Source organism: Streptomyces sp. NPDC093600, from assembly GCF_044764755.1.
Classification (GTDB): Bacteria; Actinomycetota; Actinomycetes; order Streptomycetales; family Streptomycetaceae; genus Streptomyces.
Genome location: NZ_JBIWIU010000002.1, coordinates 564,155 through 619,236, shown reverse-complemented (window position 1 = coordinate 619,236; position 55,082 = coordinate 564,155). Strand labels below are relative to the sequence as shown.

General features: G+C 71.5%; 56 protein-coding genes and 2 riboswitches (1 of these 58 cut by a window edge). Of the genes, 20 read left to right on the top strand and 36 right to left on the bottom strand.

Annotated elements, in window-relative coordinates:
* Window positions 1-2 precede the first annotated feature (2 nt).
* Together ACIRB4_RS08490 and ACIRB4_RS08485 are read left to right on the top strand one after the other, a co-directional pair.
* On the top strand, window positions 3-611 hold the full coding sequence (locus ACIRB4_RS08490) for a TetR/AcrR family transcriptional regulator (protein ID WP_403289294.1): 609 nt from the start codon (window positions 3-5) through the stop codon (window positions 609-611).
* 387 nt (window positions 612-998) lie between these two features.
* Window positions 999-2,432 (top strand): phytoene desaturase family protein, encoded by a 1,434-nt coding sequence (locus tag ACIRB4_RS08485; RefSeq protein WP_403289293.1) that lies wholly within the window; start codon window positions 999-1,001, stop codon window positions 2,430-2,432.
* Window positions 2,433-2,448: 16 nt separating this feature from the next.
* Here ACIRB4_RS08485 and ACIRB4_RS08480 read toward each other — a convergent pair whose 3' ends face one another.
* The 5 genes from ACIRB4_RS08480 to ACIRB4_RS08460 form a co-directional block, all read right to left on the bottom strand.
* Window positions 2,449-3,270 (bottom strand): hypothetical protein, encoded by an 822-nt coding sequence (locus tag ACIRB4_RS08480; protein ID WP_403289292.1) that lies wholly within the window; start codon window positions 3,268-3,270, stop codon window positions 2,449-2,451.
* A gap of 51 nt (window positions 3,271-3,321) precedes the next feature.
* On the bottom strand, window positions 3,322-4,239 hold the full coding sequence (metF, locus tag ACIRB4_RS08475; protein WP_403289291.1) for a methylenetetrahydrofolate reductase [NAD(P)H]: 918 nt from the start codon (window positions 4,237-4,239) through the stop codon (window positions 3,322-3,324).
* 56 nt (window positions 4,240-4,295) lie between these two features.
* Window positions 4,296-4,958 carry a thiamine phosphate synthase gene (gene thiE, locus ACIRB4_RS08470; RefSeq protein ID WP_403289290.1) on the bottom strand — a complete coding sequence of 221 codons (663 nt, stop codon included), beginning with the start codon at window positions 4,956-4,958 and terminating at the stop codon, window positions 4,296-4,298.
* A gap of 86 nt (window positions 4,959-5,044) precedes the next feature.
* Complete coding sequence (locus ACIRB4_RS08465; RefSeq protein WP_403289289.1) at window positions 5,045-5,410, bottom strand: Rv2175c family DNA-binding protein; 366 nt, start codon at window positions 5,408-5,410, stop codon at window positions 5,045-5,047.
* A gap of 43 nt (window positions 5,411-5,453) precedes the next feature.
* Window positions 5,454-6,668, bottom strand: a complete 1,215-nt coding sequence (locus tag ACIRB4_RS08460) for an NAD(P)/FAD-dependent oxidoreductase (protein WP_403289288.1) — start codon at window positions 6,666-6,668, stop codon at window positions 5,454-5,456.
* Between the two features lie 186 nt (window positions 6,669-6,854).
* A riboswitch (TPP riboswitch) is annotated at window positions 6,855-6,967 on the top strand.
* A gap of 9 nt (window positions 6,968-6,976) precedes the next feature.
* Here ACIRB4_RS08460 and thiO point away from each other — a divergent pair.
* The 6 genes from thiO (at window position 6,977) to ACIRB4_RS08430 (ending at window position 12,719) form a co-directional block, all read left to right on the top strand.
* Window positions 6,977-8,143 carry a glycine oxidase ThiO gene (gene thiO, locus ACIRB4_RS08455; RefSeq protein WP_403289658.1) on the top strand — a complete coding sequence of 389 codons (1,167 nt, stop codon included), beginning with the start codon at window positions 6,977-6,979 and terminating at the stop codon, window positions 8,141-8,143.
* Between the two features lie 5 nt (window positions 8,144-8,148).
* Window positions 8,149-8,349, top strand: coding sequence for a sulfur carrier protein ThiS (gene thiS, locus ACIRB4_RS08450; protein ID WP_403289656.1), 201 nt, complete (start codon window positions 8,149-8,151; stop codon window positions 8,347-8,349).
* 5 nt (window positions 8,350-8,354) lie between these two features.
* Window positions 8,355-9,149 (top strand): thiazole synthase, encoded by a 795-nt coding sequence (locus tag ACIRB4_RS08445; RefSeq protein ID WP_403289287.1) that lies wholly within the window; start codon window positions 8,355-8,357, stop codon window positions 9,147-9,149.
* Between the two features lie 140 nt (window positions 9,150-9,289).
* Window positions 9,290-11,230 (top strand): Stk1 family PASTA domain-containing Ser/Thr kinase, encoded by a 1,941-nt coding sequence (gene pknB / locus ACIRB4_RS08440; protein ID WP_403289285.1) that lies wholly within the window; start codon window positions 9,290-9,292, stop codon window positions 11,228-11,230.
* A gap of 6 nt (window positions 11,231-11,236) precedes the next feature.
* Window positions 11,237-12,088 carry a deoxyribonuclease IV gene (locus ACIRB4_RS08435; RefSeq protein WP_403289284.1) on the top strand — a complete coding sequence of 284 codons (852 nt, stop codon included), beginning with the start codon at window positions 11,237-11,239 and terminating at the stop codon, window positions 12,086-12,088.
* A 100-nt stretch (window positions 12,089-12,188) separates the two neighbouring features.
* Window positions 12,189-12,719, top strand: a complete 531-nt coding sequence (locus ACIRB4_RS08430) for a DUF4396 domain-containing protein (protein ID WP_403289283.1) — start codon at window positions 12,189-12,191, stop codon at window positions 12,717-12,719.
* Between the two features lie 28 nt (window positions 12,720-12,747).
* Here ACIRB4_RS08430 and ACIRB4_RS08425 read toward each other — a convergent pair whose 3' ends face one another.
* Window positions 12,748-13,380, bottom strand: coding sequence for a sulfite oxidase-like oxidoreductase (locus tag ACIRB4_RS08425; RefSeq protein WP_403289282.1), 633 nt, complete (start codon window positions 13,378-13,380; stop codon window positions 12,748-12,750).
* Between the two features lie 173 nt (window positions 13,381-13,553).
* Between ACIRB4_RS08425 and bfr the strand changes: the two genes are divergently transcribed.
* Window positions 13,554-14,030, top strand: coding sequence for a bacterioferritin (gene bfr, locus ACIRB4_RS08420; protein ID WP_403289281.1), 477 nt, complete (start codon window positions 13,554-13,556; stop codon window positions 14,028-14,030).
* A gap of 45 nt (window positions 14,031-14,075) precedes the next feature.
* On the opposite strand, the gene ACIRB4_RS08415 is transcribed toward bfr, so the two are convergent.
* Window positions 14,076-14,330 carry a bacterioferritin-associated ferredoxin gene (locus ACIRB4_RS08415; protein ID WP_403289280.1) on the bottom strand — a complete coding sequence of 85 codons (255 nt, stop codon included), beginning with the start codon at window positions 14,328-14,330 and terminating at the stop codon, window positions 14,076-14,078.
* A 138-nt stretch (window positions 14,331-14,468) separates the two neighbouring features.
* The gene (locus tag ACIRB4_RS08410) at window positions 14,469-15,818 is read right to left on the bottom strand and encodes a class II 3-deoxy-7-phosphoheptulonate synthase (protein ID WP_403289278.1); all 1,350 of its coding nucleotides are present in this window, start codon (window positions 15,816-15,818) and stop codon (window positions 14,469-14,471) included.
* 114 nt (window positions 15,819-15,932) lie between these two features.
* On the opposite strand from ACIRB4_RS08410, the gene ACIRB4_RS08405 reads away from it, so the two are divergent.
* Both ACIRB4_RS08405 and ACIRB4_RS08400 read left to right on the top strand, forming a co-directional pair.
* Window positions 15,933-15,989 carry a trp operon leader peptide gene (locus ACIRB4_RS08405; RefSeq protein WP_078513512.1) on the top strand — a complete coding sequence of 19 codons (57 nt, stop codon included), beginning with the start codon at window positions 15,933-15,935 and terminating at the stop codon, window positions 15,987-15,989.
* A gap of 93 nt (window positions 15,990-16,082) precedes the next feature.
* Window positions 16,083-17,951 carry an anthranilate synthase family protein gene (locus tag ACIRB4_RS08400; protein WP_403289277.1) on the top strand — a complete coding sequence of 623 codons (1,869 nt, stop codon included), beginning with the start codon at window positions 16,083-16,085 and terminating at the stop codon, window positions 17,949-17,951.
* 11 nt (window positions 17,952-17,962) lie between these two features.
* On the opposite strand, the gene ACIRB4_RS08395 is transcribed toward ACIRB4_RS08400, so the two are convergent.
* The 5 genes from ACIRB4_RS08395 to ACIRB4_RS08375 all read right to left on the bottom strand — a co-directional run bounded on the left by ACIRB4_RS08395 (window position 17,963) and on the right by ACIRB4_RS08375 (window position 22,920).
* Window positions 17,963-18,955: a 2-hydroxyacid dehydrogenase gene (locus ACIRB4_RS08395; protein WP_403289276.1), complete on the bottom strand. Its 993-nt coding sequence runs from the start codon at window positions 18,953-18,955 to the stop codon at window positions 17,963-17,965.
* A 115-nt stretch (window positions 18,956-19,070) separates the two neighbouring features.
* The gene (locus ACIRB4_RS08390) at window positions 19,071-20,099 is read right to left on the bottom strand and encodes a 6-phosphofructokinase (RefSeq protein ID WP_403289275.1); all 1,029 of its coding nucleotides are present in this window, start codon (window positions 20,097-20,099) and stop codon (window positions 19,071-19,073) included.
* A 102-nt stretch (window positions 20,100-20,201) separates the two neighbouring features.
* A complete protein-coding gene (locus ACIRB4_RS08385) occupies window positions 20,202-20,912 on the bottom strand; it encodes a response regulator (protein ID WP_403289274.1) in 711 nt (236 codons plus the stop codon).
* Window positions 20,913-20,920: 8 nt separating this feature from the next.
* Window positions 20,921-22,153, bottom strand: a complete 1,233-nt coding sequence (gene macS / locus ACIRB4_RS08380) for a MacS family sensor histidine kinase (RefSeq protein ID WP_403289272.1) — start codon at window positions 22,151-22,153, stop codon at window positions 20,921-20,923.
* Window positions 22,154-22,188: 35 nt separating this feature from the next.
* Window positions 22,189-22,920 carry a lysophospholipid acyltransferase family protein gene (locus ACIRB4_RS08375; protein ID WP_403289653.1) on the bottom strand — a complete coding sequence of 244 codons (732 nt, stop codon included), beginning with the start codon at window positions 22,918-22,920 and terminating at the stop codon, window positions 22,189-22,191.
* Window positions 22,921-23,134: 214 nt separating this feature from the next.
* On the opposite strand from ACIRB4_RS08375, the gene ACIRB4_RS08370 reads away from it, so the two are divergent.
* Window positions 23,135-23,917 (top strand): alpha/beta hydrolase, encoded by a 783-nt coding sequence (locus ACIRB4_RS08370; RefSeq protein WP_403289271.1) that lies wholly within the window; start codon window positions 23,135-23,137, stop codon window positions 23,915-23,917.
* A complete protein-coding gene (locus ACIRB4_RS08365; RefSeq protein ID WP_403289270.1) occupies window positions 23,910-24,569 on the top strand; it encodes a hypothetical protein in 660 nt (219 codons plus the stop codon). The genes ACIRB4_RS08370 and ACIRB4_RS08365 overlap by 8 nt, the downstream gene beginning before the upstream one ends.
* A gap of 160 nt (window positions 24,570-24,729) precedes the next feature.
* Here the strand turns inward: ACIRB4_RS08365 and ACIRB4_RS08360 are convergent, their stop codons facing one another.
* The 6 genes from ACIRB4_RS08360 to ACIRB4_RS08335 form a co-directional block, all read right to left on the bottom strand.
* Complete coding sequence (locus tag ACIRB4_RS08360; RefSeq protein ID WP_403289652.1) at window positions 24,730-25,473, bottom strand: endonuclease/exonuclease/phosphatase family protein; 744 nt, start codon at window positions 25,471-25,473, stop codon at window positions 24,730-24,732.
* Between the two features lie 111 nt (window positions 25,474-25,584).
* Window positions 25,585-26,526, bottom strand: coding sequence for an ROK family glucokinase (locus ACIRB4_RS08355; RefSeq protein ID WP_403289268.1), 942 nt, complete (start codon window positions 26,524-26,526; stop codon window positions 25,585-25,587).
* A 66-nt stretch (window positions 26,527-26,592) separates the two neighbouring features.
* The gene (locus ACIRB4_RS08350; protein WP_403289267.1) at window positions 26,593-27,054 is read right to left on the bottom strand and encodes a DUF5304 domain-containing protein; all 462 of its coding nucleotides are present in this window, start codon (window positions 27,052-27,054) and stop codon (window positions 26,593-26,595) included.
* Between the two features lie 67 nt (window positions 27,055-27,121).
* Window positions 27,122-28,249, bottom strand: a complete 1,128-nt coding sequence (locus ACIRB4_RS08345) for an ArsA family ATPase (protein WP_403289266.1) — start codon at window positions 28,247-28,249, stop codon at window positions 27,122-27,124.
* Window positions 28,250-28,334: 85 nt separating this feature from the next.
* Window positions 28,335-28,778, bottom strand: coding sequence for an SRPBCC family protein (locus ACIRB4_RS08340; protein ID WP_403289265.1), 444 nt, complete (start codon window positions 28,776-28,778; stop codon window positions 28,335-28,337).
* Window positions 28,779-28,866: 88 nt separating this feature from the next.
* Entirely contained in the window at window positions 28,867-29,643 is a 777-nt protein-coding gene (locus tag ACIRB4_RS08335) for a metallophosphoesterase (RefSeq protein ID WP_403289263.1), read from the bottom strand.
* Between the two features lie 255 nt (window positions 29,644-29,898).
* Here ACIRB4_RS08335 and ACIRB4_RS08330 point away from each other — a divergent pair, with 255 nt between their 5' ends.
* A complete protein-coding gene (locus tag ACIRB4_RS08330; protein WP_403289262.1) occupies window positions 29,899-31,695 on the top strand; it encodes an AMP-dependent synthetase/ligase in 1,797 nt (598 codons plus the stop codon).
* Window positions 31,696-31,830: 135 nt separating this feature from the next.
* On the top strand, window positions 31,831-32,349 hold the full coding sequence (locus ACIRB4_RS08325) for a hypothetical protein (RefSeq protein WP_403289261.1): 519 nt from the start codon (window positions 31,831-31,833) through the stop codon (window positions 32,347-32,349).
* 62 nt (window positions 32,350-32,411) lie between these two features.
* On the opposite strand, the gene ACIRB4_RS08320 is transcribed toward ACIRB4_RS08325, so the two are convergent.
* Complete coding sequence (locus ACIRB4_RS08320) at window positions 32,412-33,554, bottom strand: glycosyltransferase family 4 protein (RefSeq protein ID WP_403289260.1); 1,143 nt, start codon at window positions 33,552-33,554, stop codon at window positions 32,412-32,414.
* A gap of 83 nt (window positions 33,555-33,637) precedes the next feature.
* Between ACIRB4_RS08320 and ACIRB4_RS08315 the strand changes: the two genes are divergently transcribed.
* Window positions 33,638-34,954, top strand: a complete 1,317-nt coding sequence (locus tag ACIRB4_RS08315) for a glycosyltransferase 87 family protein (RefSeq protein ID WP_403289259.1) — start codon at window positions 33,638-33,640, stop codon at window positions 34,952-34,954.
* Here the strand turns inward: ACIRB4_RS08315 and ACIRB4_RS08310 are convergent.
* Window positions 34,912-36,237, bottom strand: coding sequence for an MATE family efflux transporter (locus ACIRB4_RS08310; RefSeq protein WP_403289258.1), 1,326 nt, complete (start codon window positions 36,235-36,237; stop codon window positions 34,912-34,914). The two genes, ACIRB4_RS08315 and ACIRB4_RS08310, sit on opposite strands and share 43 nt — an antisense overlap.
* A 98-nt stretch (window positions 36,238-36,335) precedes the next feature.
* Here ACIRB4_RS08310 and ACIRB4_RS08305 point away from each other — a divergent pair, with 98 nt between their 5' ends.
* Entirely contained in the window at window positions 36,336-36,881 is a 546-nt protein-coding gene (locus ACIRB4_RS08305) for a PadR family transcriptional regulator (RefSeq protein WP_403289257.1), read from the top strand.
* A gap of 9 nt (window positions 36,882-36,890) precedes the next feature.
* Here the strand turns inward: ACIRB4_RS08305 and ACIRB4_RS08300 are convergent, their stop codons facing one another.
* The 5 genes from ACIRB4_RS08300 to ACIRB4_RS08280 all read right to left on the bottom strand — a co-directional run bounded on the left by ACIRB4_RS08300 (window position 36,891) and on the right by ACIRB4_RS08280 (window position 42,278).
* Complete coding sequence (locus tag ACIRB4_RS08300; RefSeq protein WP_403289256.1) at window positions 36,891-38,102, bottom strand: hypothetical protein; 1,212 nt, start codon at window positions 38,100-38,102, stop codon at window positions 36,891-36,893.
* Between the two features lie 40 nt (window positions 38,103-38,142).
* The gene (locus tag ACIRB4_RS08295) at window positions 38,143-39,150 is read right to left on the bottom strand and encodes an NlpC/P60 family protein (RefSeq protein ID WP_403289255.1); all 1,008 of its coding nucleotides are present in this window, start codon (window positions 39,148-39,150) and stop codon (window positions 38,143-38,145) included.
* Window positions 39,151-39,349: 199 nt separating this feature from the next.
* The gene (locus tag ACIRB4_RS08290; RefSeq protein WP_403289254.1) at window positions 39,350-40,381 is read right to left on the bottom strand and encodes an NlpC/P60 family protein; all 1,032 of its coding nucleotides are present in this window, start codon (window positions 40,379-40,381) and stop codon (window positions 39,350-39,352) included.
* 255 nt (window positions 40,382-40,636) lie between these two features.
* Window positions 40,637-42,001: an NYN domain-containing protein gene (locus ACIRB4_RS08285; protein ID WP_403289253.1), complete on the bottom strand. Its 1,365-nt coding sequence runs from the start codon at window positions 41,999-42,001 to the stop codon at window positions 40,637-40,639.
* Between the two features lie 34 nt (window positions 42,002-42,035).
* Complete coding sequence (locus tag ACIRB4_RS08280; RefSeq protein ID WP_260228851.1) at window positions 42,036-42,278, bottom strand: hypothetical protein; 243 nt, start codon at window positions 42,276-42,278, stop codon at window positions 42,036-42,038.
* Window positions 42,279-42,428: 150 nt separating this feature from the next.
* Between ACIRB4_RS08280 and ACIRB4_RS08275 the strand changes: the two genes are divergently transcribed.
* A complete protein-coding gene (locus tag ACIRB4_RS08275) occupies window positions 42,429-43,166 on the top strand; it encodes a rhomboid family intramembrane serine protease (protein ID WP_403289252.1) in 738 nt (245 codons plus the stop codon).
* Between the two features lie 41 nt (window positions 43,167-43,207).
* Window positions 43,208-43,489, top strand: coding sequence for an Lrp/AsnC family transcriptional regulator (locus ACIRB4_RS08270; RefSeq protein ID WP_017238849.1), 282 nt, complete (start codon window positions 43,208-43,210; stop codon window positions 43,487-43,489).
* A 77-nt stretch (window positions 43,490-43,566) separates the two neighbouring features.
* Here the strand turns inward: ACIRB4_RS08270 and ACIRB4_RS08265 are convergent, their stop codons facing one another.
* The 6 genes from ACIRB4_RS08265 to ACIRB4_RS08240 form a co-directional block, all read right to left on the bottom strand.
* Window positions 43,567-44,931, bottom strand: a complete 1,365-nt coding sequence (locus tag ACIRB4_RS08265) for an aminotransferase class V-fold PLP-dependent enzyme (RefSeq protein ID WP_403289251.1) — start codon at window positions 44,929-44,931, stop codon at window positions 43,567-43,569.
* A 161-nt stretch (window positions 44,932-45,092) separates the two neighbouring features.
* A riboswitch (SAM riboswitch) is annotated at window positions 45,093-45,209 on the bottom strand.
* A gap of 109 nt (window positions 45,210-45,318) precedes the next feature.
* Window positions 45,319-46,383, bottom strand: coding sequence for an anthranilate phosphoribosyltransferase (gene trpD / locus ACIRB4_RS08260; protein WP_403289250.1), 1,065 nt, complete (start codon window positions 46,381-46,383; stop codon window positions 45,319-45,321).
* A gap of 126 nt (window positions 46,384-46,509) precedes the next feature.
* Window positions 46,510-48,135, bottom strand: coding sequence for a cytochrome bc complex cytochrome b subunit (locus tag ACIRB4_RS08255; RefSeq protein WP_403289249.1), 1,626 nt, complete (start codon window positions 48,133-48,135; stop codon window positions 46,510-46,512).
* Window positions 48,132-49,184 carry a Rieske 2Fe-2S domain-containing protein gene (locus tag ACIRB4_RS08250; protein WP_403289248.1) on the bottom strand — a complete coding sequence of 351 codons (1,053 nt, stop codon included), beginning with the start codon at window positions 49,182-49,184 and terminating at the stop codon, window positions 48,132-48,134. The genes ACIRB4_RS08255 and ACIRB4_RS08250 overlap by 4 nt, the downstream gene beginning before the upstream one ends.
* Window positions 49,181-49,990 carry a c-type cytochrome gene (locus tag ACIRB4_RS08245; protein ID WP_403289247.1) on the bottom strand — a complete coding sequence of 270 codons (810 nt, stop codon included), beginning with the start codon at window positions 49,988-49,990 and terminating at the stop codon, window positions 49,181-49,183. The genes ACIRB4_RS08250 and ACIRB4_RS08245 overlap by 4 nt, the downstream gene beginning before the upstream one ends.
* 72 nt (window positions 49,991-50,062) lie before the next feature.
* Window positions 50,063-50,683, bottom strand: a complete 621-nt coding sequence (locus ACIRB4_RS08240; RefSeq protein WP_356888971.1) for a heme-copper oxidase subunit III — start codon at window positions 50,681-50,683, stop codon at window positions 50,063-50,065.
* Window positions 50,684-50,860: 177 nt separating this feature from the next.
* Between ACIRB4_RS08240 and ACIRB4_RS08235 the strand changes: the two genes are divergently transcribed.
* On the top strand, window positions 50,861-51,268 hold the full coding sequence (locus tag ACIRB4_RS08235; protein WP_403289246.1) for a hypothetical protein: 408 nt from the start codon (window positions 50,861-50,863) through the stop codon (window positions 51,266-51,268).
* A 5-nt stretch (window positions 51,269-51,273) separates the two neighbouring features.
* Here ACIRB4_RS08235 and ACIRB4_RS08230 read toward each other — a convergent pair whose 3' ends face one another.
* The 4 genes from ACIRB4_RS08230 to coxB all read right to left on the bottom strand — a co-directional run.
* On the bottom strand, window positions 51,274-52,527 hold the full coding sequence (locus ACIRB4_RS08230) for an Ig-like domain-containing protein (protein WP_403289245.1): 1,254 nt from the start codon (window positions 52,525-52,527) through the stop codon (window positions 51,274-51,276).
* A gap of 132 nt (window positions 52,528-52,659) precedes the next feature.
* On the bottom strand, window positions 52,660-53,058 hold the full coding sequence (locus ACIRB4_RS08225) for a cytochrome c oxidase subunit 4 (protein ID WP_403289244.1): 399 nt from the start codon (window positions 53,056-53,058) through the stop codon (window positions 52,660-52,662).
* On the bottom strand, window positions 53,055-54,788 hold the full coding sequence (gene ctaD / locus ACIRB4_RS08220) for a cytochrome c oxidase subunit I (RefSeq protein WP_403289243.1): 1,734 nt from the start codon (window positions 54,786-54,788) through the stop codon (window positions 53,055-53,057). The genes ACIRB4_RS08225 and ctaD overlap by 4 nt, the downstream gene beginning before the upstream one ends.
* On the bottom strand, window positions 54,785-55,082 hold the 3' portion of the coding sequence (gene coxB / locus ACIRB4_RS08215; RefSeq protein WP_403289242.1) for a cytochrome c oxidase subunit II. Its footprint extends 698 nt past the window's final position; 298 of the gene's 996 nt are visible here — the last part of the coding sequence; its start codon lies beyond the right edge, outside the window; its stop codon occupies window positions 54,785-54,787. The genes ctaD and coxB overlap by 4 nt, the downstream gene beginning before the upstream one ends.

The window sequence follows — 55,082 nt, the reverse complement described above, 5'->3', positions numbered from 1 at the left end:
CCATGGACAGCAGCAGCACCAGACGCCAGGCCACGCGCGCGAAGCTCTACGAGGCCGCCGTCACCCTCATCGCCGAGCAGGGCTTCTCGGCGACGACGGTGGACGAGATCGCGGAGCGCGCGGGCGTCGCGAAGGGCACGGTCTACTACAACTTCAAGAGCAAGACCGAGCTCTTCGAGGAGCTGCTGCGGCACGGCGTAGGGCTGCTCACCGCGTCCCTGCGGGACGCGGCCGACGGCACGGCGGAGCGCGGCGGCAGCCGGGTCGAGGCGCTGGACGCGATGATCCGGGCCGGTCTGGTCTTCATCGACCGCTATCCGGCCTTCACCCAGCTGTACGTCGCCGAGCTCTGGCGGACGAACCGAGCCTGGAACGACACCCTGCTGGTGGTCCGCCAGCAGGCGGTCGCGGTCGTGGAGGACGTCCTGCGCGGCGGTGTCGAGGCCGGCGAGCTGAGCGAGGAGATCGACATCCCGCTGACGGCGGCGGCGCTGGTCGGGATGGTCCTGGTGGCCGCCCTCGACTGGCAGGCGTTCCAGCGGGAGCGCTCGATCGACGACGTCCACAGCGCCCTCTCCCGGCTGCTGCACGGGCGCGTGAGCGGCCGCTAGCACCCGCAGGGTCGGGCCTCAGGGTTCCTGGCCGCTAGCGGCCCGCAAGGTCCGGCCCGGGGCTTCCCGGCCCGCACGTCCCCCGGACAAGAAAGACGCCGGTCCGGCGAGGCTCGATCCCCCCGAGCCTCGCCGGACCGGCGATCTTTCCGTACCCCCGTGGCACTCCCCCGTGCCCCCTGTGCACCCCCGTGCACCCCCGTTCCGGATGGTGCGCGGCCCCGATCCGCCGCCCCGTGTCGGCGGTTGCGGAGCCGCGCCCCTTCCGTGGTCCCCACTCTCTCGTCCGCGCAGGTCAAAACCCATCCGCGTATCTACTCATCTCCTCGCCTGAGTACGGATACTCAGGTGCGCGCGCCCGGCTGACCGGCGGATAAAGTCCCTGTCATGGCACGGATTGTGGTGATCGGCGCGGGCATGGGCGCCATGGCGGCGGCCGCCCGGCTGGCCGTGGCGGGCCACCGGGTGACGGTGTACGAGCGCACGGAGACCTACGGCGGCGCGGTGCGCCGCTTCGAGCGCGACGGGTTCGGCTTCGACACGGGCCCGGGGCTGCTGCACCTGCCCGCCGTCTACCGCGATCTGTTCGTCAAGACCGGCAAGGAGCCGCTGGAGGACCTCGTCGGACTGACGCAGGTCGACCCCGCGAGCCGCCATGTCTTCGCCGACGGCACGAGGGTCGACCTCCCGAACGCCTCCCGCGCGGGCACGGTCTCCGCCCTCGACACGGCGCTGGGAACCGGCGCGGGAGAGCGCTGGGGCGACTTCATGGTCCGGGCCCGCGAGGCCTGGGACCGCACCCGGCGCCCGCTCCTGGAGGAGCCTCAGCCGGAGGATCCTGCCGCCCTGGGCCGCGAACCCTACCCGGCCCTGAAGGCGGGGTTCCTGCGGCGCCCCACGACCACGCTGGCCGGGATCGGCGCACGGGAGCTGCGCGATGCCCGGCTCGCAGCGCTCCTCGACTCGTACGCGACGGCGTACGGCTTCGATCCCGCCACCGCCCCGGCGGCGGCCGCCGTCCTGCCGTACATGGAGCAGACGTTCGGCAGCTGGTACGTGCGGGGCGGCATCCGGGCGCTCGCGGACGCGGTGTACGAGCGGTGCCTGAAGCGCCGGGTGGAGTTCGTCTTCCACGCGCGCGTGGACGAGGTCCTGAAGAAGGACGGCCGGGCGAGCGGGATCCGGTTGGAGGGGGGCGAGTCCGTCGAGGCGGACCATGTGGTCTCGGGCGCTCCCGTGCCCGCTCTCCACCGCGACCACGTCGTCGCGTGGGACCGCCAGGACGACCTGCCGCACCACCAGCTCCTGGGCACCGGCCGGGTGACGGTCTGTCTGGCCCTGCGCGGGTCCCGGGAGGCCGACGCCGTGCACCGCACCGTCGTTCACGCGGCCGGGGGCCGGCCCACCGTGACCGTGCTGCGGCCCGGGGATCCGGCCCTGCGGCCCGACGACGGCCATGAGTCGGTGACGGTCACGGCGACGGTGGCCACCTCACCGGAGCAGGACTGGCAGGCGGTCGCCGCGCACATGGTCGCCCAGGCCGAGGCGGCCGTCCCCCGGCTCCGTGAGCGGCTCCTGTGGCAGGAGGTCCGCACGCCGGACGACACCCTGCGGGAGACGGGCACCCGTGAGGTCCCCGGCCCCGCGCTCGCCGGTGCCGGCGGCCGGTTCCTGCCCGCGGCCAACCGCTCCCCACTCCCCGGTCTGTACGTCGCGGGAGGCTGGGCCCACCCCGGCGGCGGGCTCGCCCACGGCGGGATGTCGGGCGCGCTCGTGGCCGGGCTGATCGTCGAGGGCGCGGACTTCCGCGGCTCGCAGTAGGCGCCCGCAAGAGGCGCTAGTAGCGGTACTGCTGGTCGTTGCCGCTGCCGTTGCCGTAGTACTCCTGGTCCTGCTGTTCGGCGGGCTGTTCACCGTCCCGCTGCTGCGGCACCCAGACGCCGCCGGGCGGCGTGTCGTAGGTGTACGAGGGCGCGTACGGGTCGGCGTAGGGCTGGCGGCCCGGCGTGCCGTAGTCGTACGAGGTGTACTGCTGGCCGTCGGTGCCCGGGCCGATGTACGGGTCGGAGTAGGCGGCGTACTGCTGCTGCGCGGTGCCGTAGTCGTAGGCGGGCTGTTCGTACGCGGGCTGTTCGTGGCCCGGCGTCGGGTAGGGGTCGTAGCCCGCGCCGTAGGCGGCCTGCGCCTGCGCTTCGGGTTGGGCGGCCGCGTGGTCGTACGCGGGGGCGTAGACGCCGTACTGGCCCGTGTCGTCGGGCATCGGCAGGGGTTCGTAGACGGCGGTGGTCTCGGCGGCCGTGGGCTCGGGGTCCACCGGCTCGTAGGAGACCTCGGTGACCTCCAGGGTGGGGCCCGCGGTCCCGGCCGGTGCGGCGGCGGACCTGCGGCGGCGGCTCGCGCCCGGCCTGCCGCCGAGCGCCCAGCCGGTGGAGAAGCCGCGGCGGAAGGAGAGCGTCACATAGGTCTGCCCGACGGCGAAGGCCACCGCCCCGGCGATGATCACCGGGACGGAGGACAGCAGGACGCCGAAAACGACGCCCAGGAAGCCGCAGAAGGCGAGCACGCGCCAGCGCAACCGTGCCTTGTACTGCAGCAGTACCTCACCCAGCAGCCACAACGCGACGACACCGAACGCGATGTAGAGGACCGTCCACCCCATGCCCGCCCCTCTCCTACGGCCACCGCCGCGGGTCTGGGGCGGGTACGCCGGTCACGGCTGCACGTGCAGTCCGAGGTTTTCGTAGATCTCGAGCGTCGCGGTGGAGTTGTTCAGCGTGATGAAGTGCAGTCCGGGGACATCCTCGGAGAGCAGACGCGCGCAGAACTCCGTCGCGAACTCGATGCCAATGGAGCGTACAGCGGCCGGATCGTCCTTGACGGCGAGGATGCGTTCTTTCACAGCCTCGGGGAAGACCGCGTTGCTCAGCTGGGGCAGCCGGTCGAGGGTCCGGACGTTCACCACGGGCATGACCTCGGGGATGATCGGCGTGTCGCAGCCCGCCTTCTCCACGCTGTCGCGCATCCGGAGGTAGTTCTCCGGGTCGAAGAACATCTGCGTGATGGCGTAGTCGGCGCCGGCACGGCACTTGTCCACGAAGTGCCGGATGTCCGTGTCCCAGTCGGTGGAGCGCGGGTGCATCTCGGGGAAGGCGGCGACGCCGACGCAGAAGTCCCCGGACTCCTTGATCAGCCGGACCAGGTCGGCGGCGTACCGGACGCCCTGCGGGTGCTCCACCCACTCCCCCAGCGGGTCGCCCGGGGGGTCGCCGCGCAGCGCGAGCATGTTGCGGATCCCGGCGTCGGCGTACTGGCCGAGGACATTGCGCAGCTCGGCGACCGAGTGGTCGACGGCGGTGAGGTGCGCCACCGGGGTGAGGGTGGTGTCGGCGGCGATCTGCTGGGTGGCCTTGACCGTCCCGCCGCGGGTGGACCCGCCGGCGCCGTAGGTCACGGAGACGAAGCTCGGTCCGACCGCCTCGACTCTTCGCAGGGCGTTCCACAGGCTCCGCTCGCCCTTCTCGGTCCGGGGTGCGAAGAACTCGAAGGAGTACGAGGACTTCCCGGACGCGAGGATGTCGCGGACCGTGCGTGCGCGGTCCGAGCGGGTGGAAGCGGTACCAAGGGCCATACGGGCAGGTTAGACGGGGTGCCCCCGCCGATGGGGCGGAGTCCGAAAGATGGACATCATCCGTCGGTCCTTTCGCGGACCCTCTTGGCCAGCCGGGCCGCCGCCGCGGCCGGGTCGTCGGCCTCGGTGATCGCCCGGACGACGACGACACGCCGGGCCCCCGCGTCCAGGACCTCGTCGAGGGTGGTCTCGTCGATCCCGCCGATGGCGAACCAGGGGCGGTCCTGTCCCTGGGCCTCCAGGGAGGCGGCGTACCGCACGAGGCCGAGGCCGGGGGCGTACCGCCCGGGCTTGGTGGGGGTGGGCCAGCAGGGTCCGGTGCAGAAGTAGTCCACGCCCGGTTCGGCGGCGGCCGCGGCCACCTCGGACTCGGCGTGGCAGGAGCGGCCGATCAGCACCTCGTCGCCGAGGATGGCCCGGGCCGCGGGCACGGGCAGGTCGCCCTGGCCGAGGTGGAGCACGTCGGAGCCGATGGCGTGGGCGACGTCCGCCCGGTCGTTCACGGCGAGCAGTGTGCCGTGCCTGCGGCAGGCGTCGGCGAGGACGGCGAGGTGCTCCAGCTCCTCACCGGCCTCCATGCCCTTGTCGCGGAGCTGCACGATGTCCACGCCGGAGGAGAGCACGGCGTCGAGGAACGCGGGCAGGTCGCCCTGGCTCTTGCGGGCGTCCGTGCAGAGGTAGAGCCGGGCGTCGGCGAGCCGCTGGCGTGGCGTGGACATGGGTGCTTCCCCCCGTGGGCTGCGGCGGTCCCGTGGGGCCGGGCGGGCCCGGCCCCACGGGATCTCCTGTGGTGTCTTGGGTGTGCTCAGACGGCGAGCGCCTGGGCGCGGCGCTTCACCTCCGTGCCGCGATTCTCGCTGAGGGCCTGCGCGGGCGTGCCCGGCAGGGTCGGGTCGGGAGTGAAGAGCCACTCCAGCATCTCTTCGTCGGAGAAGCCGTCGTCCTTCAGGAGCGTCAGGGTCCCGGACAGACCCTTGACCACCTTGTCGCCGTCGATGAAGGCGGCGGGGACCTGAAGCGCCCTGTTCTCACCACGGCGTACGGCGATGAGCTGGCCCTCCTTGACCAGCTGCCGGACACGCGTCACCTCGACACCGAGCATTTCGGCGATGTCGGGGAGGTAGAGCCAGGCGGGGACGAGAGCATCGATTCTTGCGTCAATCTCGGTCACGGGACCAGCCTGCCATCCCGGACCGACAGTCGGAAGTCGGGCCCTATTCGACGGCCGCCTTCAGGGGTACGGAGGGGTCGGTCGCCCGCTCCAGGGCGACGCGCATGCCCGCCTCGATGAGCTTGCGGCCCTGGGCCAGGTCGCGGGGGCGGCCGACGGCGAGCAGGGCGACCAGGACGCCGGCGCGCAGCCAGAGGACGGACCAGGAGGCGCCGGCCGGGTCGCCGCGCCGGACCAGCTCGTCGGCGCCGGTGTGGTGCCCGGCGTACTGGACGAACCGCCCGAACTGCTCGGACCAGAAGTAGGGCACCGGGTCGTAGACCTGGGGGACCTCGCCGATGATGTCGGCCGCGACCGTACGCGGCCCCTGCAGGGCGTTGTCCCAGTGGTGGACCAGGAGCCGTTCCTCGTAGCGGGCGGAGGGGAAGGAGGCGCAGTCGCCGACGGCGTACACGTCGGGCAGGGAGGTCCGCAGCCGGTCGTCGGCGGTGATGGAGCCGCCCGGGTCCAGGGCGATGCCGGAGCCGTCGAGCCAGTCGGTGGCGGGCCGGGCCCCGATGCCGACGACGACGGCGTCGGCGGGCAGCGTCCGGCCGTCGGCCAGGACGACGCTGCCGGGTTCGATCCGCTCCACGCGCGCGTGGGTGAGGAGAGCGGCGCCGCTCTCCTCGTACCACCGGGCCATCGGGGCGGCGACGTCGGCGGGCAGCGCGCCCGCGAGCGGCCGGTCGGCGGCCTCGACGACGGTGACGGCGCAGCCGGCCTCGCGCGCGGCGGTGGCGAACTCGGCGCCGATCCAGCCCGCGCCGACCACGACGATGTCGTGGCGGCGCTCCAGGACGGGCTTGAGCCGGGCGGCGTCGTCGAGGGTGCGCAGGAGGTGGACGCCGGGCACGCCCTCGGTGCCGGGCAGAGTGACCGGCTGGGCTCCGGTGGCGACGACCAGGACGTCGTACGGCACGGGTCCGGCCTCGGTGTCGACCTCGTGGGCCTCGGCGCGCAGGCCGGTCACTTCGACGCCGAGGCGCAGCTCGATGGAGAGCGCTTCGAAGTCGACGTCGAAGGCGGAGTCCTCGGCCTTGCCCAGGAGCACCGCCTTGGAGAGCGGGGGCCGGTCGTAGGGCTGGTGCGGTTCGGCTCCGATCAGGGTGACGGGGCCCGCGAAGCCCTGTTCGCGCAGGGCGACGGCGGTCTGAACTCCCGCCATGCCGGCGCCCACGATCACGACGTGCTGCTGTGCCTGCTTCTGCTCGCTCACCCGATCACCTTACGCATCTGACGGAACGTCAGGAAGGTGGCCGCTCCACCGCGCCGGTGCCGGAACCTTCCACGGACTCACTTGCCCGGCACGGCTCCCGCCGAACGCGCCCGTGGAGTGACGTCGGTCCCAGGGCGGAGGCTCCCTACGCGGTGCGGACGGCGGGGGATAGTCTGACCGTCAACGTAGAGCACTCACGGGAGCCCGGACGCACCGGGCTGAGAGGGAGGCTGACCGGCCTCCGACCGTACGAACCTGATCCGGGTCATGCCGGCGAAGGGAGGGGCTGGACGCCCATGCCATCACGTATGCCACACGTCCGTACGTCCTGCGACGTCCTCGTCATCGGGGGCGGGATCATCGGACTCGTCACGGCCTGGCGGGCGGCGCAGCGCGGGCTGCGCACCGCCGTGGCCGACCCCGAACCCGGCGGCGGGGCCGCTCGGGTCGCGGCCGGCATGCTCGCCGCCGTCACCGAGCTCCACTACGGCGAGGAGACCCTGCTCGGGCTCAACCTCGCCTCCGCCCGCCGCTACCCGGCCTTCGTCGCCGAACTGCGCGACGCCACGGGCCACGACGTGGGCTACCGCGCGTGCGGGACGCTCGCCGTCGCGCTCGACGCGGACGACCGGGCGCATCTGCGGGAGCTGCACGCCCTGCAGACCCGCTGCGGCCTGAAGTCGGAGTGGCTCAGCGGGCGCGACTGCCGCCGCCTCGAACCGATGCTCGCTCCGGGGGTCCGCGGCGGGCTCCGGGTCGACGGCGACCACCAGGTCGATCCGCGCCGGCTCGCCGCCGCGCTGGTCGTCGCCTGCGAACGCGCCGGAGTGGTCTTCCACCGGAGCGTCGCCGACCGTCTGACGGTCGTGCGCGACCGGGCCGCGGGGGCGGTGCTCGCGGACGGCACGGAGCTCGCGGCCGACCAGGTCGTCCTGGCCGCGGGCAGCCTCAGCGGCCGGCTCGGCGGCGTGCCGGAGGACGTCCTGCCTCCCGTACGCCCCGTCAAGGGGCAGGTGCTGCGGCTGACCGTGCCGCCCGCGTACGCGCCGTTCCTGTCCCGCACGGTCCGGGCCGTGGTGCGCGGCAGCCACGTCTATCTGGTGCCGCGCGAGAGCGGCGAGCTGGTCGTCGGCGCGACCAGCGAGGAGCTCGGCTGGGACACCACCGTCACGGCGGGCGGGGTGTACGAGCTGCTGCGCGACGCGCACGAGCTGGTGCCGGGCATCACCGAGCTGCCGCTCACCGAGACCCGGGCGGGTCTGCGGCCCGCGTCCCCGGACAACGCGCCGCTGCTCGGTCCGAGCGCGCTGCCGGGCCTCCAGCTGGCCACCGGCCACTACCGCAACGGGGTGCTGCTCACGCCCGTCACCGGTGACGTCATGGCGGAGGTGCTGACCACCGGCACGCTCCCGGACGAGGCCCGCCCCTTCACCCCCCGCCGCTTCTCTCCCGTACGTCTGGAGCAGCCCGCATGAACGTGCTGAACGTGTCCGTGAACGGGGAGCCGCGCGAGCTCCCCGGCCCCGTCTCGCTCGACGCCCTCGTCGCCACCCTGACCTCGGCCCCCTCGGGGGTGGCCGCCGCCGTCAACGAGACCGTCGTGCCGCGCGGCCAGTGGTCCGCGACCTTCCTCGGCGAGGGCGACCGGGTCGAGGTCCTCACCGCGGTGCAGGGAGGCTGAGCGCGATGTCCGACGATGTCTTCCTTCTCGGCGGTACGGAGTTCTCCTCGCGCCTGATCATGGGCACGGGCGGCGCGCCCAGCCTGGACATGCTGGAGCGCTCGCTGATCGCCAGCGGTACGGAGCTGACCACGGTGGCGATGCGCCGCCTGGACCCGACCGTGCAGGGCTCGATCCTGTCGGTCCTGGACCGGCTCGGCATCCGGGTGCTGCCCAACACGGCGGGCTGCTTCACGGCGGGCGAGGCCGTGCTGACCGCCCGGCTCGCCCGGGAGGCGCTGGGTACCGAGTGGATCAAGCTGGAGGTCGTCGCCGACGAGCGGACCCTACTGCCGGATCCGATCGAGCTGCTCGACGCCGCGGAGACCCTGGTGGACGACGGCTTCACGGTCCTGCCGTACACCAACGACGACCCGGTCCTCGCCCGGAAGCTGGAGGACGTGGGATGCGCGGCGATCATGCCGCTGGGGTCGCCGATCGGCTCCGGGCTCGGCATCCGCAATCCGCACAACTTCCAGCTGATCGTCGAGCGCGCGGGAGTGCCGGTGATCATGGACGCGGGGGCGGGGACGGCGTCGGACGCGGCGCTGGCGATGGAGCTGGGGTGTGCGGCGGTGCTGCTGGCGTCGGCGGTGACGCGGGCACAGGAGCCGGTGCTCATGGCGTCGGCGATGCGGCACGCCGTCGAGGGGGGGCGGCTGGCGTGGCGGGCGGGCCGCATCCCGCGCCGCCACTTCGCGGAGGCCTCCTCGCCGACGGAGGGCCTGGCCGCCCTGGACCCGGAACGTCCGGCGTTCTGACCGTGTGACCTTCGCCGCCCCGGGGGGCGTCCGCCCCGGCGGCACGGGCCCCGCGCCGCCCCGCCCGGCCTGTCACAGCTGCGCTGCAGTCGGGCGGCGGCCGGGACGGGGTGTCCGTGGGGGCTCGTAAACTCGGCACCGTGGACACGACCCTCCAGGACCCGACCCCCAGCCCTTCGGGCTGGGACGACCCGATCGTCGGGCAGCTGCTCGACGGCCGCTACCGCGTCGACGCACGCGTCGCCGTCGGCGGCATGGCCACGGTCTACCGGGCCGTCGACACCCGCCTCGACCGGGTGCTCGCCCTCAAGGTGATGCATCCGGCGCTGGCGGCCGACGCCGTCTTCGTGGAGCGGTTCATCCGCGAGGCCAAGTCGGTCGCGCGCCTCTCCCACCCCAATGTCGTCGGGGTCTTCGACCAGAGCGCCGACGGCGCGTACGTCTATCTCGCGATGGAGTACGTCGCCGGCTGCACCCTCCGCGACGTCCTGCGGGAGCGCGGCGCCCTCCAGCCCCGGGCCGCGCTCGACATCCTGGAGCCCGTGCTCGCCGCCCTCGGCGCCGCGCACCGGGCCGGGTTCGTCCACCGGGACATGAAGCCGGAGAACGTCCTGATAGGGGACGACGGCCGGGTCAAGGTCGCCGACTTCGGTCTCGTACGGGCCGTCGGCTCGGCCACGGACACCACCGACTCCGTCCTGGGCACCGTGTCGTACCTCGCGCCCGAGCAGATCGAGCACGGCACCGCCGACACCCGCGCCGACGTGTACGCCTGCGGTGTCGTGCTGTACGAGATGCTGACGGGCGGCAAGCCGCACGACGGGGACACGCCCGCCCAGGTCCTCTACCGGCACCTCAACACCGACGTGCCGGCCCCCTCCGCCGCGGTCCCCGGGCTCGCCCTCGAACTGGACGAGCTGGTGGCGAGCGCCACGGCCCGCAACCCCGAGGTCCGTCCGCACGACGCCGTCGCGCTGCTCGCCCTGGCCCGGGACGCCCGCGCGGCGCTCGGCGAGGAGCAGCTCGACGCCGTACCCCCGCAGGCGCGCACCGAGGGGGGCGTGCGGGACCACGACCGCTCCGAGGACCGGACCAGCGTCATCCCGCGCGCGGTGCCACAGCACACCAGCCGGCTCGCGATGCCGCCGGAGCCGCCGCCGCGAGCGCGGTCGGAGCGACGGCCCGGCCGACCCGCCCGCCGCGGTCCGCTCCTCGTCCTCGCCGCCGTCCTGCTGGCTCTCGGGATCGGCGGCGGCGTCTGGTACATCAACTCCGGCCAGTTCACCCGCGTCCCCGCCGTGCTCGGCCAGACCGAGGCGCAGGCCGGCGAGCGGCTGAGGGACGCCGGCCTGGACGTCGGGCAGACCCGGCGCGCGTTCAGCGAGGTCTACGAACGCGGCACGGTGATGGCCACCGATCCGGCCCCGGGCGAACGCATACGCGGCAACGGCACGGTGACCCTCACGCTCTCCCGGGGCCCCGAGGTCGTGAAGGTCCCCAACCTCAAGCGGAAGCCGCTCACCGAGGCCAAACGGCTCCTGGCCGAGGAGGGTCTGGCACCCGGTGTGGTCACCGAGGCGTTCAGCCAGGACATCCCGCAGGGCGCCGTGATCAGCTCCGACCCCGAGCCCGGCACCGAGCGCGCCCCCGACTCCGCCGTCGCGCTGGTCGTCAGCAAGGGCGTCCCGATCGACGTACCCGACGTGGCGGGCGAGTCGGTGGCCGACGCCACCGAGACCCTCCAGGACGCCGGTCTGACCGTGAGGATCGCGGCGGAGCGGATCCACTCCCCGGAGGCGGCCGGTTCGGTCGCCGCCCAGTCGCTCGCCGAGGGCAGCCGCGCCGCCGAGGGCGACACGATCACCCTGACCCTCTCCAAGGGTCCGCGGATGGTCGACGTCCCCGACGTCACGGGCGAGAAGGCCGACGCGGCACGCGAGCGGCTGGAGGACGCGGGCTTCGAGGTGAAGGTCGAGAAGACCTTCCCCTTCCTCGGCGACACCGTCGCGAGCCAGTCCGTCGAGGGCGGCTCCACCGCTCCGGAGGGCTCCACCATCACCCTGACGATCAAGGGACTGTAGAGACTCATGCGCAATCCCGTCGGCGGCCATGTCCCCGTGGCCGGCGGCCTCGCCACCACCGGTCTCGCCTACGCGCGCGACCTGGGCGCCGAAGCCGTCCAGGTCTTCGTCGCCAACCCGCGCGGCTGGGCCACCCCGGTCGGCAACCCGGTGCAGGACGAGCGGTTCCGCACCGAGTGCGAGGCCGCCGGGATCTCGGCCTGGGTCCACGCCCCGTACCTGATCAACTTCGGCTCCCACACCGAGGCCACCGTCGAGCGGTCGGTGGAGTCGCTGCGGCACTCGCTGCGCCGCGCCCGGCAGATCGGCGCGAAGGGCGTGGTCGTCCACACCGGCTCGGCGACCGGAGGCCGCCCCCGCGAGGAGGCGCTGGCGCAGGTACGGGAGCGGATGCTGCCGCTGCTCGACGAGCTGACGCACGCGGACGACCCCTTCCTCCTCCTGGAGTCGACGGCCGGCCAGGGTTCCTCGCTCTGCTCGCGCACGTGGGACTTCGGTCCGTACTTCGACGCGCTCGACCACCACCCGAGGCTCGGCGTCTGTCTGGACACCTGCCACATCTTCGCCGCCGGCCACGACCTCGCCGGGCCGCACGGCATGGTTCAGACCCTCGACCTGCTGGTCGGGACGGTGGGCGGGGGCCGGCTGAAGCTGATCCACGCCAACGACTCCAAGGACGTCGTCGGCGCGCACAAGGACCGGCACGCGAACATCGGGGCGGGTCACATCGGCCAGGAGGCGTTTCGCGCGCTGATGCGCCACCCCGCGACCGAGGGCGTGCCGCTGGTCATCGAGACGCCGGGCGGGAAGGAAGGGCATGTGGCGGATGTGGAGCTGCTGAAGAAGCTCAGGGAGTGAATCCCTGGCGAGGCGAGGTTGCCTCCCCGTTGAGGAATACCCCTAGGGGGTATACCGTTTCTGTGTAGGCAGGAACCGTCACCCGCGTTGGGGGCTCGTCATGCGGCACGAAGCGCACACCCACCACCACCCCGACCACGAGAACCACGCCGACCACCAGAGCGATGCCGGCCACGACAGCCACGGCGGTGGCAAGGTCAGCTGGTCCATGGCCATGAAGGCGACGCTGCACTGCCTCACCGGATGCGCCATCGGCGAGGTCCTCGGCATGGTCATCGGAACCACGCTCGGCTGGGGCAACGCCCCGACGATGGCGCTCGCCATCGTCCTGGCCTTCTTCTTCGGCTACTCCCTGACCCTCTGGGCCGTCGTCCGCGCGGGGCTGACCCTGAAGGCGGCCATCGGCGTCGCGCTCGCCGCCGACACCCTCTCCATCACCGTCATGGAGGTCGTCGACAACGGCGTCCTGCTGCTGGTGCCCGGCGCCATGGACGCGCACCTCACGGACGGGCTCTTCTGGGGCGCGCTGGCCTTCGCCTTCCTCGTCGCGTTCGTGGTCACCACACCGGTCAACAAGTGGATGATCGGCCGCGGCAAGGGCCACGCGGTGGTCCACCGCTACCACCACTGAGACCGGCCGGACGGACGGTCCGGGGCGGCTACAGCTCCGGGCCGTCTCCCGGTTCCTCCTGGTAGGAGTAGCGCTGCTCGGTCCAGGGGTCGCCGATGTTGTGGTAGCCGCGCTCCTCCCAGAAGCCACGGCGGTCGGCGGTCATGTACTCCACGCCGCGGACCCACTTGGGCCCCTTCCAGGCGTACAGATGCGGCACCACGAGCCGCAGCGGGAAGCCGTGCTCGGCGGTGAGCAGCTCGCCGTCCTTGTGCGTGGCGAAGATCGTGTTCTCGGCGGCGAAGTCGGAGAGCCGCATGTTGGCGCTGAAGCCGTACTCGGCCCAGACCATCACGTGGGTGACACGGGCGGCCGGCGGGGCGAGTTCGAGGATCGTACGGGCGGGCACACCCCCCCATTCGGCCCCCAGCATGCTGAATTTCGTCACGCAGTGCAGATCGGCCACGACCGTCGAGAACGGCAGCGCCGAGAACTCCTCGTGGTTCCAGCACCGCTTGTCGCCGTCGGCCGTCGCGCCGAAGACCCGGAACTCCCAGCGGTCCGGCTTGAACCTGGGTACGGGGCCGTAGTGGGTGACCGGCCAGCCGCGCTGCAGCCGCTGCCCGGGCGGAAGGTCCGACTGCCCCGCTTCCCGGTGTACTCCGCTCTCCGGCTGACCCATGTCATCCATGGTGACAGACCGCGAGGGGTGGTCATGACCAGTGAGCGCGCCCGCGATGCCCTATTCGGGCAAGTCCCACTAAGCCTGCACTTACTGGACGCCCCCCATCCGTGGTGCAAGGATGCGGCCATCCTGCCCAGTCGACGTAGACACGCGTGGAAGGAGCCTCTGCGATGCAGGGCGACCCCGAGGTCCTCGAGTTCCTCAACGAGCAGCTGACCGGCGAGCTGACGGCCATCAACCAGTACTGGCTGCACTACCGCATCCAGGACAACAAGGGCTGGACCAAGCTCGCCAAGTACACCCGCGAAGAGTCCATCGATGAGATGAAGCACGCGGACAAGCTGACCGAACGCATCCTGATGCTGGACGGGCTGCCCAACTACCAGCGGCTCTTCCATGTGCGGGTCGGCCAGACGGTCACCGAGATGTTCCAGGCGGACCGGCAGGTGGAGGTGGAGGCGATCGACCGCCTCAAGCGCGGGATCGAGGTCATGCGCACCAAGGGCGACATCACCTCGGCCAACCTCTTCGAGGAGATCCTCGCGGACGAGGAGCACCACATCGACTACCTCGACACCCAGCTGGAGCTGATCGAGAAGCTCGGCGAGGCGCTCTACCTCTCGACGCTGATCGAGCAGCCGAGCTAGCCGGCCCCTCGGCCTCGGACGGTCCGGACGGGTCCGAGCCGGAACCTAGGCGGCCTCAGAGAGCCCGTCGGGAACCGGGAGGTCCGTCGCCAGGGCAGGCATGCCCTGGTCCAGGAGCTCCCGTCGAGGGCAGTTGCCGCGCCCGAGGATGGCCTGGATCCGCCGCACGCAGGAGCCGCAGTCGGTTCCGGCCTTGCAGGCGGAGGCGATCTGGCGAGGCGTGCAGGCACCCGCGTCCGCGTGCTCCTTGACCTGCTTCTCCGTGACACCGAAGCATGAGCAGACGTACACGCGGTTCACCTCCCGCCGAGATCGATAAGGATAACCTAACCTTACCCGGCGCTTCTGGCGCGTAAAAGCCCTGTCAACGACTGTGGGGCGCGGATCACATGGATCCGCGCCCCACCGTCGTAGGAACGCACCTACTGATCGCGACCGCTAGTCGCGGTAGAGCTCCGCCACCAGGAACGCCAGGTCGAGCGACTGGCTGCGGTTCAGCCGGGGGTCGCAGGCCGTCTCGTAGCGCTGGTGCAGGTCGTCGACGAAGATCTCGTCGCCGCCGCCCACGCACTCGGTGACGTCGTCACCGGTGAGCTCGACGTGGATGCCGCCCGGGTGGGTGCCCAGCGCCTTGTGGACCTCGAAGAAGCCCTTGACCTCGTCGAGCACGTCGTCGAAGCGGCGGGTCTTGTGGCCGGAGGCGGCCTCGAAGGTGTTGCCGTGCATCGGGTCGGTGACCCAGGCGACGGTCGCGCCGGAGCCGGTCACCTTCTCGACCAGCTCCGGGAGCTTGTCCCGGACCTTGTCGGCGCCCATCCGGACGATGAAGGTCAGCCGGCCCGGCTCGCGCTCCGGGTCCAGGCGGTCGATGTACGTCAGCGCGTCGTCGACCGAGGTCGTCGGGCCCAGCTTGATCCCGATCGGGTTCGCGATCTGCGAGGCGAACTCGACGTGGGCGTGGTCGAGCTGGCGGGTGCGCTCACCGATCCAGACCATGTGGCCGGAGGTGTCGTACAGCTTCCCGGTCCGCGAGTCGGTACGGGTGAGGGCGCCCTCGTAGTCGAGGAGCAGCGCCTCGTGGGAGGCGTAGAACTCGACCGCGCGGAACTCGGCCGGGTCGGTGCCACAGGCCTTCATGAAGTTCAGGGCGTTGTCGATCTCGCGCGCCAGCTGTTCGTAGCGCTGGCCCGAGGGGGACGACTTCACGAAGTCCTGGTTCCAGGCGTGCACCTGGCGCAGGTCGGCGTAGCCGCCGGTGGTGAAGGCGCGCACCAGGTTGAGCGTGGACGCGGACGCGTTGTACATCCGCTTCAGGCGCTCGGGGTCCGGAACGCGGGCCTTCTCGTTGAAGTCGAAGCCGTTGACCGAGTCGCCGCGGTAGGTCGGCAGCGTCACGCCGTCGCGGGTCTCGGTCCCCTTCGAGCGGGGCTTGGAGTACTGCCCGGCGATGCGGCCGACCTTGACGACGGGCACGGAGGCCGCGTACGTCAGGACGGCGCTCATCTGGAGCAGCGTCTTGAGCTTGGCCCTGATGTGCTCGGCGGAAACGGCGTCGAAGGCCTCGGCGCAGTCGCCGCCCTGGAGCAGGAACGCCTCGCCACGGGCGACGGCTCCCATCCGGGCGCGCAGCTGGTCGCACTCGCCCGCGAAGACGAGCGGAGGATACGACTCGAGGTCCGCGATCACATCGCGCAGAGCCTCGGCATCGGGGTACTCGGGCTGCTGCGCCGCGGGCAGGTCTCGCCAGGTCGCCTTGGCGACGGCGTGGGATTCAGCGTTCACGGTCACGCAACCAACAGTACGTGGCGAAAAGCGACGTCCAAGCCAGTGACCGCTGGGTGAGACGGATGAGACGGACACGACAGACGGACGCGGCGGGGGCGATGGGCTACGATCGCCGACATGTTCGCGCAGACGACCCAGAACTGGTGGTGGACCGCTCATCCGGCGGCCCACTGACTGCGCGTACCCGAACACGCGAAGGCCGCCCGAGGGGCGGCCTTCCTCTGTTTCCCGGGCCGTTCCTCCTCCGCTCCACGGAAGGAACGCACGATGGACCTCTCCCGTCTCCTGGACGCCTCCAGCCCCCCGTTCGCGCTGCTGCGCCGCCGGACCCCGGGCCGGGACCACGACACCGTCGAGGTGCTGACCGGCGCCGTCCGTGAGGCCGAGCGCCTCGCCGAGCTGCCCGTCGGCGCGCTGCCCACCCTCGCCCTGGTGCCGTTCCGGCAGATCCGCGAACGCGGTTTCGAGGTCCGCGACGACGGCACCCCGCTCTCCGTGCTGGTCGCCGAGGAGGCGTACGAGCTGCCGCTCGCCGACGCGCTCGCACAGCTTCCGGCGCACGAGGTGCGGGTGGAGGACGGCGGCTTCGACGTGTCCGACGGTGCGTACGCCGAGACCGTTCGGCGGGTGATCGACGAGGAGATCGGCTCCGGCGAGGGCGCCAACTTCGTCATCCGGCGCACCTACACCGGGGAGATCCCGGGGTTCGGGCGCGCCGACGCGCTGGCCCTGTTCCGGCGGCTGCTCGCCGGTGAGCGGGGCGCGTACTGGACCTTCGTCGTCCACACCGGGGACCGGACGCTGGTGGGGGCGAGTCCGGAGGCGCATGTGCGGATGTCCGGCGGGACGGTCGTGATGAATCCGATCAGCGGGACCTACCGCTACCCGTCCGGCGCCGCACCGACCGCCGAGGATCTGCTGGCCTTCCTCGCCGACCGCAAGGAGACCGAGGAGCTCTCCATGGTGGTCGACGAGGAGCTGAAGATGATGTGCACGGTCGGCGACATGGGCGGGGTGGTGATCGGGCCGCGGCTCAAGGAGATGGCCCATCTCGCCCATACGGAGTACGAGCTGCGCGGCCGTTCGTCCCTGGACGTACGGGAGGTGCTGCGGGAGACCATGTTCGCGGCGACCGTCACCGGCTCGCCGGTGCAGAACGCCTGCCGGGTCATCGAGCGGCACGAGGCGGGGGGCCGGGGTTACTACGCGGGCGCGCTGGCCCTGCTCGGGCAGGACGAGAACGGCGCCCAGACGCTGGACTCCCCCATCCTCATCCGTACCGCCGACATCTCCGCCGGCGGACGGCTGCGCGTACCGGTCGGCGCGACGCTGGTGCGGCACTCCGACCCGGCGGGGGAGGTCGCCGAGACCCACGCGAAGGCGGCGGGCGTGCTCGCCGCCCTGGGGGTACGGGAAGGGCGGCCGCGCGACGAGTCGCCACGGGCGGCGCGGCTGGCGGACGACCCGCGGGTGCGGGCGGCGCTGGACGCGCGGCGGGCCGACCTGGCGCCGTTCTGGCTGAAGATGCAGGTCCGGTCGGCCGAGCTGAGCGGCCACGCGCTGGTGATCGACGCCGAGGACACCTTCACCGCCATGCTCGCGCATCTGCTGCGCTCCTCCGGTCTGGAGGTCTCGGTGATCCGTTACGACGAGCCGGGGCTGCGGGAGCTGGCGCTCGCCCACGACGGCCCGGTGGTCCTCGGCCCGGGGCCGGGCGATCCGGGGGACGCGGCCGATCCGAAGATGCGGTTCCTGCGCGGGCTGACCGCCGAGCTGGTACGGAACCACCGCCAGGGCCTGCTGGGGGTCTGCCTGGGCCACGAGCTGATCGCGGCCGAACTGGGTCTGGAGATCGTCCGCAAGCGGGTCCCCTTCCAGGGGGCGCAGATGCGGATCGACCTCTTCGGACAGGAGCGGACGGTCGGCTTCTACAACAGCTTCACGGCCCGCTGCGACGACCGGACCGCCACCGAACTGGCCCTGCACCGGATCGAGGTGAGCCGGGACGCCGGGTCGGGCGAGGTCCACGCGCTGCGCGGGCCGGGCTTCGCGGGGGTCCAGTTCCACCCCGAGTCGGTGCTGACGATGGAGGGCGCGGCGCTGACCGCATCACTGCTGGCCGGCGTGCTGGTCTGACGTCTTGCCGATCAGGCCGGGACCAGGACGTTCTCGCCGCGTCGGCCCGCGAGGTGGTCGAGGACGTTCTGGAGGGTGGTGTCGATGATCTGTCCGACCGCGTCGGCCGTGTAGTAGGCCTGGTGGGAGGTGACCACGACGTTGGGGAAGGTCACCAGACGGGCCAGGGTGTCGTCCTCAACCACCTCCAGGGACTTGTCGAGGAAGAAGAGCCCGGCCTCCGCCTCGTACACGTCGAGGCCGACACCGGTGAAGCGGCCCGCGCGGAGCTCGGCGACCAGGGCCTCGGTGTCGACCAGGCCGCCGCGGCTGGTGTTCACCAGGATGGCGTCGTCCTTCATCGTCCTGAGGGCGGCGGCGTCGATGAGGTGCCGGGTGGCCGGGAGCAGCGGTACGTGCAGGCTGATCAGGTCGGACTCGGCGAGGAGCTGTTCCTTCTCGACGTACTCCATGCCGAGTTCGGCGCAGGCCGGGTTGGGGGCGACGTCCCAGCCGAGCAGGTTCATGCCGAAGCCGTGGGCGATCCGGGTGAACGCCTGGCCGATCTTGCCGGTGCCGAGGACGCCGACCGTACGGCCGCGCAGGTCGCGCCCCATGAGGCCGTCGAGCCGGAAGTCGAAGTCGCGGGTCCGGTTCGAGGCGCGGACGATCCGCCGGTTGACCGCCATGGCCAGCGTCCAGGCGAACTCGGCGACGGAGTAGGGGGAGTAGGACGACACCCGGGCGACCGTGAGCCCGAGCCGCTCGGCGACGTCGAGGTCGATGTTGTTGAAGCCGGTGGAGCGCTGGGCGATCATCCTCGTCCCGCCGTCGGCGAGGATGCGCAGGACGCGGGCGCCGAGGTCGGCGTTGACGCTGGAGGACACGATCGGATGGCCGGCCGCGATGGGGGCGGTGTCCTCGGTGAGGAAGACGTCCAGACAGCGGATGTCGTGGTGGCCGTGGAAGGCCTTCTCGAGCAGCGGCTTCTCGTCCGCCTGCACACCGAACGCCAGGATCTCCACGGAGCCCCTCCGGGGGTTCTGCCGGATTTGTCTCGTACCCGGCGAATATACGACTCCCGGAGGCGCGTCGCGTTCCATCCCTCCCGACCGGAGGAAAGCCTCAGCCCGTGGCGTCTCAGCCGAAGAAGACCCCCACCTCCGCGTAGAGCGCCGGGTCGACCGTCTTGAGGCGGGCCGTGGCCTGTGCGATCGGGACGCGGACGATGTCGGTGCCGCGCAGGGCGACCATCTTTCCGAAGTCGCCGTCGCGCACCGCGTCGATGGCGTGCAGCCCGAACCGGGTGGCGAGCCAGCGGTCGAAGGCGCTCGGCGTGCCGCCCCGCTGCACATGGCCGAGGACGGTGGTCCTGGCCTCCTTGCCGGTCCGCCGCTCGATCTCCTTGGCGAGCCACTCCCCCACACCCGAGAGCCGGACGTGCCCGTACGAGTCGAGCGTCCCGTCCTTGAGGACCATGTCCCCGTCCCGGGGCATCGCCCCCTCGGCGACGACCACTATCGGGGCGTACGTGGCCTTGAAGCGCGAGGTGACCCAGGCGCAGACCTGGTCGAGGTCGAAACGCTGCTCGGGGATGAGGATGACGTTGGCGCCGCCGGCCAGGCCGGAGTGGAGGGCGATCCAGCCGGCGTGCCGTCCCATCACCTCCACCACCAGGACCCGCATATGGGACTCGGCGGTGGTGTGGAGACGGTCGATGGCCTCGGTGGCGATACCGACCGCGGTGTCGAAGCCGAAGGTGTAGTCGGTGGCGGAGAGGTCGTTGTCGATGGTCTTGGGCACGCCGACGCAGGGGACGCCGTACTCGTCGACCAGCCGGGCGGCGACGCCGAGGGTGTCCTCGCCGCCGATCGCGATCAACGCGTCGACCTCGGACTTGGCGAGGTTCTCCTTGATGCGGCGGATGCCGTTCTCCACCGTCAGCGGGTTGGTGCGCGAGGAGCCGAGGATGGTCCCGCCGCGCGGCAGGATGCCGCGGACGGCGGGGATGTCGAGCGGGACGGTGTGGCCCTCCAGCGGTCCGCGCCAGCCGTCGCGGAAGCCGGTGAAGTCGTAGCCGTACTCCTGGACGCCTTTGCGGACGATGGCGCGGATGACCGCGTTGAGACCGGGGCAGTCGCCTCCCCCGGTCAGTACGCCGACGCGCATGGAGGTCTCCTTCGCCGTGGCGGACGGGATGCGGGGCCCACGCTAATGGTGACGTGGGTCACTCCGACACGGCGTGGCGGGTGAAATGCGCGCGGATCCTCGTCAGGCGTCGTCCAGGCCGCGCTCGATGGCGTACCGGACGAGCTCCACCCGGTTGTGCAGCTGGAGCTTGCCGAGGGTGTTCTGCACGTGGTTCTGCACGGTGCGGTGCGAGATGACCAGGCGCTCGGCGATCTGCTTGTAGCTCAGCCCCTTGGCGACGAGGCGCAGGACCTCGGTCTCGCGCTCGGTCAGCTGCGGGGCCTTCGGCTCGTCGGCCCCGGCGGCCGTGGCCGGTTCGGAGGCGAGGCGGCGGTACTCGCCGAGGACCAGGCCCGCGAGGCCGGGGGTGAAGACCGGGTCGCCGACGGCCGTACGGCGCACCGCGTCGATCAGCTCGGCCGTGCTGGCGGACTTGAGGAGATAGCCGGTGGCCCCGGACTTGACCGCCTCCAGGACGTCGGCGTGCTCGCCGCTCGCGGAGAGGACCAGGACCCTCAGCTGGGGGTCGGCGCCGACCAGCTCCTTGCAGACCTGTACGCCGGGCTTCGCCGGGAGGTTGAGGTCGAGGACGAGGACGTCCGGGCCCACCGCCTTGGCGCGGCGCACCGCCTGCTCGCCGTCGCCGGCCGTTGCGACCACGTCCAGGCCCGCCTCGGCGAGGTCGCGGGCGACCGCGTCCCGCCACATCGGATGGTCGTCCACGACCATCACCCTGATCGGTCCGGCCGTCCGCCGCTCTTCCACCTGCGCTGCCGCCTGCTCTTCGCTCATGTGTCCGTTCACCTTCCCCCGTGCGTCCCGCGCTCCCGCGGGACCTTCAACTCGACTTCCGTGCCCTGGCCGGGGACCGAGATCAGCTCGGCCGTGCCGCCCAGATCCCGCAGTCTCCCCCGGATGGACAGGGCGACGCCCATCCGGCCCTCGCCCTCGGCCTGCGCGAGCCGCCCCTCCGGGATGCCGGGACCGTCGTCCCGCACCGTCACGATCACCTCGTCCGGCCAGTCCTCGACCAGGATCCACGCCCGCGCGCCCGCGCCCGCGTGCACCCGGACATTGTCCAGGGCGGCACCGACAGCGGCGGCCAGTTCGCGGGCCGCGGCCGGCGGAAGCAGGACCGGGGCGCCCGGGTCGGAGAGCGTGACCCGCGCTCCGGCGCGCGGGGCGAGCAGCGTCCGCAGATCGACCGGGGAGTCCGCCGCGCCGTCGGGGCGGTCGAGGTCGTCCGGCTCGTCGACGAACCGGACCACCGCCCCCTCGGACTCGTCCTCGGAGACCAGGGACGGCCGGGTCATCCCGCCGGCCACCAGGGTGCGCAGGGCGACCTCCTGCTCCCCCGCCATCCGGCCCAGCTCGGCGGCCTCGCCGCCGAGCGCGGTGCCCCGCCGCTGCACCATCGCGAGGACCTGGAGCACGCTGTCGTGGATGTCCCGGGCCAGCCGCTCCCGTTCGCGGGTCGCGGCCTCGATCTCCAGGGCGCGGGCGAGGGTGCGCTCCGAGGCGCGGGCGACCTCGACGACGTACCCGATGGCGATGGAGGCCACCCACACCAGAAGCACGTTGTGCAGGGTGTCGCGGCTCGGGTGGCCACGCTCGACGAGGTTGGCGACGGCCACCAGCGAGGAGGCGAAGCCGGCCCAGCGCCAGCCGCCCTTGATCGCGTACGCCAGGACGGCCCCGGCCGTCCATATCGACGGCAGCGTGGGGCCGTCGACGGTCCGGGCCTGCGCGTCGGCCAGCGGGGTCAGCAGGATGCCGGTGAGCGCGACCGTGAGGTCGGCGACCAGGAAGCGCTTGGTGCAGCTGGCCGCGTTGGCCACCTTGGGGAGGGTGGCAAGGTTCCAGACGCACAGGACGGCGAGGAAGGCGACGGCCACCCACGGCCGTTCGTAGCGGTCCCGGGAGAAGGCGAAGAGCAGGACCGCGTAGATCATCGTCAGGACGCGGTACGCCGTGAGCGCGCGCCACAGCGGCTGCTCGACCGACATCCGCACGACACGCTCGCGCTTGGCCATCTCCCCCACCCCCGGGCGCTCCTCCCCCGCAGGGGTCAGGCGCCGGACTCTTCCCGTGCCGCGATCTCGGCCTTGACGGCCTCCTTGGCGGCCTTCTCCGCCTCGGCGATCTGGCGCTTGGCGGCCGTCGCGTAGATGTCGACGTACTCCTGGCCGGAGAGCTTCATGATCTCGTACATGACCTCGTCGGTCACCGAGCGGAGGATGAAGCGGTCCCCCTCCATGCCCTGGTAGCGGCTGAAGTCCAGCGGCTTGCCGATCCGGATCCCCGGGCGCATCAGCTTGGGGACGACCTTGCCGGGGGGCTGGATCTTCTCCGTGTCGATCATGGCGACCGGGATCACGGGCGCGCCGGTGGCGAGCGCCACGCGCGCGAGGCCGCCCGGCTTGCCGCGGTAGAGCCGGCCGTCGGGGGAGCGGGTGCCCTCGGGGTAGATCCCGAAGAGTCCGCCCTTCTCGATGACCTCGATACCGGCCTTGATCGCCGCCTCGCCGGCGCCGCGCGCTCCGGAGCGGTCCACCGGGAGCTGGCCGACGCCCTTGAAGAAGGCGGCGGTGAGCTTGCCCTTCACTCCGGGCGAGGTGAAGTACTCGGCTTTGGCGATGAAGGTGACCTTGCGGTCGAGTACGGCGGGCAGGAAGAAGGAGTCCGAGAACGACAGATGGTTGCTCGCGAGGATCGCCGGCCCCTCGGCGGGAATGTTCTCGAGGCCCTCCACCCACGGCCTGAAGGCGAGCTTCAGCGACCCTCCGATGGAGAACTTCATTGCGCCGTAGATCAACTCGAGTACCTTCCGTGTGCCGTCGGAAAGACCTTATCCCGCCTTGTCCCGCACTCCCGCGCCGGAGCGGCCCGCGGCGGGGCACGTTCGTGGATACGGACCTGGTCGGTGTCGGTCCGGTCGCGTACGGTGAAGGTCCTTCCCTCTTTGTCGTCGCTTCGTCGAATCCCGAAGCCGAACCCACGAACAGGAGACCCCGGTGCCGGTCCTTCCCGGAGCCGAGCCGTACCGCCATGAGGGCGGAGAGGTCGGCGTCCTTCTCTGTCACGGCTTCACCGGCTCCCCGCAGTCGCTGCGCCCCTGGGCCGAGTACCTCGCCGAGCGCGGACTGACGGTGTCGCTGCCCCTGCTGCCCGGGCACGGCACCCGCTGGGAGGACATGCAGCTCACGACCTGGCAGGACTGGTACGCGGAGGTCGACCGGGCGCTGCGGGAGCTGCTCGCGCGGTGCGAGCGGGTCTTCGTCTTCGGTCTGTCCATGGGCGGGGCGCTGGCGCTGCGGCTCGCGGCGAGGCACGGGGACGCGGTGCGCGGCCTCGTCCTGGTCAACCCCGGCAACAAGGTGCACGGGGTGGCGGCGCACGCGCTGCCGGTGGTCCGCCACTTCGTCCGTACGACGAACGGCATCGCCAGCGACATCGCCAAGGAGGGCGTGGTCGAGATCGGGTACGACAAGGTGCCGTTGCACGCGGCTCACTCGCTGCGGCGGTTCTTCCGTACGGTGGACGCCGAGCTGCCGCAGGTCACCCAGCCGCTGGTGCTGTTGCACAGCCCGCAGGACCATGTGGTCCCGCCGGCGGACTCGGCGCGCATCCTCAGCCGGGTCTCGTCGACGGACGTGACGGAGATCCTGCTGGAACAGAGCTACCACGTGGCGACGTTGGACCACGACGCGGAGCGGATCTTCGAGGAGAGCTGGGCGTTCATCGGCCGGCTCGCTCCGGACGCGGTCGGGGAGAAGGGGAGCAGGAGCGGTGGCTGAGCAGCAGGACGGGGAGCGCGAGCCGCAGCCCATCGACGAGGAGGCCGCCTGGGCGGCGATCGTCGCCGGGTACGGCGAGGAGCCGGCGGACCCTCCGGGGTCGAGACCGTTCAGATCGGTGGAGGACTTGGCGCTTCCCGAGCCCGTGGAGGACGGGAACACCGACGACGGCGACGACGGCGACGACGACGATGAGGACGACAGCGACGGCGAGGACGGCGAGGACGGCGATCCGGAGAAGCCGGCCCTCGGCAGCTCGATCGTCTTCGCGCCCGGGGTGAGCGTGGGCGGCGGCCCGCGCGACTACCAGCTCGCCGATCCGGACGAGGAGCCGCCGCAGGGCCGCTCGGACGGCGGGGCGGGCGGCGGGGCGGGCAGGTCCGGCGAGGACGACGACGAGGGCCACTTCGTGCCCCCGGAGCCGCCTCCGCTGCCGGAGGCGGACACGACGACGAAGTTCGCGTGGCTGGGCGTGGTGGGCGGCCCGGTGCTGATGCTGGTGGCGGTGCTGTTCCAGTGGGACATGACGTGGTGGCTGACGACGCTGTGCGTGGGCGGCTTCCTGGGCGGCTTCGCGACGCTGGTGGCCCGGATGGAGCACGACGACGACGAGGACGGCCACGACGACCCGGGCCGGGGCGCGGTGGTGTGACGGGGTCCGCCCGGGCCACGGGCGCGGTGGCGTGACAGGTTCCGCCGCCCCGCCGGAGGCGCCGTGGCGTGACAGGTTCCGCCGCCCCGCCGGAAGCGCCTGGCGTGACAAGGCCCCGGGCCGCAGGCGCCGTGGCGTGACAGGTTCCGCCCGGGCCGGGTCAGCTCGCCGGGATTCTGACCGCCGCGAGGACGGGCAGGTGGTCCGTCGCCGCTCGGAGGTCGGCCTCCGGGAGGTTCGTCGGGACGCCGCAGCCGAGGAACTCCACGCCCGGGGTCGCGAGGATCGCGTCGATGCGCTGGTGCGGGTCGGCCGGCGTCGAGGTGTACTCGCCGCCCCAGGGGCTGACCGCCCAGCCGTCCCGCAGCTCCTTCGCCAGGCGCGTGAAACTCCGCCCGTCCGGGCGCTCGTTGAGGTCCCCGGCGACGATCGTGTGGGGCGCGTCCATGGCCGCGACCTGTTCCAGGAGCATCCCCGACTGCGCGTACCGCTCGGACTCCCGCAGGCTCAGATGGCAGCTGATCAGCCCGACCCTGGCCCGCGCGAACCGTACGACCGCCGTCGCGAAGCCGCGGCGGTGCAGGCCCGGGGTGAGCGGCAGCAGCACGTCCTCGGTGCGCTCCACGGTGGCGCGCAGCGAGCACATCAGCAGCGGTCCTGCGGCGGTGGCGCCACCGGTCAGCACATAGAGCTCGCTCTTGGCGGCGAGCCGGGCGGCGTGCTTGCGCCAGCGGAAGAACCGCGGCGCCTCCTGGACGAAGACGAGGTCCGGGGCGCAGGCCCGGATCACCCGGGCGAGGGCGTCCTCGTCGTCCCGCTGGGAGCGGACGTTGTAGCTCAGCACCCGGACGACGGCCGAACCGTCCGCCTCGGTGCGGGAGTTGGGCAGCTCACTGATCGCCATGTCCTGCAACACCATGTCCTGCAACATACGACAACCGCCCGCCGTGCCCCGGAGGGCGCGGCGGGCGGAGTCGTGGCGGACCGGGATGTGTCCGGCGCGTCAGGGCCGGTGTCAGCCCTGGCGGGCCAGGTCGGCGGCTCCGACGAGTCCTGCCTTGCCGCCCAGCTGGGCCGCGAGGACCTGCGCGTGCGGACGGTACCGGCCGCCGATCAGCCAGCGCCGGAAGGACTTGCGGATCGGGTCGAGCACCAGCTCGCCCTCGTCCGAGACGCCACCGCCCACGATGAACGCCGACGGGTCGAACAGCGACGCCAGGTCCGCGAGCCCGGCGCCCGCCCAGCGGGCCAGCTCACGGAAGGAGTCCACGGCCACCGGGCAACCCTGCCGCGCGGCGGCGCTGACGTGCTTGCCCTGGATGCCCTCCGGGGTGCCGTCGCCGAGCCCCAGCAGGATCGCGGCGTTCTCCGGGGTGGCGTTGGCGCGCTGCTTGGCGTACCGGACGAGGGCGCGCCCGGAGGCGTACTGCTCCCAGCAGCCCTGGCTGCCGCAGCCGCACAGCAGGCCGTCGGGGACGACCCGGATGTGCCCGAACTCCGCCGCCACGCCGAAGCGTCCGCGGCGCAGCTTGTTGCCGATGATGATGCCGCCGCCGAGACCGGTGCCGAGGGTGATGCAGATGACGTCCTCGTGGCCCTGTCCCGCGCCGAAGCGGTACTCGCCCCAGGCGGCCGCGTTCGCGTCGTTCTCGACGACGACCGGGAGGCCGACCCGCTGCTCGACCTTGTCCTTCAGCGGCTCGTGCCGCCAGTCGATGTTGGGCGCGAAGAGGACGGTGGCGCGCTTGTCGTCGACGTAGCCGGCGGCGCCGATGCCGACGGCCTCGATCTGGTGGCCCTTGCCGGCCTCGGACACCGCGGCGCAGATCGCGTCGACGATGCCTTCGGGGGTCGGCGGGGTGGGCACCTTGTGCGTGTCGAGGATGTTGCCCTCCTCGTCGACCACGCCGGCCGCGATCTTCGTGCCGCCGATGTCGACGCCGATGGTGAGTCCCATGTGTCCCTCAGTTTTCGGTCGAGCCCCGCTATGGCCAACCGTACCCGAGGGGGGCGACCCTCCCGGTCAGTCGAGATCGATGTGCTGTCCGGTTCCGGGGCCTTCGTCACGAGGATCGTCGGGGCGGTCGGCGGGCGGCGCGGTGCGCGGGTCGTCGCGTTCCGGGCGGGTCTCGTCGCGCGTCCAGCGGGTCTCGTGGCCCTCGACCGCCGAACGGTACGCGGCGAGCAGTTCGCTGCCCGCCGCCGCGAGGTGGTCGAAGACCTGCGGGTTCCGTTCGATGACGGGCTCGACGGCGGCCTTCGCCTGGATGACGAGCTGCTGCACGGTCTGCTGTACGGCTCCCTGGGCGGCCGTTCCGGTCAGCGGGCCCCGCAGCGAGGAGACCTTGTCGGCGACCGCGTCGAAGAGCTTGCGGAACTCCTCCGCGGCCGATCCGGGCTCGGCTCCGGCGGCCGCGCGGCGGCGGGCCTTCTCGGCCTCCAGGTCCTCGGCGCACGCCTTGGCCCAGGCGTCCGAATCGCTCATGGCGTACTCCTTAGGGCTTCTACCGTCGACGGTACACGGCGTCGCGGCCTCCGTTACGACGTCTTCGTCACGACGTCTTCGGCCAGAGCCCGGGGTCGGGGGTGAAGCGGAGCCTGAGATCGCCGTCGACGAGGCCGGCGCCGGAGACGGTGCAGCGGCGCAGGACGGGCGGCAGCGGGACGTTGCGGCGGAACGGTCCGACGGTGAGGAGGAGTTCGTCGCCGCGGCGGACCAGGGAAAGCTCGTCCTTGACGGCGCCGGGCAGGGGAAGGTGCCAGACGAGGATGCCGTCCTCGTCCCTGCGGTCCTCGACGGTCCACTCGGGCGCGGGGGCCGGTGCGGGTCTCTCGTCGACGGCGAGGAGGGCGAGGTCCTCGGGGCCGCGCAGGTCCCGGCCGAGGTGCGGCAGGGCGTGCACCGCTCCGTCGTACGCGGTACGCAGCCGGTCCAGGTGCTGGTGCTGCTGGGCGGTCAGCGCGGCGAACCAGGGGTCCGGGGAGTCGGCCGGGAGGAGTCGGTTGGCGACGACCGTGTCGAGGGCGAGGCCGTGGAGCGCGAGCCCGAGCCGGGCGGTGCGCAGCGCGTCGAGGGCGGCGGGGCCCGGTTCGACGACGAGGCGGACGGTGGTGTCCGGGGCGTCGACCACGGCCTGGACGGCGGCGAGCTCGGCCTCCCAGCGGGCGGTGGTCTCGTACAGCCACTGGGCGGGCATGGGGACGCCGGCGAGCTGGGCGAGCATGGGGCGCAGCGCGCGGGCGGCCTGGCGCTCGGCCGGCAGCAGTCGGCGCAGATAGCGGCGGAGCTGCTCGGGCAGGGCGAGGACGGCGAGGGCGTCGAGGAGCGGCGGCATGTCGACGACGACCAGGTCCCGGTCGCCGGCGGCGGCGTCGCGCAGGGCGCGCAGGAGGGCGAACTCCCGGCTGCCGGGCAGCTCGGTCAGCTCGGCGTCCTCCAGGGGGGCGGCGCCGAAGAGGTCGAGGGCGGTGGCGGAGCGGGCCTGGAGGTCGAGGAACTCGCGGCGGAAGTCGGCGGCGGGGTCGGGCCGGAGGATGCGGAGGCCCTCGCTCAGGAGGGCGTCAGCCTCCGCCGACACCAGCAGGACCCGGCGTCCGGCCTTGGCCTCGGCGAGGGCGGTCGCCGAGGCGACGGTGGTGCGTCCGGCGCCGCCGGGCCCGGTGACCAGGATGATCCTCATGCGGCGGAACGTTACCGCCCGCCGTCGCGGGCGCTGCCCACCCGGCCCATCGGGGCCGGCGACGGGGGGCGAGGAGGTCGCGGGCTTACGCGCCCGACTCCACGCGCTTCTTCAGGCCCGCGAGCGCGCGGTCGATGATGACCTTCTCCGCCTTGCGCTTGATCATGCCGAGCATCGGGATCTTGACGTCGACCGTCAGCTGGTACGTCACCTCGGTGTGCTTGCCCCCGGCCGCCGGCGCCAGCCGGTAGGAGCCGTCCAGGGCACGCAGCATCTGGGACTTGACCAGCGTCCAGGAGACCTCGTCGTCGCCGGTCCAGGTGTACGCCAGGGTGTGGTCGTCCTTGATCGCGCCCGCGTCGAGCAGCAGCCGGACCTTCTCCGCGCGGCCGGCCGCGTCCCTCTCCAGGACCTCGGCCTCCTTCACCTCGCCCGTCCACTCGGGGTAGCGGGCGAAGTCGGCGATCACACCCATGACGTCGGCCGGTGCCGCCTCGATGGTGATGCTCGAGCTGGTGTGTTCGGCCATCGCGGTGGCTCCTCCACTGTGCGGTCCGGCGGAAGTCAACGGCACGAACGTGCCGACCGAAGGCTATCGCGCCGCCGGTACCGGACTCTCACCACTCCAGCGCCCATGGCCTGCCGGTGGCGGCGAAGTGGCCGACGTTGACGCATTCCGTCGCGCCGACCCGCATCCGCCGGGCCAGCGGCTGGTGGACGTGGCCGAAGAGGGCGTAGCGCGGGCGGGTGCGGCGGACGGCGTCGAGGAGGGCGCGGCTGCCCCGTTCGAAGCGCCGGGCCACCGTGTCGTAGGTCAGCTCCGGCACGTCGGGCGGGATGTGGCTGCAGAGGACGTCGACGTCGCCGAGGGCCTCGACCTTCGCCGCGTACTCCTCGTCGGAGATCTCGTACGGGGTGCGCATCGGGGTGCGCAGGCCGCCGCCGACGAAGCCGAAGACCAGGCCGCCGAGCTCGATCCGCTCACCGTCCAGGACGGTCGTTCCCGGGCGCGCGTACTCGGGCCACAGGCGCGGGATGTCGACGTTGCCGTAGGTGGCGTAGGTCGGGGTCGGGAAGGCGGCGAACATCTCCGCGTACTGGCGGCGGACCGCGGACTCGATGGCCGTCTCCCGGTCGACCGCGAGCTCGGACCAGAGCCGTCGTCCCAGTTCACGGGCCTCGTCGAAGCGGCGGGCGGTGCGCAGCTCCACGATCAGGTCGGCGTTGTCGACACCGAAGAGGTCGGGGAAGATCCCGCGACTGTGGTCGGCGTAGTCGAGGAAGAGCACCAGGTCGCCGAGGCATATCAGGGCGTCCGCCCCCTCCCCCGCCTTGGCGAGGGCACCGGTGTTCCCGTGCACATCACTGACCACATGGACTCTCGTGCGTGGCATGGACCCACCTTATGGCGTCGGACCTGCGGTTACTTCCGAGTCCGGGAAGGTGTGGACTACTGTGCGCGAAGCACCGCCACGCATGTGTGACGCACGGAACATCTGGCCTGAACCCCCTATCGGGAACCCAGTACTGATGGGTAACGTCCGGGCAGTCCAGTCGTGCTCACCCCCACTGAGCACCTGCCCGATCTTGGACTTCACCGGTGCATCACACAGAGCCGTGGCGCCGGCGCCCGATGAGGAGCAGCAGTCTTGCGCGAGTTCAGCCTTCCGGCCCTGTACGAGGTCCCCACGGACGGCAATCTGACCGATCTCATCCGCCGCAACGCGTCCCAGCACCCAGATGTCGCCGTGATGGGGCGCAAGGTCGCCGGCGTCTGGACGGACGTCACCGCCCGGCAGTTCCTCGCCGAGGTGCGCGGTGCCGCGAAGGGTCTGATCGCCGCCGGTGTCGAGCCGGGCGACCGGGTGGCCCTGCTGTCCCGTACCCGTTACGAATGGGTGCTCCTGGACTTCGCGATCTGGAGCGCGGGCGCGGTGACCGTGCCGGTGTACGAGACCAGCTCGCCGGAGCAGATCCAGTGGATCCTCGGCGACTCGGGCGCCTCGCTGGTCCTGGTGGAGTCCGCGGCCCACGAGGAGTCGGTGGAGTCGGTACGCGACAGCCTGCCCGGCCTCAAGGGCGTGTGGCAGATCGAGGCGGACGCGGTCGCGCGGCTCACCGCCGCCGGCGCGGACGTCTCCGACGAACTGCTCGACGAGCGGATGTCGTCCGCGCACGCGGACGACCCGGCGACGATCGTCTACACCTCGGGCACCACGGGCCGGCCGAAGGGCTGCGTGCTGACGCACCGCGCGTTCTTCGCCGAGTGCGGCAACGTGGTGGCGCGCCTCAAGCCCCTGTTCCGTACGGGCGAGTGCTCGGTGCTGCTCTTCCTGCCCGCCGCCCACGTCTTCGGGCGTCTGGTCGAGGTCGCCTCCGTGATGGCGCCGATCAAGCTGGGCTGCGTGCCGGACATCAAGAACCTCACCGACGAGCTGGCGGCCTTCCGGCCGACGCTGATCCTCGGTGTGCCGCGGGTCTTCGAGAAGGTCTACAACTCCGCCCGCGCCAAGGCGCAGGCGGACGGCAAGGGCAAGATCTTCGACAAGGCCGCGCACACGGCGATCGCGTACAGCCGCGCCATCGGCACACCGCAGGGCCCGTCGCTCGGCCTGCGGATCAAGCACAAGGTCTTCGACAAGCTGGTCTTCTCCAAGCTGCGCGCGGTCCTCGGCGGCCGGGGCGAGTTCGCCATCTCGGGCGGCGCGCCGCTGGGCGAGCGGCTCGGCCACTTCTTCCGCGGCATCGGCTTCACGGTCCTGGAGGGCTACGGCCTGACGGAGTCGTGCGCCGCGACCGCGTTCAACCCGTGGGACCGGCAGAAGATCGGCACGGTCGGGCAGCCGCTGCCGGGCTCGGTGGTGCGGATCGCCGACGACGGCGAGGTGCTGCTGCACGGCGAGCACATCTTCTCGGGCTACTGGAACAACGAGTCGGCGACGGCGGAGGCGCTGGCCGACGGCTGGTTCCACACCGGTGACATCGGCACGCTCGACGAGGACGGCTATCTGGCGATCACCGGCCGGAAGAAGGAGATCCTGGTGACGGCGGGCGGCAAGAACGTCGCCCCGGCGGTCATCGAGGACCGGATCCGGGCGCACGCGCTGGTCGCGGAGTGCATGGTGGTGGGCGACGGACGGCCGTTCGTGGGCGCGCTGGTCACCCTGGACGAGGAGTTCCTGGGCCGCTGGGCCGCCGAGCACGGCAAGCCGGCGGGCTCGACGGCGGCTACGCTTCGCGAGGACTCGGAGCTGCTCGCGGAGGTCCAGCGGGCGGTGGACGACGGCAACGCGGCGGTGTCGAAGGCGGAGTCGGTGCGGAAGTTCAGGATCCTGAACTCCCAGTTCACCGAGGAGGCCGGGCACATCACGCCGTCGCTGAAGCTGAAGCGCAACGTGGTGGCGAAGGACTTCGCCGACGAGATCGAGGCGATCTACCGCGCCTGACGGCCGCTCAGAACGCCCCTGGCAGGCCCGTGTCGCGGGCCGCCGGGGGCGTTCGCGCGGTCTCGGCGGTGTCGGCGGTCTCTGCGGCGTCCCGGGTCACCGAACACACCGAACACGAAGAGGAGTAGGGGTTTCATGCGGCTCAAGCGCACCGCCGTGCTGGGGGCGGCCCTGACCGCGACGGTCACGGTCTCGGGCTGCAGCAGCAGCTGGGGAGAGGACGCCGGTCTGCCGAAGGCGGGCGACCTGGCGGGGATCGAGCGGATCGTCAGCAAGCACACGATGTGCAGCGACCTGCGCGCCGCCTCCGGGGACGGCTCGATGAACGAGGAGGCCAAGGACCCCTCCTGGGGCATAGGCGAGCGCGCGGTGTGCGGCGACGACCGCGACGACACCCTCACCCTGCTGACCGTCACCGACATGGAGAAGTTCCAGGAGGCGAACAAGAAGGCGGCGGGCCAGGGCGGCGGCGGCCGTTTCCTCGTCGGGCAGGACTTCGCGATCGTCGCTGCGAACAACGGTGTCGCGGAGAAGCTCAAGGCCTCCGGCACGCTGCTCTTCACCTGCGAGAAGGACTTCAAGATCCCGCAGGGCTACCGGCAGGAGGAGCTCCTGGTGGACGGCTGCGCGCTGACCGACTACCTGCCCGCCTAGGCCCGGCCGTCAGCGGCAGGTCCGGCGGCACGGCGGGCGGCGCCCTCGGAGCGCGGGGCGGCTCAGAGCAGCTTCTCGAGCCGCTCCGCGAGCAGGTCCCAGCGCCAGCGCTCCTCGACCCAGGCGCGGCCGCGTTCGCCCATGCGGGCGCGGAGTTCCGGGTCGAGGAGCAGCGTCGCGATCCGGTCCGCGGACTCCTCCGGGGCGTCGCCGCGCACGACCCAGCCGGTCTCGCCGTCGAGGACCGCGTCCGGGGCGCCGCCGGAGTCGCCGGCGACGACCGGGAGGCCGGTGGCCGAGGCCTCCAGATAGACGATGCCGAGGCCCTCGACGTCGAGGCCGCCCCGGCGCGTGCGGCAGGGCATGGCGAAGACGTCGCCGGCTCCGTAGTGGGCCGGCAGCTCCTCCCACGCCACCGCGCCCGTGAACCGTACGGATCCGGCCACGCCGGTGCGCTCCGCGAGTCGCCGCAGATCGTTCTCGTACGGCCCGCCTCCGACGATCAGGAGCACCGCGTCCGGCACCCGGCGCAGGATCTGCGGCAGGGCCCTGATCAGCGTGTCCTGGCCCTTGCGGGGGACGAGCCGGGAGACGCAGACCACCACGGGCCGGTCGCTCAGCCCGAGCCGCTCGCGTACCGCGTCGCCGCCCGAGCCGGGGTGGAAGGTCTTCTCGTCCACGCCCGGCGGGAGCTGTGTCATCCGCCCGGCCGCCGCGGGTGTGAGCGCGGCGGCGATCCGCGAGCGCGTGTACTCGCCGAGGTACGTGATCGTGTCGGTGCCCTCGCCGATCCGGCGCAGCAGCCCGCGCGAGCCGGGCAGCTGCGCCCACCCCGCCTCGTGTCCGTGCGTGGTCGCGACCAGGCGCCGGGCCCCGGCCCTGCGCAGGGCGGGGGCCATCAGGCCGAGCGGTGCCGCGGCCCCGAACCAGACGGACTCGCAGCCGTGCTCTCGCAGCAGCGCGGTCGCCCGCGCGGTGACCCGAGGGGTCGGCAGCAGCATGGTGGTGCGATCCCGGACGACCGTGAAAGGCTGCTCCGCGTCGAACGCGGCGGTCGCCTCGATCCCCTCCCGGCCGCGCTTCCACGTGGAGGCGTAGACCACGATCCGCTCGGGATCCAGGCGCAACGCCATGTTGTGCAAGAACGCCTGGATTCCACCGGGCCGTGGCGGGAAATCGTTCGTTACGATCAAGGTCTTGTACATCGTGGCCGAATGTACCGTGGCCGCGCCCCCCGCCCGGCACCACCTCCGCGACAGCGGACCGACAGGACAAGGACGAGGTAGGAATGACGGGCGTACTGGGCGCACCGCGCACGGGCGGGAAGAGTGGCACGAAGGGCGGCTCGGCCGGCGGCACGAAGCGCGGCGCGAGTCTGCGGCTGCCGCTCGCGCTGTGGGCTCTGACCCGGGTCGTTCTGCTGCTGTGCGTCTTCAAGGTCGTCACGGTCCCCGGCCCCGACGTCACGAGCGACATCGAGCAGATCTACCAGGGCTGGTACGAGGTCCTCCGGACGGGCACGTACCCGATGTCCGACGTGACCTGGCAGTACCCGCCCGGTGCCGCGCTGGCGATCCTCTCCCCCGCGCTGCTGCCGTTCCTGGGGTACTCCGCGGCCTTCTTCGTCCTCGCCTTCCTGTGCGACGCGGTCGTCCTCGGCCTGCTGCTGTACACGGGCCGGCGCCCGGGCCGTGCGCTGCGCGGCGCCTGGATCTGGATCGCCGGCGTCCCCCTGCTCGGCCCGACCGCGTACTCCCGGTACGACCTGATGGTCACCGCCGTCGCCGTCGCCGCCCTGCTCGCCGCCCCGCGCCATCCCCGGGTGCTGGGTGCGCTGGCCGGCTTCGGGGCGATGCTGAAGGTGTGGCCGGTGCTGCTGCTCGTCGGCACCCCCCGCGGCCGTGCCACCTTCCGCTCCTGGTCGACGGCGGCGGGCGCGGCGGCCGGCCTGCTGCTCCTGTGCACGCTCGCGGCGCCGGGCGCGCTGGCCTTCCTGAACTTCCAGCGCGACCGGGGCACGGAGGTCGAGTCGCTGGGCGCGCTGGTCTTCCATGTGGCGCGGCACTTCGGCTGGGAGGGCGAGGCGCGGATGAACTACGGCTCGATCGAGTTCCTCGGCCCGTACGTCTCCACCGTCTCCACGGCCGCGATGGTCCTGACCATGGCCGCCTTCGGCTGGCTGCTGCTGTGGCGGCTCCGGGCGCGGTCCTTCACGACCGCGACTCCGGCGGACGCGGCGTTCGCGGCGGTGCTGCTGTTCACCACCACGAGCCGGGTGATCAGCCCGCAGTACATGATCTGGCTCGTCGGTCTGGCCGCCGTGTGCCTGGCCTACCGCGCGAGCCGGATGCGGCGGCCCGCGCATCTCGTGGTGTGGGCCACGGCGGTGACGCAGTTCGAGTTCCCCGTGTGGTTCTCGCACGTGACGGAGAGCGATCCGCTGGGCATCGCGCTGCTGGTGGTACGGAACGGCCTGCTGGTCGCGGCGACCCTCAGCGCCTGCCGGATCCTGTGGCGCCAGACGGTGGTGGAGCCGCGCCTCGCGGTACCGTCGCTGCCGGCTCAGGCGGACCCCGACCGCGAGAGGTCGATGTCGGCTTCCTGACGGAGCGGCGTACGGCGGTGCAGCATGCCCAGTGCCGCGCACTGCCCCGCCATCGCGAGGGCCATCGCCAGACAGATCCCGGGCAGACCGAGCCCGGACAGGGCGTACGCGAGCGGGAGCTGGGCCAGGACCCCGGCGATGGTGATCCTGGCGAGCCGGGGGCCGCCGCCGCTGCCCTCGAAGACCCCGGCGAGGGCGATGAACCCGGCCGTGAGGACGAGGTGGGGGCCCAGGCAGCGCAGGAAGAGGGCGCCGGCGGCCGTGACGTCGGGGGCGGCTCCGAAGGAGCGCATGACGAGGTCGGCGGTGAGCAGCAGCAGTGCGGCGGCCGCGGCCCCGAGGACGCAGCCGAGGAGTAGCGCCTGCCGGCCGACGGCCCGGCGCTCGTCGCGGCCGGCGCCGAGCAGATGGGCGGTGTGGATGGCGGCGGCCTGGCGCACGGCGTAGAACGCCATGGTCGCGACGTACATGGCCTTGGTGGCGATGCCGTACGCGGCGACCTCGGTCACCCCGAGCCGTGCCACGACGGCGACGAGGGCGAGGGCGCCGGTCATCCGGACCACGAAGTCCAGGGAGATGGGCAGTCCGGTGGAGGCGGTACGGCGCAGGGCCGCGACGGTGCCTTCGGCGGGCCGGACCGAGCCCGCCGCGCGGAGGTGCGGGTCGCGGCGCAGCGCCACGAGCCCGGCGACGAGGGCCGCGCTCCGGCCGATGACGGTGGCGAGGGCCGCGCCCGGCACTCCGAAGGCGTGGATGAGCGGCGGATCGAGGACCAGGATCAGCCCGTTGGCGAGGAACGCGAGGCGCATGGGGGTGCGGGTGTCGCCCGCGCCCTTGAGGATCCCGTCGACGACGTGCGTGGCGAAGAAGACGGCCGTGCCCGGCAGCGAGATCGCGAAGTAGGCGGTGGCGAGCGCGAGCGCGGGGGTGTCGTCGCCGCCGAGGACGAGCCGGGCGAGCGGTTCGCGCAGCAGGTACCCGCCGATCGCGACCGGTGGGACGAGCAGCGCCGCGAGGGTCCAGCCGCCGCGGACGGCGGACCGCAGGGCGCCCGGGTCGCCGGCGCCCCGCGCCCGGGCCACGAGGACGGTCGTGCCGGAGGCGGCCATGAGGACGACGCCGAGGAGGACGTTCTCGACGTTGGTGGCGACGGCGACGGCCGCGACGGCGGCCCCGCCGAGCCGGGCCACCCACACCATGTTGATGATCCCGGCGGCGACCGAGGCCAGCAGCTCGAAGTAGACCGGATACGCGAGCCGTATCAGCGGCCGCCGGTGCCCCATGCGTACTCCCCCTCGAAACGTGCTACCTCGATTCGAGGTGCCGCGAAAAGAGGTACCATGGCGTCCGGGTCCGGGACAAGCGCGAAGGAGGCGGCCGAGTGCTGGAGCTGACGATCCTCGGCTTTCTGTACGAGAGACCGCTGCACGGGTACGAGCTGAAGGACCGGATCCAGGGGCTGAGCGGCCATGTCCGCCCGGTCAGCGACGGGGCGCTCTACCCGGCGATCACCCGCATGGTGAAGGCGGGTCTGCTGGAGAGCCGTACGGAACCGGGCGTGAGCGCCGCACCTCGGCGGACGCTCTCGCTGACCCCGGAAGGCCGCGCCGCGCTGCTCTCCCGGCTGCGCGCCCCCAAGGAGGCCGAGATCACCGACGGCCAGCGCTTCTTCACCCTGCTCGCCTTCCTGGGCCACCTCCCGGACCCGGCGGACCAGGCGGCCGTCCTCCGCCGGCGCCAGGCGTTCCTGAACACCCCGGCCAGCTTCTTCTACGAGGACGGCGTCCCGGTGCGCGCCGAGCGGGAACCGGACATCTTCCGCCGCGGCATGCTCCGCATCGCCCGGGCGACGGGCACGGCGGAGAAGCAGTGGCTGGCGGAGGCGCTGGAGGAGCTGGAGGCCGCGGCGGCCTCGGACGGGGTCTGACCGCCGGCCTCAGGCGAGTCGCGCCCGGAGGTGGGCGCGCCAGGCCGTGGTGAACTCCTCCGGAGTCGTGTCGAGCACCTCGTGCAGGGCCTTCTCCACCGCGCCCTCGCGGGACGGGTGGGCGCCGACCGCGCGGTAGAACGCGGTCAGCCTCTTCTCGCCCCAGCGCTCGGCGATCAGCTCGCACGCCAGCCAGGCGCCCTCGTAGGCCCGTGCCAGCCCGTCGGCGTCGCCGCCGAACTGGAAGGCCTTGTCGTCGGGGAGCCCGGCCGGGAGGTCGCCCGCCCGGACCGCGCGGCGCAGTTCGGGGGCGGCCTCGGCGGCCGTGCGGCCGGTGCCGCGGTAGGCGGCCCAGTCGGCGAAACCCTCGGAGAGCCAGACCGGGGTGGCGGGCGAGGTCGCGGCGCGGGTGGCCACATGGGTGGTCTCGTGGGTGAGGACGACCTGCTGCCCGAACGCGCCGAGCACGCCGTACGCCTCGGGGTTGACGATCACCCGGTCCGGGGGCGCGTCCGGGCCGCCGCGGATCGCGCCGGTCGTGACGGCGGCGATGCCCCGGTAGGAGGCCCCGGGCGCCCCGAGGAGACCGCCCATGGCATCCAGCGAGGCGGGGACGAGGACGACCACCCGGCCCGCCCAGGGCGAGGGCCAGGCCGCCGAGACCGCGGGCACCGCCCGGTCGGCCGCCGCCGCGATCGCCCGGAGGCGCTCCTCCGGCTGCCCGACGCCGAGGACGAGGCTGCGCGCTCCACTCACCGCATCCACGTCGCCCTGCTGCCAGAGCTGCTGGGCCGCGTCCTCACCGGGCCGGTCGGCGGTCACGTACCACCGCCCGTCCCGCTCGATCAGGTCGAGGACGCGCTCGGTCGTGACGGGGCCCGAGTCGTAGCCGCTGAGCCGGTAGCCGAGCTCCGCGCGGACCGTCGCCCGGTCCCGGCCGGTCCGGTCCACGTCCTTCACCCGGTAGTCCCACGAGCCGAGCGGCACCTCGGCGAGGTGGTCGAACTCCTTCCGGGCGGCCGGGGCGAGCGACGCGTCGAGTCCGGCGGTGTAAGCCGCCTCGTCGCGGGCGAGCAGCGCCCGGGCCCGGCGGTCGAGCAGGCTCTGGATCTCCCGGGGCGCCGAGTCGGGCGGTGGCGCCCCGCACCCCGCGAGGGCCAGCAGGCCGGCCGTCAGACAGACGACTCCCCGTCGCACCGCTCCCCGCCCCTGACCCGCCACGCCCTCGATCGTACGGGCAGCCGTAGGGCCGGTCCCCCGGTCAGACCCGGGTGACCGTGGCGTGCGACATCATTCCGACCGGGTCGTAGCGCACCCGCGCCCCCGGATACGGCGCGTGGATCACCTGACCGTGGCCGGCGTAGATGCCGACGTGGCTGGCGTCGTCGCGGTACGTCACCAGGTCGCCGGGCTGTGCCTGGGAGAGGGGCACCTGGCGTCCGGCGTACCGCTGCGCCGAGGAGGTCCGCGGCAGGTTGATCCCGGCGTGCCGGTACGACCAGACCATCAGGCCGGAGCAGTCGAAGGCGGAGGGGCCGGTGGCGCCCCAGACGTAGGGCCGGCCGATCGCGCTGCGGGCGGCGGCGACGGCGGCCGCGGCCCGCGAGGAGGCCGGGCCGAGGTCGGAGAGCGGCGGCAGGTCCTGGTCGCGGCCGGACCGGGAGGCCCGGTCGAAGGAGGCGCGCTCCTCGGCGGTGAGGGAGGCGAGCAGCCGCCGGGCCTCGGCGAGCTTCCGCTCGACGGTGCGCTTGTGCCGGGCGACCTGCGACCGGCTGTGCTCCAGCTGGGCGAGCAGCCGCCCGGCCTCCGTCCGCTCCTGCCCCAACCTCCGCAGCTCGCCATGGAGTTGTGTCAGGGCCACGCTCTGCCGGGAGGCGACGCGGTCGAGGACGGAGGCCCGGTCGAGGTAGGAGTCGGGGTCGGCGGAGAGCAGCAGCGCGAGGGCGGGGTCGATCCCGCCGGAGCGGTACTGGGCGCCGGCGACCGAACCGAGCGCGTCCCGCATGCGGTTGACGCGCTCCTGGCCGCGCGCCACGCTGTCCTGCGCCTGGGAGAACGTCCTGCGCAGCGCGTCCGCCCGCTCGTCGGCCTTGTTGTAGCCCTCGGTGGCCCGTTCGGCCTCCTCGTAGAGCCGGTCGACCGTGGCCCTGGTGGCCTCCGGGGTGGCGCTCGGGTCGGCGCTCGCGGGGGCGGCGCCGAGGGCCGTCGCCGCGGTGGCCGCGGCGGCGGTCAGGACGGTGACCCTGACGGGTCGTCGTTGGGACGCCACGTATCGCGCTCCGTTCAGCTGTACGCAGACTGGCGCGGCAGACAGTAGCCGGTGATCGGACGGCTTCCAACGAAGGTGCCGGGCATACAAAGTGACGCCCCGACGGAGACCACAGGTCACCGGCGGGGCGTCACGTCAGCTGGGGTCGCGGCGAACCACCCGTTCGGGCGTCAGACCGCGGGGGTCACGTCCGGAGGCGTCAGATGCGGACGCCGAACTGGAAGGTGCCCATGTAGCTCATCGACTCGTAGCGGACCGAGGCGCCGGGCTTGGGGGCGTGCAGGATCGTGCCGTTGCCCGCGTACAGGCCCACGTGCGACAGGCCGTTGAAGAAGACCAGGTCGCCCGGCTTGAGCTGGCTGCGGCCGATCTTCACGCCGTCGTTCTGCTGGGTGTAGGTGGTGCGGCTGATGCCGACGCCGGCCTGGCGGTAGGCCCACTGCGTCAGACCGGAGCAGTCGTACGAGTTGGGGCCCTCGGCGCCGGAGACGTACGGCTTGCCGATCTGGGTGGCGGCGGCGTTGAGGGCGGCGGCACCGCGCTGCGAGGCCGGGACCTCGTTGCCGAGGTCGAGGCGGTCGCCCGCGGCCCGGCTGGCCCGCTGCGCCTCCTCCTGCTTCATCTTGGCGCGCTCGGCGGAGGTCAGGGTGTTGAGGAGCTTCTGCGCCTCGGCGAGCTTGCCCTGGAACTTCTTCTTCTTCTCGCCCAGCGTCTTGCGGACGTCCTCGAGGTCGGCGAGCTTCGTCGTCGCCTCGGCGCGCTGCTGGGCGAGGGTGCGCTGCTTGGCCTGGATCGACTGGAGCACGTCGGCCTGCTTGGCGCCGAGCTGGTCGATCGCGGACGCCTTGTCGAGGTAGGTGTCCGGGTCGGAGGAGAGGAAGAGCTGGATCGCCGGGTCGATTCCGCCGGAGCGGTACTGCGCGCTGGCGACGGAACCGATGTTGTCGCGCAGGGCGTTGAGCTCCTGCTGACCGCGGGCCACCTTGTCCTGGAGGGCGCCGATCTCCTTCTGGAGCTTGCCGCGGCGCTCCTCGGCCAGGTTGTACTGCTCCGTGGCCTCTTCGGCCTCGTGGTGCAGCTTGTCGACCTTCGACTTCACGTCGTCGATCTTCGGCTTCGGAGCCGCCTGGGCACCGGTCTGGGCGGAGAGCGCGACAGCGGCCGCGGCGGTGGCGGTGAGCACGGTAACGCGCGTGCGGCTCGGCTGCTTGGGACGACGGTGGGACGCCACGAAGGCGAGCTCCTTCTTCCTCAGCCGCCCAACCAAGGCTCGGCAGGCGGTTCCTTCGCTGTCATCCCCGATGGATGATCAACCGCGCGAAGGTTCGAGGCCTGACCCTAGTGACCAACTTGTGATCAGTTCAAATCCTCATGGGCAAAATCTCACCCACGAAGCACTTTATTTACTCGCACCACACAGGCAGTGATGAGGACTTGACCGTGTGCCCCTCAGAATTCGGGCATTAAGCCCAGGAGTTAACAGGTGTCACGAGGTGCGCGAAAGCCGCTTCAGCAACAAGGCAGACGCGACCGGCCGGGCGCCGGACTTGGCGACACCGTCGGCGACCTCGCGGTCGGTGGAGACCACCACGACCGGGCGGCCCGGCGGCTCGGCCCGCACCAGCTGACGGATCAGCTCGTCGGCGGTGATGCCCGGCTTGGAGAACAGCACCCGCACCCCGCGCGGCGGCGCGAGCAGGACCGGGGCCGCCAGCTCCGCCCCGTCGAAGACACAGGTGATCTCGGCGCCCGAGCGGGCCGCGAGCGCGGAGAGCCCGCCGAGCAGCCGCAGCCGCTGCTTCTCCAGCGGCATCGTCGGGTAGCCGGTCTTGGTGACGTTGTAGCCGTCCACGACCAGATGGGCCTGGGGCAGCGCGAGCAGCTGGTCGAGCAGCGCCGGGTCGGTCTCGGACAGGGCGCGGGCGGCGATGTCCTTCGGTGACATCCGGCCGGGCTGCACGGCGTCGACGGTGTCCGCGGGATGGACCGAGGCGGGCGGCAGAGCGAGCTCGCGGCGCAGCCCCTGAGCGGCGTCCAGGACCGTGTCGAGCAGCAGCCGCAGCCGCATGTCCTCCACCGAGCGCCCCTCGCGGGCGGCCCGGCGGCTGGCCTCGAGAGCGGACTCGACCTCGCCGAGCCGGGCCTTGAGCCGGCGGCTCTCGCTCTCGGCGGCCGAGACCCGGGCCGCGGCCTCCGCCTTGGCGGTGTCCATCTCGGCCCGGGTGCGCCGCAGGGCGGCCTCGCCCCGCTTCACGTCGCTCTGGGCGCTGCGCAGCTTGCGATGAAGCGATTCGGCTTCCTTGCGGGCCGCCTCCAGGTCGTGGCGCAGCTGCTCGGTCTCGCTCCGGCCGCGCTCCTTGGCCGCGGCGACCTCCTCGCGCAGCCGCTCCAGCTCCCGCCGCCCGGCCTCGTCGGCCCGCTCGGCGTCCGCCCGCTGGGCCTCCTCGCCCGCGGCCGCGACCAGCTTGACCCAGCCCGTGGGGCGCAGGACGTAGGCGGCCGCGGCGACGTCGACGGGGTCGACGGCGGCGGGCGGGGCGCCGGACTCGACGGCTCGGGCCAGCTCCGGCTGGGCCTCCTTGAAGCGTTCGCCGATCCGCTGCCGGAAGACCGGGTCGCTCTCCAGGGCGGCGGCCATGGCGGTGCCGGCGAACTTGGCCCGCCGGCTCGGGGTGAAGCGCGCGTACTGCCGCAGGGGCCCGGGCAGCTCGGCGACGGTCAGTCCGCCGAAGGCGTCCGACACCAGCGCGACGACGCGCCGCCGTACGCCTTCCGGCAACGGGCGGTCGAGTGCCTCGGCAGCGTCACCTGCCGCGCCGGCCGGCTCACCACCGTGCGCGGGCTGCTCCACGATCCGTCACCCCACTGTCGTTCGCACCGCTCCGTCAGGAGGCGGTGCCCGGCCTGTCCACCAGTTCGATCTGGTCCACCGCGTTGCACCACCGGCAGCGGACCGACTCGATGGTCTCACTGACGACCTCGCGCTCCTCCACCTTCGGCTCACCGGCGAGGTCCAGATGGACGTACTCGACGACCTTGGAGGAACGGGTCACATCGAACCGGGTCAGGTTGCCGCAGAGTGTGCAACGCCAGCGGGTCTCGGCGGTCGGCAGGGGAACCGTCGTCATCGTGCCGTCCTCTTTCATGTGCGGGGTGCGGGAGCCGCGGTGCGCCGTCGAACTGCGGAGGTACTGCCCGTAACCCTACGGCCTCGCGGCTACCCCGTGTCCCGGCGAGGCACTCTGCCCGGATGGGCCCCGTTACGCCATGATCTGTCCATGATCGACTGGCGGCGAGCGACCCTCGATGCGTGGCACGGCGCGCGGAGCGGACCGGCGGTGACGTACGGCCTGATCGCCGTCTGCTGCCTCACCTTCCTGATCAGCCCGGTGTCGGGGCTCAACCCGGGGTACGGCACGGGGGACGCGCTGCTCTCGGCGCAGAGCGTGTACTTCCACCGCTGGGGGGTCGTCCCGGCCGAGCTGACGACCGGCGACCCGCGCGCGCTGCTCACCCCGCTGACCGCGCTCTTCGTGCACGGCAGCTGGCTGCATCTGCTGGGGAACATGCTGTTCCTCTACGTCTTCGGCGCGATGACCGAGGAACGGATGGGCGCGGTGTCGTTCGCGCTGTTCTATCTCGCCTGCGGCTACGTCGCCCTGATCGGGTACGCGATGGTCCACTCCGGCAGCGAGCAGACGCTGGTGGGGGCCTCGGGGGCGATCTCCGGGGTGCTCGGGGCGTTCCTCCATCTCTTTCCGCGCTCCCGGGTCACCAGCCTGTTCCCGTTCCTCTTCTTCCTGCCGTTGCGCTTCCCGGCGTGGATCGTGCTGATCTTCTGGTTCGTGCTGCAGTGGCTGGCGGCCCGCTCCGCCGGACCGGGGCCCGGTGTCGCCTATCTCGCGCACGTGGTGGGCTTCTGCGCCGGCTTCCTCTACGCCTGGGGCCGCTACCACCGGAAGGGGGTGCGGGCAGCGCTTCCCTGGAAGGGTGGTGGCGGGAGGCGGGCGGGCTAGAGTGAAGGCCCAGCCGCGGCGACCGAGGGAGAAAGCCAGCCGTGATCACCGCGATCGTGCTCATCAAGACCAGCGTGGACCGCATCCCCGAGATCGCCGAGTCCATCGCCGCGCTCGACAGCGTCAGCGAGGTCTTCTCGGTGACCGGTACGTACGACCTGATCGCCATGGTCCGGGTGCCGCGGCACGACGACCTGGCGGACGTGATCCCCGGCCGGATCAGCAAGATCCCCGGCGTCGAGGCCACGGACACGCACGTCGCGTTCCGTACGTACTCCCAGCACGACCTGGAAGCGGCCTTCGCCATCGGCCTGGAGTCCTGACTCCCGACCGTCCTTCCTGAACGGGATAGCGAAGGGGGCCCCGCTCGGAGGCCCCCTTCACCCGTACGAGTGGGTGCTCAGCCGCGGTCGGGGACGCAGCGGCCGTCCTCGGTGCGGTACTTCCACTGCGCGCCGTGCCGGACCAGCTCCCGCACGGCCCGTACGAAACGCTCCACGTGCTCGTCGGGCGTACCGGCGCCGAAGCTCACCCGGATGGCGTTGAGCGACTTCTCGCCCGGCTCCGCCTCCGGGGCGCCGCAGTCGCCGACATCCTGCGGGTCGGCGCCGAGCAGCGTGCGGACCAGCGGGTGGGCGCAGAAGAGACCGTCGCGGACGCCGATGCCGTACTCCGCGGAGAGCGCGGCGGCGAAGTGCGAGCTGTTCCAGCCCTCGACGACGAACGAGATGACGCCGACGCGCGGGGCGTCGTCGCCGAAGAGCGAGAGCACCTTGACCTCGGGCACCTCGGCCAGGCCCTCCCGGACCTTCGCGATCAGCTGCCGCTCGCGCTCCACGAGGGAGTCGAAGCCCGCCTCCGTGAGCGCCTTGCAGGCGGAGGCGATGGAGTGGACGCCGATGACGTTCGGGGAGCCGGCCTCGTGGCGGGCGGCGGTGGTGTGCCACTCGACGTCCACTCCCCCGTCGGTGCGGCGGGCGACCTTCTTGGAGGCGCCGCCGCCGGCCAGGTACGGCTCGGCGTCCTGGAGCCAGTCGGCGCGGCCGGCGAGAACGCCCGAGCCGAAGGGGGCGTACAGCTTGTGCCCGGAGAAGGCGACCCAGTCCACATCCAACTCCCGTACGGAGACGGGGTGGTGGGGTGCGAGCTGGGCGGCGTCGAGGACGATCCGGGCGCCGTGGGCGTGCGCGGCGGCGGCGAGTTCGCGCACCGGCCACAGCTCACCGGTGACGTTGGAGGCTCCGGTGACGCAGACGAGCGCGGGACCGTGCGGGTCGCGGTCCGCGAGCGCGCGCTCCAGGGTCTCGACGGCCTGGGCGTGGGTGCGCGGCGCGTCGAGGTAGGTGACCCGGGCGTCCCGCCACGGCAGCAGCGAGGCGTGGTGCTCGGTCTCGAAGACGAACACCTCGCAACCGGCGGGGAGCACGGCGGCGAGCAGGTTGAGGGAGTCGGTGGTGGAGCGGGTGAAGACCACCTGGTCGTCGGGTCGGCAGTCGAGGAACTCGGCGACGGTGACCCGGCTGTTCTCGAACAGGTCGGTGGAGAGCTGCGAGAGGTACCCGGCGCCCCGGTGCACGCTGCCGTAGTACGGGGCGTAGGCGGCGACGTCGTCCCAGACCCGCTGCAGGGCCGGGGCGCTGGCGGCGTAGTCCAGCGCGGCGTAGGCGACCTCGCCCCCGGTGACGAGCGGAACGGTGACGTCCCGTCCCAGAACGGGCAGCGGGGTACAAACGGACGGGTCGGCGGCAGCGGTGGTGACAGACATGGCGAACTCCCGTACGAGGCAGGCGAATTCCCGCGCCGGCGGACACGCGGCAGCGCTGGGGAAGAGAAGAAGAGGGTGCGCGAAGAAGGGGCGAGAAGGCCCTATCGCATTCGCTTGCTCACAAGAGGCTCCCTGAGGACCAGGACCCCAAGGCTTCGAGGGGTCCGCGCTTGCCGTAGACCTCGCTGCCTACGGCCTGGTCTTCACCCGGGGCACCCCGCCACGGACGGAGGGTTGCCGGACAGCAAGCCGGGGCTTCGTAGCTGTCACTCATGACCTGGCAGAGAAGCTATGCCACGTGATCGACGCGGCGCAACCCATGTCCGGATTCCGGAACGGAGAAGGGCCCCACCACGGCGGGGCCCTCTCTTGTCCGTTGCTCGACGCTCACGCGTTGCTGGCGGCGATCCAGCGCTCCAGCGCCCTGCGGGCGGCTCCCGAGTCGATCGACTCGGCCGCCTTCGCGATGCCCGCGCGCAGTTGCTCCGCGAGGGTGCCCTCGCCCGGCTCCAGCGCCGTGAGCGCCGCCGCCGAGTTGAGCAGGACGGCGTCCCGTACCGGACCGGTCTCGCCCGCGAGCAGCCGGCGGGCCACGTCGGCGTTGTACGACGCGTCGGCGCCGCGCAGCGCCTCCACGGGTACGAGGTCGATGCCGACGTCCCGCGGGTCGAAGGCCTCCTCCCGCACCGCCCCGTCCCGTACCACCCACACCCGCGAGGTGGCGGTGGTCGTCAGCTCGTCCAGGCCGTCGTCGCCGCGGAAGACGAGCGCGGAGGAGCCGCGCTCGGCGAGCACCCCGGCCATGATCGGGGCCATCCGGGCGTCGGCCACGCCGGTCGCCTGAGCCCTGACGCGGGCGGGGTTGGTGAGCGGACCGAGGAAGTTGAAGGTGGTCCGGATGCCGAGCTCCTTGCGGGCCGCGGCCACATGGCGCAGCGCCGGGTGGAACTTCACCGCGAAGCAGAAGGTGATCCCGGCCTCCTCGGCGACCTCGGCGACCCGCTTCGGGGTCAGCTCCAGATTGACGCCGAGCTTCTCCAGGACGTCCGAGGCGCCGCTCGCGCTGGACGCGGCCCGGTTGCCGTGCTTCACGACCTTGGCGCCGGTGCCGGCCACCACGATCGCGGACATGGTGGAGATGTTGACGGTCTTGGCGCCGTCCCCGCCCGTGCCGACGATGTCCACGGACGGGCCGGGAACCTCGATGACGTTGGCGTGCTCGTACATGGTCCGGACGAGGCCGGTGATCTCCTCGACCGTCTCGCCCTTGGCGCGCAGGGCGACCGCGAAGCCGGCGATCTGGGCGTCGGTGGCCTCGCCCCGCAGGATCCGGTCCATCGCCCAGGCGGTGTCCTCCGCGCTCTGGTCGCGGCCGGTCAGCAGCCCGTCCAGGACGGCGGGCCAGGAGCGGCCCGCCGTGGTCTGTCCTCCAGCGGGGGTCACAGCGCTCATGGCAGCTCCTGGTCATGTGCGTAACGAGACGAATACACGCCCACCCTATCGACCGCCGGGAACGGCGAAGAGCCCCGTCCATCGAATGGACGGGGCTCCCGCTGTGGCGACCCTCAGGTCAGGTGATCAGTGGTGGCCGTGGCCGCTGGTGATCTCCTTGTACTCCTCGGCGGTGGGCTTGGCGATCTGGTTGTCCCCGCCGTAGTAGCCCTGGTTGAGCTTGACCCGGAGCTTCTCCATCCGGCTCACCTTGCGCTCCACACCGTTCTCGTCGACGGCCGGCGGCAGCTGGGCGGGCTCGTGCTGCTCGTGCGCCGTGAGGCGGTACAGCTCACCCTGGCTGAGCGGCTCGTGGATCTCGACGAACTCACCGTGCGGCAGGCGCTTGATGATGCCGGACTCGCGTCCGTGCAGCACCTTGTCCTTGTCGCGGCGCTGGAGGCCGAGGCAGATCCGCTTGGTGACGATGAACGCGATGACCGGTCCGAGGAAGAAGAAGATCCGGACGAACCAGGTGATCGAGTTGATCGACATGTGGAAGTGGGTCGCGAAGATGTCGTTGCCACCACCCATGAGCATGATCATGTACGCGGTGATCCAGGCGACACCGAAGGCGGTGCGCGTCGGAGCGTTGCGCGGGCGCTGCGCGATGTGGTGCTCGCGCTTGTCGCCGGTGATCCACGACTCGATGAACGGGTAGAACGCGATCACCGCCAGCATCAGCGGGAAGATCGCCAGCGGGATCATCACGCCCAGGACCAGGGTGTGGCCCCACATGTTGATCTCCCAGCCCGGCATGACACGGATCAGACCCTCGGCGAAGCCCATGTACCAGTCGGGCTGGGCGCCGGTGGACACCTGGTCCGGACGGTACGGGCCGAGCGCCCAGATCGGGTTGATCGAGGCGATCGCCGAGATGACCGCGATGACACCGAAGACCAGGAAGAAGAAGCCTCCGGCCTTGGCCATGTAGACCGGCAGCAGCGGCATGCCCACGACGTTGTTGTTCGTACGGCCGGGGCCCTCGAACTGCGTGTGCTTGTGGTAGAAGACCAGGATCAGGTGGGCCACCACGAGGCCGAGCATGATGCCGGGCAGCAGCAGGACGTGGGCCGAGTAGAACCGGGCCACGAAGTCGCCGCCGGGGAACTCGCCGCCGAACAGGAACATCGACAGGTACGTGCCGACGACCGGCACGGACAGGATCGCGCCCTGCATGAAGCGGACACCGGTGCCGGAGAGCAGGTCGTCCGGGAGCGAGTAACCGGTGAAGCCGGTGAACATGCCCAGGAAGAACAGCAGGAAGCCGAACAGCCAGTTGATCTCACGCGGCTTGCGGAACGCGCCGGTGAAGAACACGCGCATCATGTGCACGAACATGCCGGCGATGAAGATCAGCGCCGCCCAGTGGTGGATCTGCCGGATGAGCAGACCACCGCGCACATCGAAGGAGATGCGCATGGTCGAGTTGAACGCCTCGGACATCAGCTGACCCTGCAGCGGGACGTAGCTGCCGTGGTACTCCACCTCGTTCATCGACGGGTGGAAGAACATCGTCAGGTACACACCCGTGAGGATGATGATGATGAAGCTGTAGAGGCAGATCTCACCGAGCATGAAGGACCAGTGGTCCGGGAAGATCTTCCGCATGTTGGCCTTGGCCAGGGAGTAGATCCCCAGGCGGCCGTCGGCCCAGTCGGCCACCCGCTCACCGGCGGGCGCCTTCTTCTGCTTATCGGTCACAGTGCTCATCCGCGCTCCCAGAAGGCAGGGCCGACGGGCTCGTCGAAGTCGCCGAGCGCCTCGAGGAAGCCCTTGTCGTTCACGCCGATCCGCAGCTGCGGAAGGGCGTGACCGGCCGGGCCGAAGATGACACGGGCGCCGTCGGACAGGTCGAAGGTGGACTGGTGGCACGGGCAGAGCACGTGGTGCGTCTGCTGCTCGTACAGCGAGATCGGGCAACCCACGTGGGTGCAGATCTTCGAGAAGGCGACGATGCCCTCGTGCGACCACTCGAGCTCACGCTTGTCCTTGATGTCCTCCGGCTGGATGCGGACGATCATCAGGGCGGCCTTGGCGATCTCGGTCTGGAAGTTGTGGTCGTGCTCCGAGAGGCCCTCGGGCATCGCGAAGGTCAGCGAACCGACCGCGACGTCCTCGGGACGCAGCGGCTCGTGCGTGTTCATGTTGATGAGCTGCTTGCCCCTGGCCCACAGCGTGGTCCGCAGCTTCTTCTCGGGCAGCGGACCCATGTCACGCAGCAGCACCAGGCCGGAGAGCGGTACGAGCGACAGCGCGCCGAACATGGTGTTGCGGATCAGCTTGCGCCGGCCCATGCCGGACTCGGCCGCGCCGACCGCGAAGTCGGACATGACCTTCGCCCGGGTCTCCGGGGAGGCCTGGATCGGGTGACGCTCGTCCGCGATCTCGACGTCGGACATCAGGGTGCGGGCCCAGTGGACCGCGCCCGCGCCGATGAAGAAGAGCGCCGCGCCGAGGGTCAGACCCAGCGCGAAGTTGAGCGCGCTCACCCGGCCGAACGGCCAGATGTACACGATCTTGTCGACCGGGAAGATCACGTACGAGGCGATGAAGCCCACCGTGGCCAGCATCGACAGCGTGAACATGAAGGCGACCGCACGCTCGGACCGCTTGGCGGCCCGCTCGTCGATGTCCTGGATGCGCGGCTTGTGGGGCGGGAGGCCCGGGTCGGCGAACGGATCGTCGGCGACCGTCACCGCGCCGTGCGCGGTGGCCTGCTCAGTGGGCAGGTTCTCTTCTGGAATCTCTTGGGTACTCATGACTTCTTGGCCTTAGCGGTGTGGGCCGCGACCCAGACGGCAACTGCGATCAGCCCGCCCAGACCGAAGATCCAGCCGAACAGACCCTCACTGACGGGGCCGAGACCACCGAGGGAGAGCCCGCCGGGGTTGTCGGCCTTCTCGCTGTTGACGGCCTGGACGTACGCGATGATGTCCTTCTTCTCCTTCTCCGGCATGGTCGTGTCGGGGAAGGAGGGCATGTTCTGCGGGCCGGTCTGCATGGCCTCGTAGAGGTGCTTCGGGCTCACGCCTTCGAGGCTGGGGGCGTACTTGCCGTGTGTCAGCGCGCCGCCCTCACCGGTGAAGTTGTGGCACTGGGCGCAGTTGGAGCGGAACAGGTCGCCACCACGGGCGATGTCGGCGCCCTCGGTGCTGTACTGGCTTGCCTTCGGCGTGATCGGGCCGGCGCCGAGAGAGGCGACGTACGCCGCGAGCTGATCGATCTCAGCCTGCGTGTAGATGACCTTCTTCTTCGGCACCTGGGCGCCCGGCTGCTGGGCCGGCATACGGCCCGTGCCGACCTGGAAGTCCACGGAGGCCGAGCCGACGCCGACCAGGGAGGGGCCGTCAGAGGTGCCCTGACCGCCGGTTCCGTGGCAGCTGGCGCAGCCGACGGAGTAGAGCTTCTTGCCCTCCTCGATGGCGAGGGACTGGGCGGTTTCATCGGCCTTCGCCGTGCCCGCGGGCGCGAACGCGGCGTACAGCCCCCCAGTGGCCGCCAGCGCGAGAAGGAGGACGACGACCGCCGCCAGCGGATGGCGTCGTCGTGCGGAGAGCTTTTTCACGGATTACCCCGGTGTCAGGATCTTCTGCGTCGATGCTTGCTGGATGTCTCGGTCCGCCGAGATGGCGTCCGATTACTTGATCATGTAGATCGTGGCGAAGAGGCCGATCCAGACGACATCGACGAAGTGCCAGTAGTAGGACACGACGATGGCGGCGGTTGCCTGCTCATGAGTGAATCTCTTGGCGGCGTACGTCCGGCCCAGGACCAGCAGGAAGGCGATGAGACCGCCCGTCACGTGCAGGCCGTGGAAGCCGGTGGTCAGGTAGAACACGGAGCCGTACGGGTCCGACGAGAGCGAGAGGCCCTCGTGCTTGACCAGCTCGGTGTACTCGAAGACCTGGCCGCCGATGAAGATCGCACCCATCACGAACGTGATGATGAACCACGTCCTGAGCTTCTTCACATCGCCCCGCTCGGCGGCGAAGACGCCGAGCTGACAGGTGAGGGAGGAGAGCACCAGGATCGTGGTGTTGGTCGCCGAGAACGGGAAGTTCAAGGCCGAGGCCTTTTCCGTCCAGTACGCGGCTCCCGTCACCGATCGCAGGGTGAAGTACATCGCGAAGAGGGCCGCGAAGAACATCAGCTCGGAACTCAGCCAGATGATGGTTCCGACGCTGGTGAGGTTCGGCCGATTGACCGACGGGTGCGCGTGCCCGGTTTCTACTGTCGTTACTGTCGCCACGACCGACATTATGTCGGTCGCTTATCCCGCCCTCACTCCGGGGGGTGCCGTTCGGAGTGTCAGGGGCGTGTGTCCAGCCCGAACGGCCCATCGCGGCGGCCTTCCCTCCGGTGTCGAACCGGTGTTGACGCGGGGTGGGACGGAGTAGCATCCGCCGCATCGGTCGATGACCTTCACGGAGGAACGATGCAGTCGAGCGCAACGGTTCTGGTCTACAGCGACGACGCCAACACCCGCGAGCAGGTGCGGCTCGCCGCGGGGCGCAGGCCGGCGGCGGACGTTCCGCCAGTCGAGTTCATCGAATGCGCGACACTCCCGGCGGTGCTCGAGCGCCTCGACCAGGGCGGTGTGGACGTCTGCGTCCTGGACGGCGAGGCGGTGCCCGCCGGCGGGATGGGCGTCTGCCGCCAGATCAAGGACGAGGTCTTCGACTGCCCGCCGGTGCTGCTGCTGATCGGCCGCCCGCAGGACGCCTGGCTGGCCACCTGGAGCCGTGCGGACGCCGCGGCCACCCTCCCGGTGGAGCCGGTGGACTTCGCGGCGTCCCTGGCGGCTCTGCTGCGGTCCCGTCTCGCCGTCGGCTGCGACCACTAGGACCACTAGATCGAAGGACGCAGCCGGGCGATGTCGGCCGGGGCGGTGGGGCTCTTGGCATCGCCGAGCAGCGCGCTGCCCTGACGCCACTTGTCCCAGGACAGGTTCCAGTCGCCGAAGCCGTTGCCGAAGGTGTCCATCGTGTCGCCGTAGCTGTTGATCGTCTGCACGATGTCGCCGGGGCGCACGGTCTTGTAGAACCAGGCCGCGTTGCCCGTCGACATGCCGACACAGCCGTGGCTGACGTTCGCCACTCCGTGCGAGCCGGCGGACCAGGGTGCGGCGTGGACGTATTCACCACTCCAGGTGACCCGCGTCGCGTAGTAGACGGGCAGGTCGTACGACTCCGAGCTGCCCGCCGCGATGCCGACGGTGGTGCTCCGCATCCGGACGAAGTACTCCTTGCCCAGCACCACCTTGATGCCGTTACGGGTGGAGAAGCCCGGTTTTCCGGTGGTCACCGGAATGGTGTTGATCACTTCTCCGTTGCGCCGCACGGTCATGTGGTGCGAGCCGGCGTCCGCGATCGCCTCCACCCGGTCGCCGATCGTCAGGTTCAGCGGCTTCGACTCGCCGCCATAGAGCTTGTCGCCCACCTTCACACCCGCGAGGTTCCCCGTCACCGTGATCTTCGTACCGGTGGGCCAGTACTCCTTCGGACGGAAGTGCAGCTTCTCGTCGTCCACCCAGTGCCAGGCGCCCTCCACGGACGGCGTGGAGCGCACCTTGAGGGCCCGCTCGACCACCGCCCGGGCCGCCTTGCCCTTCACCGGGAGGCTGAGGTCGGCCGTGATCGGCTGTCCGACGCCGTACGTGCCCGCCTCCGGCCCGAACTTGACGACCAGGGCCCGTTCGGCGGGCGCGGTCTCGAACGTGAACGTACGGGTGCCGGGAGCGCCGCCCTCGTTCTCCGTGGCCACCTTGACCGTGTACCGGCCTCCGGCCGTCAGGGAGCCCGTGGAGCGCCACCTCTGGCCGTCGGCGGTGAGCTCTCCGGCCAGGTGGTGCCCGGTGGCGTCGACGGCCGTCACATCGGTGATGCGGCCCTCGTCGCCCTTGGCGGTGATCTCCAGCGCCTTGTCCGGATCGGCCTTCTTGCCCTGTGCGGGCGCGTTGAAGGAGATCTGCTCCGCCGCGTCGTACGGCTTGGCGGAGAGCGGGTGGCCGTCGGAGCCCGCGCACGCGGTGGCGCCGGCGGTGAGGGTGACGGCCAGGACGGTGCAGCTCACAACAGTCCGAATGCGCGGCGTGTCGTTCATGACATCACCGTAAGAACATTCCCCGGAGCCAGCGCGCCGAGTGCTGCAAAAGAGGGGCGGCACGAGAGAGGGGCCCGGACGCTTCGGTGACGAAGCGTCCGGGCCCCTCCGGGGTCCTGCGGGGTGCGACTTCTACTGGTTCTGGTTCTCACCGCGGTAGAACTCGAACACCCAGCCGAAGATGCCGATCAGGATCAGCGGCGCCGAGAAGTACAGCAGCCACCAGCCCATCGCGATGCCGAGGAAGGCGAGCGCACCACCGATGGCCAGCGACAGCGGCTGCCAGCTGTGGGGGGCGAAGAAGCCCACCTCGCCGGCCTCGTCCGCGACGTCGGCCTCCTTGTCGTCCTGGGCCATCGCGTCGACGCGCTTGGCCGTGAAGGCCAGGTAGTAGCCGACCATGATGGCCAGGCCGAAGGCCAGGAAGAGCGCCGTGGTGCCGACCGGCTCCTTCGACCACACGCCATAGAGGATCGCCATGGCGAGGATGAAGACGCTCAGCCAGATGAACATCTTGCCCTGGATCTTCACTTGCCGGCCTCCTTCTCACCCGCGAGGGCCTTCTCCGGGCCGTGGTTCTCGAGCTGGTCGATCGCCGCGATCTCCGGGTGGTGCAGGTCGAACGCCGGGGATTCGGAACGGATCCGCGGCAGGGTGAGGAAGTTGTGGCGCGGCGGCGGGCAGGAGGTCGCCCACTCGAGCGAACGGCCGTAGCCCCACGGGTCGTCGACCTCGATCTTCTTGCCGTACTTGGCGGTCTTCCAGACGTTGTAGAAGAACGGCAGGATCGACAGACCGAGCAGGAACGAGGAGATCGTCGAGATCGTGTTCAGGGCGGTGAAGCCGTCGGCGTCGAGGTAGTCCGCGTAACGACGCGGCATGCCCTCGGCACCCAGCCAGTGCTGCACCAGGAAGGTGCCGTGGAAGCCGATGAACAGCGTCCAGAAGGTGATCTTGCCGAGCCGCTCGTCCAGCATCTTGCCGGTGAACTTCGGCCACCAGAAGTGGAAGCCGGCGAACATCGCGAAGACCACGGTGCCGAAGACGACGTAGTGGAAGTGCGCGACGACGAAGTACGAGTCGGAGACGTGGAAGTCCATCGGCGGCGAGGCCAGGATGACGCCGGTCAGACCACCGAAGGTGAAGGTGACCAGGAAGCCGATCGTCCAGAGCATCGGTGTCTCGAAGGACAGCGAGCCCTTCCACATGGTGCCGATCCAGTTGAAGAACTTCACACCCGTTGGTACGGCGATGAGGAACGTCATGAAGGAGAAGAACGGCAGGAGCACTCCACCGGTGACGTACATGTGGTGGGCCCACACCGTCACCGACAGACCGGCGATCGCGATGGTCGCGGCGATCAGACCGATGTAGCCGAACATCGGCTTGCGGCTGAAGACCGGGATCACTTCGGAGACGATGCCGAAGAACGGCAGCGCGATGATGTACACCTCTGGGTGTCCGAAGAACCAGAAGAGGTGCTGCCACAGCAGGGCGCCGCCGTTGGCGGCGTCGAAGACGTGGGCGCCGAACTTGCGGTCCGCCTCCAGGGCGAACAGCGCGGCCGCCAGGACCGGGAAGGCGAGCAGGACCAGCACACCGGTCAGCAGCACGTTCCAGGTGAAGATCGGCATCCGGAACATCGTCATGCCGGGAGCGCGCATGCAGATGATCGTGGTGATGAAGTTGACCGAGCCGAGGATCGTGCCGAAGCCGGAGAAGGCCAGACCCATGATCCACATGTCGGCGCCGACACCCGGCGAGCGGACGGCGTCCGACAGCGGGGCGTAGGCGAACCAGCCGAAGTCGGCCGCACCCTGCGGGGTGAGGAAGCCGGCCACCGCGATGAGCGAGCCGAAGAGGTACAGCCAGTACGCGAACATGTTCAGCCGCGGGAACGCCACGTCGGGCGCGCCGATCTGCAGCGGCATGATCCAGTTCGCGAATCCGGCGAACAGCGGCGTCGCGAACATCAGCAGCATGATCGTGCCGTGCATCGTGAACGCCTGGTTGAACTGCTCGTTCGACATGATCTGCGTACCCGGACGGGCCAGCTCGGCGCGCATGAAGAGCGCCATGAGTCCGCCGACGCAGAAGAAGACGAACGACGTGACCAGGTAGAGCGTGCCGATCGTCTTGTGGTCGGTGGTGGTCAGCCACTTCACCACGACATTGCCGGGCTGCTTGCGGCGTACCGGGAGCTCGTTCTCGTACGAGTCCTCAGCCGCGGCCGCACCCTGGGGTTCGTTGAGGATGCTCACAGTTGGTTCTTCTCCGCATTCCTGGCCGGGTCCGTCTGCTCAATGCCCGACGGGATGTAGCCGGTCTGCCCCTTCTCCGCCAGCTCCTTCAGGTGCTGCTGGTAGCGCTCCGGAGAGACCACCTTGACGTTGAAGAGCATCCGGGAGTGGTCGACGCCGCAGAGCTCGGCACACTTGCCCATGAAGGTGCCCTCCCGCGTCGGAGTCACCTCGAAGGAGTTGGTGTGACCCGGGATGACGTCCTGCTTCATCAGGAAGGGGACCACCCAGAAGGAGTGGATGACGTCACGGGAG

Coding starts and splice junctions, on each gene's coding strand:
- ACIRB4_RS08490 (WP_403289294.1), top strand. CDS start 3: ATGGACAGCAGCAGCACCAGACGCCAGGCCACGCGCGCGAAGCTCTAC.
- ACIRB4_RS08485 (WP_403289293.1), top strand. CDS start 999: ATGGCACGGATTGTGGTGATCGGCGCGGGCATGGGCGCCATGGCGGCG.
- ACIRB4_RS08480 (WP_403289292.1), bottom strand. CDS start 3,270: ATGGGGTGGACGGTCCTCTACATCGCGTTCGGTGTCGTCGCGTTGTGG.
- metF (WP_403289291.1), bottom strand. CDS start 4,239: ATGGCCCTTGGTACCGCTTCCACCCGCTCGGACCGCGCACGCACGGTC.
- thiE (WP_403289290.1), bottom strand. CDS start 4,958: ATGTCCACGCCACGCCAGCGGCTCGCCGACGCCCGGCTCTACCTCTGC.
- thiO (WP_403289658.1), top strand. CDS start 6,977: ATGCCACACGTCCGTACGTCCTGCGACGTCCTCGTCATCGGGGGCGGG.
- ACIRB4_RS08445 (WP_403289287.1), top strand. CDS start 8,355: ATGTCCGACGATGTCTTCCTTCTCGGCGGTACGGAGTTCTCCTCGCGC.
- ACIRB4_RS08435 (WP_403289284.1), top strand. CDS start 11,237: ATGCGCAATCCCGTCGGCGGCCATGTCCCCGTGGCCGGCGGCCTCGCC.
- ACIRB4_RS08430 (WP_403289283.1), top strand. CDS start 12,189: ATGCGGCACGAAGCGCACACCCACCACCACCCCGACCACGAGAACCAC.
- ACIRB4_RS08425 (WP_403289282.1), bottom strand. CDS start 13,380: ATGGGTCAGCCGGAGAGCGGAGTACACCGGGAAGCGGGGCAGTCGGAC.
- bfr (WP_403289281.1), top strand. CDS start 13,554: ATGCAGGGCGACCCCGAGGTCCTCGAGTTCCTCAACGAGCAGCTGACC.
- ACIRB4_RS08400 (WP_403289277.1), top strand. CDS start 16,083: ATGGACCTCTCCCGTCTCCTGGACGCCTCCAGCCCCCCGTTCGCGCTG.
- ACIRB4_RS08390 (WP_403289275.1), bottom strand. CDS start 20,099: ATGCGCGTCGGCGTACTGACCGGGGGAGGCGACTGCCCCGGTCTCAAC.
- ACIRB4_RS08385 (WP_403289274.1), bottom strand. CDS start 20,912: ATGAGCGAAGAGCAGGCGGCAGCGCAGGTGGAAGAGCGGCGGACGGCC.
- macS (WP_403289272.1), bottom strand. CDS start 22,153: ATGGCCAAGCGCGAGCGTGTCGTGCGGATGTCGGTCGAGCAGCCGCTG.
- ACIRB4_RS08375 (WP_403289653.1), bottom strand. CDS start 22,920: ATGAAGTTCTCCATCGGAGGGTCGCTGAAGCTCGCCTTCAGGCCGTGG.
- ACIRB4_RS08360 (WP_403289652.1), bottom strand. CDS start 25,473: ATGGCGATCAGTGAGCTGCCCAACTCCCGCACCGAGGCGGACGGTTCG.
- ACIRB4_RS08355 (WP_403289268.1), bottom strand. CDS start 26,526: ATGGGACTCACCATCGGCGTCGACATCGGCGGCACGAAGATCGCGGCC.
- ACIRB4_RS08350 (WP_403289267.1), bottom strand. CDS start 27,054: ATGAGCGATTCGGACGCCTGGGCCAAGGCGTGCGCCGAGGACCTGGAG.
- ACIRB4_RS08345 (WP_403289266.1), bottom strand. CDS start 28,249: ATGAGGATCATCCTGGTCACCGGGCCCGGCGGCGCCGGACGCACCACC.
- ACIRB4_RS08340 (WP_403289265.1), bottom strand. CDS start 28,778: ATGGCCGAACACACCAGCTCGAGCATCACCATCGAGGCGGCACCGGCC.
- ACIRB4_RS08335 (WP_403289263.1), bottom strand. CDS start 29,643: ATGCCACGCACGAGAGTCCATGTGGTCAGTGATGTGCACGGGAACACC.
- ACIRB4_RS08325 (WP_403289261.1), top strand. CDS start 31,831: ATGCGGCTCAAGCGCACCGCCGTGCTGGGGGCGGCCCTGACCGCGACG.
- ACIRB4_RS08320 (WP_403289260.1), bottom strand. CDS start 33,554: ATGTACAAGACCTTGATCGTAACGAACGATTTCCCGCCACGGCCCGGT.
- ACIRB4_RS08315 (WP_403289259.1), top strand. CDS start 33,638: ATGACGGGCGTACTGGGCGCACCGCGCACGGGCGGGAAGAGTGGCACG.
- ACIRB4_RS08310 (WP_403289258.1), bottom strand. CDS start 36,237: ATGGGGCACCGGCGGCCGCTGATACGGCTCGCGTATCCGGTCTACTTC.
- ACIRB4_RS08280 (WP_260228851.1), bottom strand. CDS start 42,278: ATGACGACGGTTCCCCTGCCGACCGCCGAGACCCGCTGGCGTTGCACA.
- ACIRB4_RS08275 (WP_403289252.1), top strand. CDS start 42,429: ATGATCGACTGGCGGCGAGCGACCCTCGATGCGTGGCACGGCGCGCGG.
- ACIRB4_RS08265 (WP_403289251.1), bottom strand. CDS start 44,931: ATGTCTGTCACCACCGCTGCCGCCGACCCGTCCGTTTGTACCCCGCTG.
- trpD (WP_403289250.1), bottom strand. CDS start 46,383: ATGAGCGCTGTGACCCCCGCTGGAGGACAGACCACGGCGGGCCGCTCC.
- ACIRB4_RS08255 (WP_403289249.1), bottom strand. CDS start 48,135: ATGAGCACTGTGACCGATAAGCAGAAGAAGGCGCCCGCCGGTGAGCGG.
- ACIRB4_RS08250 (WP_403289248.1), bottom strand. CDS start 49,184: ATGAGTACCCAAGAGATTCCAGAAGAGAACCTGCCCACTGAGCAGGCC.
- ACIRB4_RS08240 (WP_356888971.1), bottom strand. CDS start 50,683: ATGTCGGTCGTGGCGACAGTAACGACAGTAGAAACCGGGCACGCGCAC.
- ACIRB4_RS08235 (WP_403289246.1), top strand. CDS start 50,861: ATGCAGTCGAGCGCAACGGTTCTGGTCTACAGCGACGACGCCAACACC.
- ACIRB4_RS08230 (WP_403289245.1), bottom strand. CDS start 52,527: ATGAACGACACGCCGCGCATTCGGACTGTTGTGAGCTGCACCGTCCTG.